The organism is Nocardiopsis flavescens (assembly GCF_900141985.1).
GTDB lineage: Bacteria > Actinomycetota > Actinomycetes > Streptosporangiales > Streptosporangiaceae > Nocardiopsis > Nocardiopsis flavescens.
This window is the reverse complement of the sequence record NZ_FQZK01000007.1, coordinates 171025-226415: the sequence shown is the minus strand read 5'-3', so window position 1 is coordinate 226415 and position 55391 is coordinate 171025. Positions and strand designations below refer to the sequence as shown.

General features: G+C 71.5%; 63 protein-coding genes and 1 pseudogene (1 of these 64 running past the window's edge). 50 read left to right on the top strand and 14 right to left on the bottom strand.

Annotated features, from left to right (window positions below):
• Both BUE45_RS14490 and BUE45_RS14485 read right to left on the bottom strand, forming a co-directional pair.
• Positions 1-866 carry the 5' portion of a cytochrome ubiquinol oxidase subunit I gene (locus BUE45_RS14490; RefSeq protein ID WP_073379836.1) on the bottom strand. It extends 595 nt beyond the left edge of the window, so 866 of the gene's 1461 nt are visible here — the first part of the coding sequence; its start codon is at positions 864-866; its stop codon lies off the left edge, out of view.
• Positions 867-1207: 341 nt separating this feature from the next.
• Positions 1208-1942, bottom strand: coding sequence for a DUF305 domain-containing protein (locus BUE45_RS14485; protein WP_084737243.1), 735 nt, complete (start codon positions 1940-1942; stop codon positions 1208-1210).
• Positions 1943-2031: 89 nt separating this feature from the next.
• On the opposite strand from BUE45_RS14485, the gene BUE45_RS14480 reads away from it, so the two are divergent.
• Entirely contained in the window at positions 2032-2814 is a 783-nt protein-coding gene (locus BUE45_RS14480; protein ID WP_073379835.1) for a DUF3105 domain-containing protein, read from the top strand.
• Positions 2815-2905: 91 nt separating this feature from the next.
• On the opposite strand, the gene BUE45_RS14475 is transcribed toward BUE45_RS14480, so the two are convergent.
• On the bottom strand, positions 2906-3292 hold the full coding sequence (locus BUE45_RS14475) for a DUF3515 domain-containing protein (protein ID WP_143173361.1): 387 nt from the start codon (positions 3290-3292) through the stop codon (positions 2906-2908).
• A gap of 94 nt (positions 3293-3386) precedes the next feature.
• Positions 3387-3620, bottom strand: a complete 234-nt coding sequence (locus tag BUE45_RS14470; RefSeq protein ID WP_073379833.1) for an Lrp/AsnC family transcriptional regulator — start codon at positions 3618-3620, stop codon at positions 3387-3389.
• Between the two features lie 116 nt (positions 3621-3736).
• On the opposite strand from BUE45_RS14470, the gene BUE45_RS14465 reads away from it, so the two are divergent.
• Together BUE45_RS14465 and BUE45_RS14460 are read left to right on the top strand one after the other, a co-directional pair.
• Positions 3737-4705: a thiamine-phosphate kinase gene (locus BUE45_RS14465; protein WP_073379832.1), complete on the top strand. Its 969-nt coding sequence runs from the start codon at positions 3737-3739 to the stop codon at positions 4703-4705.
• Positions 4706-4857: 152 nt separating this feature from the next.
• Positions 4858-5502, top strand: a complete 645-nt coding sequence (locus tag BUE45_RS14460) for a cellulose binding domain-containing protein (protein WP_073379831.1) — start codon at positions 4858-4860, stop codon at positions 5500-5502.
• Between the two features lie 95 nt (positions 5503-5597).
• On the opposite strand, the gene rpmB is transcribed toward BUE45_RS14460, so the two are convergent.
• A complete protein-coding gene (rpmB, locus tag BUE45_RS14455) occupies positions 5598-5783 on the bottom strand; it encodes a 50S ribosomal protein L28 (protein WP_013151263.1) in 186 nt (61 codons plus the stop codon).
• Between the two features lie 366 nt (positions 5784-6149).
• Here rpmB and recG point away from each other — a divergent pair, with 366 nt between their 5' ends.
• Complete coding sequence (gene recG / locus BUE45_RS14450) at positions 6150-8330, top strand: ATP-dependent DNA helicase RecG (protein ID WP_073379830.1); 2181 nt, start codon at positions 6150-6152, stop codon at positions 8328-8330.
• Between the two features lie 9 nt (positions 8331-8339).
• On the opposite strand, the gene rsmD is transcribed toward recG, so the two are convergent.
• Positions 8340-8906, bottom strand: coding sequence for a 16S rRNA (guanine(966)-N(2))-methyltransferase RsmD (gene rsmD / locus BUE45_RS14445; RefSeq protein ID WP_073379829.1), 567 nt, complete (start codon positions 8904-8906; stop codon positions 8340-8342).
• Between the two features lie 173 nt (positions 8907-9079).
• Between rsmD and coaD the strand changes: the two genes are divergently transcribed.
• The 8 genes from coaD (at position 9080) to smc (ending at position 17621) form a co-directional block, all read left to right on the top strand.
• Entirely contained in the window at positions 9080-9562 is a 483-nt protein-coding gene (gene coaD / locus BUE45_RS14440; RefSeq protein WP_073379828.1) for a pantetheine-phosphate adenylyltransferase, read from the top strand.
• A 156-nt stretch (positions 9563-9718) separates the two neighbouring features.
• Positions 9719-10297 carry a YceD family protein gene (locus BUE45_RS14435; RefSeq protein WP_073379827.1) on the top strand — a complete coding sequence of 193 codons (579 nt, stop codon included), beginning with the start codon at positions 9719-9721 and terminating at the stop codon, positions 10295-10297.
• Positions 10298-10442: 145 nt separating this feature from the next.
• Positions 10443-10619, top strand: coding sequence for a 50S ribosomal protein L32 (gene rpmF / locus BUE45_RS14430; RefSeq protein WP_073379826.1), 177 nt, complete (start codon positions 10443-10445; stop codon positions 10617-10619).
• A gap of 445 nt (positions 10620-11064) precedes the next feature.
• Positions 11065-11790: a ribonuclease III gene (gene rnc, locus BUE45_RS14425; protein ID WP_073379825.1), complete on the top strand. Its 726-nt coding sequence runs from the start codon at positions 11065-11067 to the stop codon at positions 11788-11790.
• A gap of 8 nt (positions 11791-11798) precedes the next feature.
• Entirely contained in the window at positions 11799-12659 is an 861-nt protein-coding gene (gene mutM / locus BUE45_RS14420) for a bifunctional DNA-formamidopyrimidine glycosylase/DNA-(apurinic or apyrimidinic site) lyase (protein ID WP_073379824.1), read from the top strand.
• 105 nt (positions 12660-12764) lie between these two features.
• A complete protein-coding gene (locus tag BUE45_RS14415; RefSeq protein WP_073379823.1) occupies positions 12765-13052 on the top strand; it encodes an acylphosphatase in 288 nt (95 codons plus the stop codon).
• 384 nt (positions 13053-13436) lie between these two features.
• Complete coding sequence (locus tag BUE45_RS14410; RefSeq protein ID WP_073379822.1) at positions 13437-13625, top strand: hypothetical protein; 189 nt, start codon at positions 13437-13439, stop codon at positions 13623-13625.
• 450 nt (positions 13626-14075) lie between these two features.
• A complete protein-coding gene (gene smc / locus BUE45_RS14405; RefSeq protein ID WP_073379888.1) occupies positions 14076-17621 on the top strand; it encodes a chromosome segregation protein SMC in 3546 nt (1181 codons plus the stop codon).
• Between the two features lie 66 nt (positions 17622-17687).
• Here the strand turns inward: smc and BUE45_RS14400 are convergent, their stop codons facing one another.
• Positions 17688-20318 (bottom strand): S8 family serine peptidase, encoded by a 2631-nt coding sequence (locus BUE45_RS14400; RefSeq protein ID WP_073379821.1) that lies wholly within the window; start codon positions 20316-20318, stop codon positions 17688-17690.
• 629 nt (positions 20319-20947) lie between these two features.
• Here BUE45_RS14400 and BUE45_RS14395 point away from each other — a divergent pair.
• The 21 genes and pseudogenes from BUE45_RS14395 (at position 20948) to BUE45_RS14300 (ending at position 41343) form a co-directional block, all read left to right on the top strand.
• Positions 20948-21955 (top strand): ABC transporter substrate-binding protein, encoded by a 1008-nt coding sequence (locus BUE45_RS14395; protein WP_073379820.1) that lies wholly within the window; start codon positions 20948-20950, stop codon positions 21953-21955.
• Positions 21955-22992, top strand: coding sequence for a FecCD family ABC transporter permease (locus BUE45_RS14390; protein ID WP_073379819.1), 1038 nt, complete (start codon positions 21955-21957; stop codon positions 22990-22992). Before BUE45_RS14395 ends, BUE45_RS14390 begins: the two co-directional genes overlap by 1 nt.
• A 124-nt stretch (positions 22993-23116) precedes the next feature.
• The gene (gene ftsY, locus BUE45_RS14385; protein ID WP_073379818.1) at positions 23117-24295 is read left to right on the top strand and encodes a signal recognition particle-docking protein FtsY; all 1179 of its coding nucleotides are present in this window, start codon (positions 23117-23119) and stop codon (positions 24293-24295) included.
• Positions 24296-24741: 446 nt separating this feature from the next.
• Positions 24742-26061, top strand: a complete 1320-nt coding sequence (locus tag BUE45_RS14380) for an ammonium transporter (RefSeq protein WP_073379817.1) — start codon at positions 24742-24744, stop codon at positions 26059-26061.
• Positions 26062-26441: 380 nt separating this feature from the next.
• Entirely contained in the window at positions 26442-27644 is a 1203-nt protein-coding gene (locus BUE45_RS14375) for a hypothetical protein (protein WP_073379816.1), read from the top strand.
• A 177-nt stretch (positions 27645-27821) separates the two neighbouring features.
• On the top strand, positions 27822-29414 hold the full coding sequence (ffh, locus tag BUE45_RS14370) for a signal recognition particle protein (RefSeq protein ID WP_073379815.1): 1593 nt from the start codon (positions 27822-27824) through the stop codon (positions 29412-29414).
• 179 nt (positions 29415-29593) lie between these two features.
• Positions 29594-30037 carry a 30S ribosomal protein S16 gene (rpsP, locus tag BUE45_RS14365; RefSeq protein WP_073379814.1) on the top strand — a complete coding sequence of 148 codons (444 nt, stop codon included), beginning with the start codon at positions 29594-29596 and terminating at the stop codon, positions 30035-30037.
• A 1-nt stretch (position 30038) separates the two neighbouring features.
• Entirely contained in the window at positions 30039-30281 is a 243-nt protein-coding gene (locus BUE45_RS14360; RefSeq protein ID WP_073379813.1) for an RNA-binding protein, read from the top strand.
• A gap of 151 nt (positions 30282-30432) precedes the next feature.
• A complete protein-coding gene (gene rimM / locus BUE45_RS14355) occupies positions 30433-30945 on the top strand; it encodes a ribosome maturation factor RimM (RefSeq protein WP_073379812.1) in 513 nt (170 codons plus the stop codon).
• A 10-nt stretch (positions 30946-30955) separates the two neighbouring features.
• The gene (gene trmD, locus BUE45_RS14350) at positions 30956-31720 is read left to right on the top strand and encodes a tRNA (guanosine(37)-N1)-methyltransferase TrmD (protein WP_073379811.1); all 765 of its coding nucleotides are present in this window, start codon (positions 30956-30958) and stop codon (positions 31718-31720) included.
• A 211-nt stretch (positions 31721-31931) separates the two neighbouring features.
• Complete coding sequence (rplS, locus tag BUE45_RS14345; protein ID WP_073379810.1) at positions 31932-32291, top strand: 50S ribosomal protein L19; 360 nt, start codon at positions 31932-31934, stop codon at positions 32289-32291.
• A 62-nt stretch (positions 32292-32353) separates the two neighbouring features.
• Positions 32354-33217 carry a signal peptidase I gene (gene lepB, locus BUE45_RS14340; protein ID WP_073379809.1) on the top strand — a complete coding sequence of 288 codons (864 nt, stop codon included), beginning with the start codon at positions 32354-32356 and terminating at the stop codon, positions 33215-33217.
• A 211-nt stretch (positions 33218-33428) separates the two neighbouring features.
• The gene (locus BUE45_RS14335; protein ID WP_073379808.1) at positions 33429-33755 is read left to right on the top strand and encodes a DUF2469 domain-containing protein; all 327 of its coding nucleotides are present in this window, start codon (positions 33429-33431) and stop codon (positions 33753-33755) included.
• Between the two features lie 79 nt (positions 33756-33834).
• Positions 33835-34200 (top strand): YraN family protein, encoded by a 366-nt coding sequence (locus tag BUE45_RS14330; RefSeq protein ID WP_178378539.1) that lies wholly within the window; start codon positions 33835-33837, stop codon positions 34198-34200.
• A 340-nt stretch (positions 34201-34540) separates the two neighbouring features.
• Positions 34541-36064 carry a YifB family Mg chelatase-like AAA ATPase gene (locus BUE45_RS14325; RefSeq protein ID WP_073379886.1) on the top strand — a complete coding sequence of 508 codons (1524 nt, stop codon included), beginning with the start codon at positions 34541-34543 and terminating at the stop codon, positions 36062-36064.
• Between the two features lie 604 nt (positions 36065-36668).
• A pseudogene (locus BUE45_RS14320) lies at positions 36669-37514 on the top strand (DNA-processing protein DprA); the annotation flags it as partial.
• Between the two features lie 195 nt (positions 37515-37709).
• Complete coding sequence (locus tag BUE45_RS14315; protein ID WP_073379807.1) at positions 37710-38273, top strand: DUF6932 family protein; 564 nt, start codon at positions 37710-37712, stop codon at positions 38271-38273.
• A gap of 32 nt (positions 38274-38305) precedes the next feature.
• Entirely contained in the window at positions 38306-39226 is a 921-nt protein-coding gene (locus tag BUE45_RS31850) for a hypothetical protein (protein WP_143173357.1), read from the top strand.
• A 91-nt stretch (positions 39227-39317) separates the two neighbouring features.
• On the top strand, positions 39318-40529 hold the full coding sequence (locus tag BUE45_RS14310) for a helix-turn-helix domain-containing protein (protein ID WP_073379806.1): 1212 nt from the start codon (positions 39318-39320) through the stop codon (positions 40527-40529).
• 236 nt (positions 40530-40765) lie between these two features.
• Positions 40766-41017, top strand: coding sequence for a hypothetical protein (locus BUE45_RS14305; protein WP_073379805.1), 252 nt, complete (start codon positions 40766-40768; stop codon positions 41015-41017).
• An 11-nt stretch (positions 41018-41028) separates the two neighbouring features.
• Positions 41029-41343 (top strand): hypothetical protein, encoded by a 315-nt coding sequence (locus tag BUE45_RS14300; protein WP_218619543.1) that lies wholly within the window; start codon positions 41029-41031, stop codon positions 41341-41343.
• Positions 41344-41389: 46 nt separating this feature from the next.
• Here BUE45_RS14300 and BUE45_RS34080 read toward each other — a convergent pair whose 3' ends face one another.
• The 3 genes from BUE45_RS34080 to BUE45_RS14285 form a co-directional block, all read right to left on the bottom strand.
• Positions 41390-41875, bottom strand: a complete 486-nt coding sequence (locus tag BUE45_RS34080) for an NUMOD4 motif-containing HNH endonuclease (protein ID WP_073379804.1) — start codon at positions 41873-41875, stop codon at positions 41390-41392.
• A complete protein-coding gene (locus BUE45_RS14290) occupies positions 41862-42062 on the bottom strand; it encodes a helix-turn-helix transcriptional regulator (RefSeq protein ID WP_218619542.1) in 201 nt (66 codons plus the stop codon). Before BUE45_RS14290 ends, BUE45_RS34080 begins: the two co-directional genes overlap by 14 nt.
• 276 nt (positions 42063-42338) lie before the next feature.
• Complete coding sequence (locus BUE45_RS14285; RefSeq protein ID WP_073379802.1) at positions 42339-42608, bottom strand: hypothetical protein; 270 nt, start codon at positions 42606-42608, stop codon at positions 42339-42341.
• Between the two features lie 311 nt (positions 42609-42919).
• Here BUE45_RS14285 and BUE45_RS14280 point away from each other — a divergent pair, with 311 nt between their 5' ends.
• The 5 genes from BUE45_RS14280 to BUE45_RS14260 all read left to right on the top strand — a co-directional run bounded on the left by BUE45_RS14280 (position 42920) and on the right by BUE45_RS14260 (position 47529).
• The gene (locus tag BUE45_RS14280) at positions 42920-43198 is read left to right on the top strand and encodes a helix-turn-helix domain-containing protein (RefSeq protein WP_342746024.1); all 279 of its coding nucleotides are present in this window, start codon (positions 42920-42922) and stop codon (positions 43196-43198) included.
• Positions 43195-43884, top strand: a complete 690-nt coding sequence (locus BUE45_RS31280; RefSeq protein ID WP_084737237.1) for an HNH endonuclease — start codon at positions 43195-43197, stop codon at positions 43882-43884. Before BUE45_RS14280 ends, BUE45_RS31280 begins: the two co-directional genes overlap by 4 nt.
• A complete protein-coding gene (locus BUE45_RS32540; protein ID WP_178378538.1) occupies positions 43884-44048 on the top strand; it encodes a hypothetical protein in 165 nt (54 codons plus the stop codon). Before BUE45_RS31280 ends, BUE45_RS32540 begins: the two co-directional genes overlap by 1 nt.
• A gap of 250 nt (positions 44049-44298) precedes the next feature.
• Positions 44299-46848, top strand: a complete 2550-nt coding sequence (locus tag BUE45_RS14265) for a bifunctional DNA primase/polymerase (RefSeq protein ID WP_178378537.1) — start codon at positions 44299-44301, stop codon at positions 46846-46848.
• 369 nt (positions 46849-47217) lie between these two features.
• Entirely contained in the window at positions 47218-47529 is a 312-nt protein-coding gene (locus BUE45_RS14260) for a helix-turn-helix domain-containing protein (RefSeq protein WP_073379800.1), read from the top strand.
• A 176-nt stretch (positions 47530-47705) separates the two neighbouring features.
• On the opposite strand, the gene BUE45_RS14255 is transcribed toward BUE45_RS14260, so the two are convergent.
• Complete coding sequence (locus BUE45_RS14255) at positions 47706-48248, bottom strand: DUF4352 domain-containing protein (protein WP_084737236.1); 543 nt, start codon at positions 48246-48248, stop codon at positions 47706-47708.
• Between the two features lie 155 nt (positions 48249-48403).
• On the bottom strand, positions 48404-49000 hold the full coding sequence (locus BUE45_RS14250; RefSeq protein WP_143173355.1) for a hypothetical protein: 597 nt from the start codon (positions 48998-49000) through the stop codon (positions 48404-48406).
• Between the two features lie 113 nt (positions 49001-49113).
• Here BUE45_RS14250 and BUE45_RS14245 point away from each other — a divergent pair, with 113 nt between their 5' ends.
• The 4 genes from BUE45_RS14245 (at position 49114) to BUE45_RS14235 (ending at position 50872) form a co-directional block, all read left to right on the top strand.
• Positions 49114-49806 carry a hypothetical protein gene (locus BUE45_RS14245; protein WP_073379882.1) on the top strand — a complete coding sequence of 231 codons (693 nt, stop codon included), beginning with the start codon at positions 49114-49116 and terminating at the stop codon, positions 49804-49806.
• Between the two features lie 88 nt (positions 49807-49894).
• On the top strand, positions 49895-50044 hold the full coding sequence (locus BUE45_RS32535) for a hypothetical protein (RefSeq protein WP_178378535.1): 150 nt from the start codon (positions 49895-49897) through the stop codon (positions 50042-50044).
• Between the two features lie 44 nt (positions 50045-50088).
• Positions 50089-50394, top strand: coding sequence for a hypothetical protein (locus BUE45_RS14240; protein ID WP_073379881.1), 306 nt, complete (start codon positions 50089-50091; stop codon positions 50392-50394).
• Between the two features lie 4 nt (positions 50395-50398).
• Positions 50399-50872: a hypothetical protein gene (locus tag BUE45_RS14235; RefSeq protein WP_073379797.1), complete on the top strand. Its 474-nt coding sequence runs from the start codon at positions 50399-50401 to the stop codon at positions 50870-50872.
• A gap of 40 nt (positions 50873-50912) precedes the next feature.
• On the opposite strand, the gene BUE45_RS14230 is transcribed toward BUE45_RS14235, so the two are convergent.
• Positions 50913-51317 carry a hypothetical protein gene (locus BUE45_RS14230; protein WP_073379796.1) on the bottom strand — a complete coding sequence of 135 codons (405 nt, stop codon included), beginning with the start codon at positions 51315-51317 and terminating at the stop codon, positions 50913-50915.
• 127 nt (positions 51318-51444) lie between these two features.
• Positions 51445-51861, bottom strand: coding sequence for a hypothetical protein (locus BUE45_RS14225; RefSeq protein WP_073379795.1), 417 nt, complete (start codon positions 51859-51861; stop codon positions 51445-51447).
• Positions 51862-52022: 161 nt separating this feature from the next.
• Between BUE45_RS14225 and BUE45_RS14220 the strand changes: the two genes are divergently transcribed.
• The 8 genes from BUE45_RS14220 to BUE45_RS14190 all read left to right on the top strand — a co-directional run bounded on the left by BUE45_RS14220 (position 52023) and on the right by BUE45_RS14190 (position 55344).
• Positions 52023-52268, top strand: coding sequence for a WhiB family transcriptional regulator (locus tag BUE45_RS14220; protein WP_073379880.1), 246 nt, complete (start codon positions 52023-52025; stop codon positions 52266-52268).
• Positions 52269-52592: 324 nt separating this feature from the next.
• Complete coding sequence (locus BUE45_RS14215; RefSeq protein ID WP_073379794.1) at positions 52593-52790, top strand: helix-turn-helix domain-containing protein; 198 nt, start codon at positions 52593-52595, stop codon at positions 52788-52790.
• Positions 52783-53226 carry an NUMOD4 motif-containing HNH endonuclease gene (locus BUE45_RS14210; protein ID WP_073379793.1) on the top strand — a complete coding sequence of 148 codons (444 nt, stop codon included), beginning with the start codon at positions 52783-52785 and terminating at the stop codon, positions 53224-53226. The genes BUE45_RS14215 and BUE45_RS14210 overlap by 8 nt, the downstream gene beginning before the upstream one ends.
• Before the next feature lie 84 nt (positions 53227-53310).
• Positions 53311-53724, top strand: a complete 414-nt coding sequence (locus tag BUE45_RS14205; protein ID WP_143173354.1) for a hypothetical protein — start codon at positions 53311-53313, stop codon at positions 53722-53724.
• Positions 53725-53799: 75 nt separating this feature from the next.
• Complete coding sequence (locus BUE45_RS14200; protein ID WP_143173353.1) at positions 53800-54477, top strand: DUF2637 domain-containing protein; 678 nt, start codon at positions 53800-53802, stop codon at positions 54475-54477.
• Positions 54478-54647: 170 nt separating this feature from the next.
• Positions 54648-54827 carry a hypothetical protein gene (locus BUE45_RS14195; protein WP_073379790.1) on the top strand — a complete coding sequence of 60 codons (180 nt, stop codon included), beginning with the start codon at positions 54648-54650 and terminating at the stop codon, positions 54825-54827.
• 110 nt (positions 54828-54937) lie between these two features.
• Positions 54938-55093, top strand: coding sequence for a hypothetical protein (locus tag BUE45_RS32530; RefSeq protein WP_178378534.1), 156 nt, complete (start codon positions 54938-54940; stop codon positions 55091-55093).
• On the top strand, positions 55090-55344 hold the full coding sequence (locus tag BUE45_RS14190) for a hypothetical protein (RefSeq protein WP_073379789.1): 255 nt from the start codon (positions 55090-55092) through the stop codon (positions 55342-55344). Before BUE45_RS32530 ends, BUE45_RS14190 begins: the two co-directional genes overlap by 4 nt.
• Positions 55345-55391: the final 47 nt, after the last annotated feature.

The following is a 55391-nucleotide window of genomic DNA, read 5'->3' as shown; positions in this document are numbered from 1 at the left end:
TCCCCGACCGCGAAGGTCGAGAACGGCGCGCCCTCCTCGGTCTCCCACAGGGCCTCGGCGGCGGCGAGCTTCATGGGCTCGTACTGCGCGGCGAGCTTGGCCTGGTGGTCGCCGGAGAACACGACGACGGCGCCGGCGACCAGCGTGAAGACCAGGCCGACCTTGAGCGTGCCGCGGAACAGGGCGAAGTCCCCCCGGGGCGGGCGCACGTCGGGGACGCCGGTGTCGCCGTGCTTCTGGTTGCGCCAGAGCTTGTAGGCGCTGACGCAGACCACGAACAGCCCGGCGGTGATGAACGCGGCCGAGACGGTGTGCAGGTACGTGGACCATGCCTGGTCGTTGCTGAGCACGGCCCAGATGTCGTTGAGCTCGGCGCGCCCGGTCTCGGGGTTGACCTCGAAGCCGACCGGGCGGCGCATCCAGGCGTTGGCGGCGAGGATGAAGTACGCCGACAGGTTGGTGCCCACGGCCACGATCCAGATGCAGGCCAGGTGGACGCCGCGGGGCAGCCGGTGCCAGCCGAAGATCCACAGGCCGATGAAGGTGGACTCCAGGAAGAAGGCGAGCAGGGCCTCCATCGCCAGCGGGGCGCCGAAGACGTCGCCGACGAACCGGGAGTACTCACTCCAGTTCATGCCGAACTGGAACTCCTGGACGATGCCGGTCACCACGCCCATGGCGAAGTTGATGAGGAAGAGCTTCCCGAAGAACTGGGTCGCCTGGAGGTACTCGTGCCTGCCGGTGCGGTACCAGAGGGTCTGGAGCACGGCCACGATGAACGACAGGCCGATGGTCAACGGAACGAACAGGAAGTGGTAGATCGTGGTGACACCGAACTGCCACCGCGCGAGTTCAAGGGCTTCCATACCCGCCTCTCAGATACCGACCGCCGGTAGTACTACACATCGTAGTTCTACAGCTTGTCGTAGACGCCCCGGGGTGCTGTGGGATGGGTCCCCTTGAGGGCTTGCGCGCGAACCGGGGGGCGCCTTCCGCGGGGTCCGCGGGGGAGAACGGCCCAGATCGGACGTCCTGAACTGCGAAGACGTGCGGGTCGGGCGGGAGGGGCGGCTGACATTGTGGACTCGGACACATGCGGTCGGCCGGGCGGGCCGGGCCCGGAGCCGGGCCGACGCACCCGCGCCGGGCGGTGACGACGGCGGCGGCGCACCCCCGTGGGGTGCGCCGCCGCCGGAGGGGGCGCGGTTCAGCCGCCGGTGCGGTCCGCGAGCATCCGCTCCATGAGGTCCACCTCGGCGCCCTGGGCCTCGATCATCCCCTCGGCGAATCCCACGACCATCGCCTCCCGGCCCAGGTCGGCCTCGGCCTCGGCCATCACGATGCCCCCCAGGTGGTGGGCGGTCATCAGCTCCAGGAAGACGATCTCGGCCTCCACGCCCTCGGCTCCGCGCAGCTCGTCGAGCTGTTCCTCGGTGGCCAGCCCGGGCATGGTCTCGGGGATCCCGTCCCCGCTGCCGTCGCTGTGCTCGTGCCCCGCCATCCAGGCCATCGGCCGGTCCGGGGCCCGCACCGGCAGGTCCCAGGCCAGCAGCCAGCCCTGCATCCGCCCCACCTGGGCCTGCTGGGTGCGGGCCATGTCGGTGGCGACGGTGCGCAGCTCCGGGTCCTCGGTCTTCTCCAGGATGATCATCGACATGTCCACGGCCTGGTTGTGGTGGACGCTCATGTCCCGCAGGAAGCCCGCGTCGGCGCCCGTGTCCAGCGGATACGAGGGGCGCCCCAGCAGGTAGCCGCCGAGCAGGGCGAATGCGACCAGGATCACGACCGCCCAGGTCGGAATGGACGTCAACTGGGCCGGCTCGTGCTCGGACTCCTCCGGAAACTCCCCCGGCACCGTGTCCCCGCCGTCGTCCCCGGGGCGGTCCGCGGTGTCGCCGAGGTCACCGATCGGGTCGCGCTCGGTACCGCTTTCGTCTCCCATGGGAACCATCCTGGTCAAATCGCACGACTGTGATGCCAAAGTAGAGGATAGGTAAGTCCCAGGCCCCACCACCCACCTCAGGAGACCCCGTGGCCAAGAAGAAGACGGCGGAGGAGCGCCGCCAGCGCGCGGCCGCCCTCAAGGCGGAGCGCCTGCGCAAGGAGAGACGGCGCAAGGTCCTCGGCATCACCGGCGGCGCACTGGCCGTCGTGGTGGTCGTGGGCCTCATCGGCTTCCTTTTCTACATGGACCACCGCAGCCGGCAGATCCCCGGCATGGCCGAGCACGAGGTGGACTCCTACGTCCACGTCGACACCGGACAGCGGGTCGACTACCAGCAGAGCCCGCCGGTCGGCGGCGACCACTGGAGCGCCTGGCAGAACTGCGGCGTCTACCCCGCACCGGTGACCCCGGAGTTCGCGGTGCACTCCCTGGAGCACGGCGCGGTCTGGATCGCCTACGACCCCGACCTCCCCGCCGACCAGGTCGAGCAGCTCAACGGCTTCTACACCGCGGGATCCTACCTCGTGGTCTCCCCCTACGAGGGTGAGATGGACGGACCGATCGTCGCCTCCGCCTGGGGCCGCCAGGTCGCCGTCGACGACCCGGCCGACGAGACCCTCCAGCGCTTCGTCCGCGCCTTCGAGCAGAGCAACGACGTGCCCGAGCCGGGCGCGCTGTGCTCTCAGGGCGTGGCCGAGAACGCCGAGGAGGTCGAGGCCATGCTCGCCGCCGGCGGCGGCGAGGACATCGCCGAGGAGATGGACGGCCCCGCGGAGGGGGCCGAGGGGGACGACGCCCCGGCCGAGGGCGAGAGCGGGGCTCCCGCCGAGGAGCAGGGCGACGCCCCCGCCGAGGAGGAGTCCGAGTAGACGGCGCCTCCCGAGGCAGGGAGGTGCGCGGGGCGGGGCGGCCGGGGCCGCCCCGCCCCTTCGTGTCCGGCCCGGGACCGCCCCCGGACCGCTACAGCTCCCCGTCGGGCAGCGGCGGCAGGTGCTCGGAGACCAGGTCGCTCACGGTGGTGAGGGCCGCGGCCGGGGGGCCGTAGGAGGTCGGGACGAGCAGTTCGACGTAGGCCTCGTGCCCGACGGCGGTGAAGACGGTGGGGGCGTCCGCGGGCTCGGACAGCCACGGGACCCCGTTGACCTCTTCGAGCAGGGAGTCCGGCGCCAGGGAGACGGGCCGCTCCACCCCGCAGCGCAGGCCGATCGCGGGTTCGCCCCAGGCGGCGGTGAGGTCCGACGCGGGACGGACGCCGACGCGCCCGGCGTCCATGAGGGTGTCCGGCAGGTCGGCGACCAGGGCCGCGCACGACTCCTCGGCGGCGGGGCCGGGTACCGGCGGTTCCATGCGCACGGTCTGCGCTCCGCACCCGGTGACGGCGAGGGCGAGGAGCACCGGGGTCCAGCGCAGGAGTATGCGCACCACATTCTCCGAGGGTCGGTCAGATGTTGACGATGGGGCAGGTGAGTGTCCGGGCGATCCCGTCCAGACGCTGGATCCTGGCCACGACCAGGGAACCGAGCGAATCGATGTCGTCGGCACCGGCCTGGGCGATCACATCGTAGGGGCCGGTCACGTCGTGCGCCTCCGCGACCCCCTCGATGCCCCTGATCCGCTCGGCGACCTCCGCGGCGCGGCCGACCTCGGTCTGGATCAGGATGTATGCCTGCACCATGTGTACTCCTTCGTGCGTGCCGGGTACGGGAGCACCTGACGGTGCGGCCGATGGCGAACGTGTGACGAACGTGGGTCCAGACCACCGCGCCGGAGCGTCACCGTACCCTGTTCCCTGTGGAGAACACCATTGGGGGCCTGGGTGAGTTCGCTCTGATCAGACGCGTGACGGGGCGATTCCCCGCGACGGGCGATGTAATCCTCGGACCGGGCGACGATGCGGCCGTCGTCGCGGCCCCGGACGGCAGGACCGTGGCCACCACCGACCTCCTGGTGGAGGGGCGCCACTTCCGGCGCGACTGGTCCACCGCGCGCGACGTCGGCCACCGGGCGGTGGCGCAGAACTACGCCGACGTCGTCGCCATGGGCGCCCGCCCCACCGGCCTGCTCATCGGCTTCGCCGCCCCCGCCGACCTGCCCCTGGAGTGGGCCGAGGAGTTCACCCTGGGGGTGCGCGACGAGTGCGCGGTCGCGGGCGGGGCGGTGGTGGGCGGGGACACCGTCGGCTCCACCGTCCTCACCGTCGCGATCACCGCGCTGGGCGACCTCCAGGGCCGGGCCCCGGTCCGCCGCGACGGCGCCCGCCCCGGCGACGTGGTCGCCTACTGCGGCCACCTGGGCCTGTCCGCCGCCGGGCTCGCCCTGCTCACCGCGGGGACGGACGGGCCCGCCGCCTGCCTGGACGAGTACCGCCGGCCCTCGCCGCCGTACGCGGCCGGCCCCGAGGCGGCCCGGCTCGGCGCCACCGCCATGCTCGACGTCAGCGACGGCCTCGCCCAGGACCTGGGGCACGTGTGCCGGGCCTCGGGGGTGGGCATCGACCTGGATCCCGGGCTGCTGCGCCCCGCCCCCGAGCTGGTCGAGGCCGTGCGGATCCTGGGCGGCGGCCCCGCGCGGGCGTCGGCCTTCATGGTCTCCGGCGGCGAGGACCACGCGCTGGCCGCCACCTTCCCCGAGGGGACCGACCTGCCCGACCACTGGCACCGGATCGGCCGGGTCCTGCCGGCCGCGGAGGGGGAGCGGCACGTCACCGTGGCGGGACGGGTTCCCGAACGCACGGGTTGGGATCATTTCCCCGGGGAATGAGCGCGTTTGGATTTGTCTGTTTTGGCTTGCGCGCTAGGCTTGCGGCCGAGCAACGCCCGCCCCCGCCGCGCCGCGGCGGCCACCGGGCGGGTGCCCGCGTCCCGGGCACCGGTGCGGGAAGATCGGCATCCGATCCCGGGGAGAGGCGGTCCATGGGGCGCCACGGCCAGCGGCAGGGCATCCGTCGCGGTGCGCACCGCAACGAGCCCGAGGACACCGGAGCGCTGCGCCGGCTGGGCGGCCTGATCGGCAGCACCGTTCCCAAGCGCGTCGAGCCCCCGCGGCTGCTCAACGTACTCGTCGTGTCCGGTGTGATCCTGGGCCTGCTCCTGTTCGGCTACAGCACCACCCAGATCTACCTCCAGTTCGGCGGCGGCCCCGGCGGCGGCGCGCAGAACCCCGGCACCCAGGACGGGGCGGGCCCCAGCGGCGACATCACCCCCGAGCCCGAGGCCGGGTCGCCCGAGCCCCGGACCCAGGCGGGCACCGAGCCCACCACCGTCTCCTACCGGATCGTGGAGTCGGTCGAGGCCGGGTTCACCGGCGAGGTCACCGTCACCAACACCTCCCGCGCCAGGCTCGACGCCTGGGAGCTGGCCCTGGCCTTCGAGGACGCCGAGGTCACCCACGTGGAGGACGCCGACTGGGAGGCCATCGACGACGGCATCCTGGCCCGCCAGCCCGGCGGCGCCGACGGACTGGCGCCCGGGGAGAGCGCCTCCCTCACCTTCCAGGCGCTGGGCGCGCCCCAGAGCCCCGTCCGCTGCTCCCTCAACGGGCACATCTGCCGCCTGTGACGCGGCAGCGCCCGGCCGCCCTGCGTCCCCGGACACGGCGAAGGCCCCCCGACCGGAGTCGGAGGGCCTCGAAGACCTGTCGGGGACGGTGCTCCCTAGCGGGTCACCTTGCCGGCCTTGATGCACGAGGTGCAGGCGTTCACGCGCTTGGGCGTGCCGCCGACACGGGTGCGAACGGTCTGGATGTTGGGGTTCCAGCGGCGGCGGGTGCGACGGTGCGAGTGGGAAACACTGTTACCGAACCCTGGTCCCTTGCCGCAGACGTCGCAAACGGAAGCCACGGTAACTCCATTCAAGCGCTCGGGATCGCGCACGTCGCCGCACGCGAAAGATCAACCGGCCGGAAAGACCGGGCGGACAGGCTGGCGCGGAAGCCAACCGTGGAAGAGTACACGAGGGAAGGTGAAACGCCCCCTGCGTGCGCCGGCGGAACACGATGCCGCCGGAAGGACCATCGAACGTCACCACGCGGGCATGGCGAGAACACGATGAACTCACACGAGTATAGCGCTGCCGGAGACGGCGGCGGACATCCGTGCCTTCGGCCCCCGTCCCGGGAGAATGCCGACCCGTCCCCGGCACCGCCGCCGAGCGTCGGCGCGGGGCACTAGCGTGGTCCGTGACCGGCGATCCTGAAGAGGAAGACCATGAGCACCTGGGACGAACCGCTGGGCCGGGGCCCGCTGCGCGGCAAGACGGCCAAGGCCCTGGAGGAGAAGCTCGGCCTCCACACCCTCGGCGACCTCCTGCGCTACTACCCGCGCCGCTACGACCGCCGCGGCGACCTCACCGACCTGGCGCTGCTGCGCGAGGGCGAGCAGGCGACCGTGCAGGCCAGGGTCCTGGACGCCAAGAGGCGCACCGTCCCGCCCCGCCAGGGGCGGCGGCGGATGGACCTGCTGGAGGTCGTCGTCACCGACGGCACCGGGCGGCTGCACCTCACGTTCTTCAACCAGGGCGCCTACCACCAGACCCGGCTCACCCCCGGCCGGCTGGCCATGTTCTCCGGCCGGGTCGACACGTTCAAGGGCCGCCGCCAGCTCGGCCACCCCCAGTACGAGCTCCTCGACGAGGACGGCTCCGAGGAGGACCGGGCCCGCGCCTACGCCGACGAGCTCATCCCCGTCTACCCGGCGGTCAAGGGCATGGACTCGGCCACCGTCGGCCGCGCCGTGGAGGTGGCCCTGGGCGTGGCCGGCGACCTGCCCGACCCGCTCCCGCCCTCCGTGGTCGGCGACCGCCTCCCCATCGGCGACGCCCTGCGCCGCATCCACCGGCCGCGGACCGACCAGGACATCGGGGCCGCCCGCCGCCGTCTGAAGTGGGACGAGGCGTTCGTCCTGCAACTGGCGCTGGCCCGCAGGCGCCGCGACGCCGAGAGCCTGCCCGCGGTGCCCCGGCCCGGCGCCCCGGACGGCGTCCTCGACGCCTTCGACGCGCAGCTGCCGTTCACCCTGACCGAGGGCCAGCGCGAGGTCGGCGACCTGCTCGCCCGGCGGCTCGACTCCGCCCACCCCATGCACTGCCTGCTCCAGGGCGACGTCGGCGCGGGCAAGACCCTGGTGGCGCTGCGGGCCATGCTCCGGGTGGTGGACTCCGGCGGCCAGGCCGTCCTGCTCGCCCCCACCGAGGTGCTGGCCCAGCAGCACCACCGCTCCATCGGCGCCATGCTCGGCGCACTGGGCCGGGCCGGACAGATCGACGGGGCCGAGCGCGCCACCCGGACCGCCCTGCTCACCGGCTCCATGGGCGCCGCGGCCCGGCGGGAGGCCCTGCTGGACGCCGCCTCCGGCGCGGCCGGGATCGTGGTGGGCACGCACGCCCTGCTCCAGGAGCACGTGTCCTTCGCCGACCTGGGGCTGGTGGTGGTCGACGAACAGCACCGGTTCGGCGTGGAGCAGCGCGACGCCCTGCGGTCCAAGGCCGCCGACGGCCGCCCGCACGTGCTGGTCATGACCGCCACGCCCATCCCGCGCACCGTCGCCATGACCGTCTACGGCGACCTGGACGTGATCGCCCTCACCCAGCTCCCGGCCGGCCGCGCCCCGGTGTCCACCCACGTGGTCCCGGCCAGGGACAAGCCGCACTTCCTCACCCGCGCCTGGGAGCGGATCCGCGAGGAGGCGGGCAACGGACGCCAGGCGTTCGTGGTCTGCCCGCGCATCGGCGACGGGGAGTCCGCCGAGGACGCCCAGGACGCCGGGGAGGAGGGCGAGCGCGCCCCGCTGTCGGTGCTGGAGGTCGCCGCCCGGCTGACGGAGGGCCCCCTGTCGGACCTCGCGGTGGAGGTGCTGCACGGGCGGATGGCCCCCGACGACAAGGACGCGGTGATGGGCCGCTTCTCGGCGGGCACCACGGACGTGGTGGTGTCCACCACCGTCGTCGAGGTCGGCGTGGACGTGCCCAACGCCACGGTGATGGCCATCATGGACGCCGACCGGTTCGGGGTCTCCCAGCTGCACCAGCTCCGCGGCCGGGTCGGCCGGGGCGGCCTCCCCGGCCTGTGCCTGCTGGTCACCGAGGCCGAGGAGGGCTCGCCCTCCCGGGAGCGCCTGGACGTGGTCGCCTCGACCACCGACGGCTTCGCGCTCTCGCAGGAGGACCTGCGGATGCGCCGCGAGGGCGACGTGCTGGGCGACGCCCAGTCGGGGCGCTCCAGCCTGCGCCTGCTCACCCTGCTCAAGGACGAGAAGGTCATCGAGGAGGCCCGCGGGCGCGCCGCCGCCCACCTGGAGGAGGACCCGGAGCTCACCGCCCACCCGCCGCTGGTCCGGGCCCTGGAGGAGCTGCTCCCGGAGGAGCGCGCCGAGTACCTCGACAAGGCGTGAGACCGGTCCCTACCCGGTGTGGTGGGCGTACCAGAGGACGGCCTCGCCGTACCCGCGCTCGCGGTCGCGGGTGAGCCCGGCGGGCCAGTCGGGCTCGGCGCCCCGCTTGGAGCGCTCCACCACCACCAGCGCGCCGTCGGCCAGCCAGCCGCGGGAGACCAGGTCGGCGAGCACCCCCGCCACCTCGGCGTCGGCCACCGCGTACGGGGGGTCGGCCACCACCAGGTCGTAGGGCTCGCCGGGACCGCCCTGGGCGATCACCCGCTCCACCCGGTCGGCGGCCAGCCGGGCGCCGGGCAGGCCCAGCGCGGCGATGTTGTCCCGCACCACCTGGGCGGCCCGCCGGTCGGCCTCCACCAGCAGCGCGTGGGAGGCGCCGCGGGACAGGGCCTCCAGGCCGATCGCCCCCGACCCCGCGTACAGGTCCATCACCCGCAGCCCGGTCAGCGGGCCGAGGTCGGACTGGGCGGAGGCGAACAGGGCCTCGCGGGCCCGGTCGCTGGTGGGGCGGGTGGTGCGGCCGTCGGGAACGGAGATGCGGCGTCCCCCGGCCGTCCCGGCGATGATGCGGCTCATGGCACCACCGTAGCCAAGGCGCCGTGCCGCCCGGACGCCCCGGCGCGCCTCCTCCCGCGGTGGTGACCGTGGGGGGAAAGTGACCACTAAGCGGGAGTTGCCCGAATCCGTACCGGGAACGACCCCTACGATCGCGGGTACCCGAACGCCATGTACGAAAGGGGCGATCCATCGTGCGCCGTGCCGTCTGCCCGGGTTCCTTCGACCCCGTGACCTACGGTCACATCGACATCATCGGCCGGGCCGCCAAGCAGTACGACCAGGTCGTCGCCGCCGTGCTCAACAACGTGAACAAGCGGGGCCTGTTCACCGTCCCGGAGAAGCTGGACATGCTCCGCGTGGGAACCGAGGACCTCGCCAACGTCGAGGTCGCGGAGTTCGACGGGCTCCTGGTCGACTACTGCCGCGCCAACGGCATCGACACCATCGTGCGCAGCCTCCGCTCGGTCAGCGACTTCGACTACGAACTCCAGATCGCCCAGATGAACTACCGCCTGTCCGAGGTGGAGACGGTGTTCATGACGGCGAACCCGCAGTACTCGTTCCTGTCCTCCAGCCTGGTCCGCGAGATCGCCCAGTACCACGGCGACGTCTCCAACCTCGTGACCCCCTACGTCCAGGACCGCCTGCGCGAGAAGTACACCGCGAAAGGCTGACGCCGCAGGCCTTCCCGGGGCTGATTTGGGTGCTCGGGGACGCGATGGGTAGAATCCTGGTTCGACCATGTGCGTCGCCGTCTTCGGCGTGCGCTCGGGCCGGTACCGGCCGCCGCAGGCGGACCGTCCGGCCCCCGGACTTCTCGTGAAAGCTCGATGACCCTGTCTCGTCTCAATCCCCGTGACCCGTTCGTGGTCGACACCCAGGCGCTGGGCCGCCAGCCGGGGTCGATGCGGACGGTCCAGCGCATCGTGAACGTCCCCGAGGCGTTCGCGAACGCGATGGCCTCCGTGCCCGAGGGCCGCGAGCTGGAGCTCGACCTGCGCCTGGAAGCGGTGATGGAGGGCGTCCTCGTCACCGGGACCGTGCAGGGCCAGATCGCCGCCGAGTGCTCGCGCTGCCTCGACCCCCTCTCCGAGGACTTCGAGGCCGGCTTCCAGGAGTTGTTCCGGTACCCCGCCGACGAGGGCGACCTCCGCTCGGAGGACGTGGAAGCGGACGACGACGATGAGGACTACTATCTAGAGGGCGACCTGCTCGACCTCGAACCCGTGGTCCGAGACGCCGTCGTACTCGCCCTCCCGCTCTCACCGCTGTGCGACCCGGACTGCCCGGGCCTGTGCTCGGAGTGCGGCACCCGGCTCGCCGACGCCGGTCCCGACCACGGTCACGGCGACCGGGTCGACCCCCGCTGGGAGGCGCTGCGCAACCTCGCGGAGCGGCCCGGCGAGTGACAACAGCCCTTCCCCGTGCACCGCGGGGATGATCCCGGCCACCGTGCCGGGCGCCCCGTTCTACGGAGCACACCCCGCCGCGCGCGGGGCCGACCAGATAAGCGACCTCCCGCGATCCGCGCGGGGGTGACCCAGGAGGATTGAAGTGGCCGTCCCGAAGCGGAAGATGTCGCGGAGCAACACCCGGACCCGCCGTTCCCAGTGGAAGGCGTCGCGCCCGGTGCTGGTCAACTGCCCGCGCTGCCGCGACCCCAAGCAGCCCCACGTCGCCTGCCCGACCTGCGGCACCTACAACAACCGCCAGGTCGTCAACCCGGCCTAGGGTGTGCTCGGCGAACGTTCCGCCCGCGCCGGCCGGCGCGGGCGCCGAACCGGCCGAAGGCATCCGGCGAACGCGCCCTCGGGCGCACACGACAGGTCTCTCGGGTCCACCGGACCCGGCTCCTGCCCCCGGGGCGGGCCCGTGACACGGGTCCGCCCCGACCGCTGTCCGGGTACCGCGGGGGAGACGCGCGAGGGCCGGGATTTGTAGAGTGTCACCGAGGGGCGGCCCCGGGCCGCTCCGATCAGCCTCCGTCCACGCGACGGCCGGCCCGCGGACCGCATCGGAGTTCCCGAGTTCGTGGTGGCCGCCGGGGGAGCGGGCGCCGGGTCCGGCGCCGCGCTCCCGCGACGTTCACCTCGTTTTCGAGCATCCCGGTGGGGCCGTGTGTCCGCGACCGCGCACGCGCGCCGTCCCGGCGTGCCCGAACAGGGAAGTGAAACGAGTGGCCACCCAGCTCTCCACCGCCGAGGCCAAGGCGTTCCACCAGGCCATCGGGGTCGAGGTCGACCCCAAGATCCTGGTCCGCGCGCTCACCCACCGCTCCTACGCCTACGAGAAGGGCGGGCTGCCCACCAACGAGCGCCTGGAGTTCCTGGGCGACTCCGTGCTCGGCCTGGTGGTCACCGACACGCTCTTTCGCAAGCACCCCGACCTGCCCGAGGGCCAGCTCGCCAAGCTGCGCGCCGCCGTCGTCAACATGCGGGCGCTCGCGGACGTCGCCCGCGGCCTGGGGATCGGCGCCTACATCCGGCTGGGCCGCGGCGAGGAGGGCACCGGGGGGCGCGACAAGTCCTCGATCCTCGCCGACACCCTGGAGGCCATCATCGGCGCGGTCTACCTGGACCGCGGCCTGGGCACCGCCTCGGACTTCGTGCACCGGCTGTTCGACCCGCTGATCGCGACCGCCTCCGGGCTGGGCGCGGGCCTGGACTGGAAGACCTCGCTCCAGGAGCTGACGGCCGCGGAGATGCTGGGCGTGCCGGAGTACCACGTGGACGAGTCCGGCCCCGACCACCAGAAGACGTTCCGGGCGACGGTCCGCGTCGCGGGGGAGAGCTACGGGCTGGGCGAGGGCCGCAGCAAGAAGGAGGCGGAGCAGCAGGCCGCCGAGTCCGCCTGGAAGGCGATCAAGGCCCGGTCCGAGGCCGCCGGCAACGGAAAGAAGTAGGTTCCCCCATGCCCGAGCTGCCCGAGGTCGAGGTCGTCCGCCGGGGCCTGGCCGCCCACGCCGTGGGCCGCACCGTCACCGGCGCGCAGGTCCTGCACCCGCGCGCCGTCCGCAGGCACGTCCCCGGCCCCGCCGACTTCGCGGCCCGGCTGGAGGGGCGCACGCCCACGGCCGCCCTGCGCCGCGGCAAGTACATGTGGCTGGTCCTGGACGACGGCTCGCTGCTCCTGGCCCACCTGGGGATGAGCGGCCAGCTGCTGGTCCAGCCCCGGGGCAAGCCGGACGAGAAGCACCTGCGGGTGCGGCTGCCGCTGTCGGATGGCAACGAGTTGCGGTTCGTCGACCAGCGCACGTTCGGTCACCTGATGGTGGACGTCCCCGGGGCGCGGGAGGACGTGCCCTCCTCGGTGGACCACATCGCCCTGGACCCGCTGGACCCCGCCTTCGTCCCCGAGGCGTTCGTGCGGGCGCTGCGCGCCAGGGACACCGAGGTCAAGCGGGCCCTGCTGGACCAGTCGCTGATCAGCGGGGTGGGCAACATCTACGCCGACGAGGCGCTGTGGCGGGCGGGCCTGCACGGGCGGCGCGGCACCCGGGGGCTGTCCCGGGCGCAGGCCGAGGCCCTGCTCGGGCACGCGCGCGACGTCATGACGGAGGCGCTGGAGGTGGGCGGTACCACCTTCGACGGGCTGTACGTCAACGTGAACGGCGAGAGCGGCTACTTCGCGCGGGGCCTCAACACCTACGGGCGGGAGGACCGCCCGTGCCGCCGGTGCGACACCCCGCTGGTGCGGGAGTCGTTCATGAACCGCTCCTCGTTCAGCTGCCCCTCCTGCCAGCTCCCTCCGCGCGGGACGCGGGCGGCCTGACCGGGTTGTGGCGGGTGTGACCGGTGGGATTGCCCGGCTCCGGAGCGGACCGGAAACCGACCGGTGAGGAAAGTGTCTCCCCAAAGTAAGGAAGAGGAACGGTCAATGAGCGGCGCCGACGAGGCCGTCCGACTGACCGCGTGGGTGCGCGGACACGTGCAGGGAGTGGGTTTTCGCTGGTGGACGCGTTCCCGGGCGCTGGAACTGGGCCTTGCGGGGGCCGCCACCAACCTCGCGGACGGCCGTGTCGAGGTCGTCGCGGAGGGTTCGCGGGGGTCCTGCGAACGACTTCTTGAACGCCTCAGGGGTGTCGGAACACCCGGCCGTGTGGACTCTGTGGTCGAACGTTGGGGTCGAGCAGGGGGGACGTTCACCGGTTTCGTCGAACGGTGAGTATCCTGGTGGGGTAACGCGATTCGAGCACACCCCGCGACCGCGGCGGTCGGAACCGAAGACTCGTGGCAGGGTCTCGTGAGGTGTGTCGGCCATCATCGTGCGTCCCGCGCGTCACCGGCTCTGCCGGGGTGGTCCTCCTCGCATCGTGTTGCCGCCGCCTGCCCGGGTCTTCTCACTCCGGGATGCGGTGGTTACCGACTGTTTGTCATCCAATCTTGACCAGTAACGCGCCTAGTGAGACTCTGGAAGGTACACCGCGCACCTTCCACCCGCGTGGAAGCACCGTCCGTGGACGCGAATCCAGGTCCCGGAGAGAGAATTCCCGGGGGGTGTCGCATGCGTGAAATCACAACTGGTCACTCAGTGTGGAGGACCCACATCATGGCGAAGGCTCTGTTCGGCCACGTCGGCGGCTCCGACCCCCGTATGGTCCAGGAGATGCGACGGCTTCAGAAGCGGGTACGCGACCTCGAGGACGAGGTCGGCCGGCTCCAGGCGCGCAACGACCAGCTCAACATGGCGGTCAGCGACGTCACCGGCGCCGAGGACCGCGAGCCCGCGCTCGCCTGACCCGCGTGTTCCGCGGCTGGCTCCGACCGGTCGCACGTGCCGCGCACGACCCGTCGGCGGGGACGCCGCAGAATTCTTCGAGGCGTCCCTGAACCCCCGGTGGCCCGAACCCTCGGGGCGGGATTCCACCGGTCCACACGTCCACTTGCCGCAGTCTTTCCTTTGCCCTTGCGGCCTCTTTATCCTTTAGTACCCGGCGGACTCCGTCACAACCCTCCGTGTCCGCCGGTGATCCCCCCTCCTTTCCCCTCCCGCGCGAGCCGGGGGGAGACGTTCGAGGAACGCGACGCGCGGGGCGGAGCCGCTCCGCCCGGCGACGCGTTCGCCACCGGCGCACCGCGCCGTTCCCCGTGCTCCGGGCACCGCTTCGTGGCACCCTTGTACGGGTCGACCCGCGCCGCCCCCGACGAACACGGCGCGAGCACTCGGTGGCCACTGCGGGAGGTGTGGGTGTACCTGAAGAATCTGACGCTGCGCGGCTTCAAGTCGTTCGCGTCGGCCACCACCCTGCGGTTCGAACCGGGCATCACCTGTGTGGTGGGCCCCAACGGCTCGGGCAAGTCCAACGTCGTCGACGCCCTCTCCTGGGTGATGGGCGAGCAGGGCGCCAAGTCCCTGCGCGGCGGCAAGATGGAGGACGTGATCTTCGCGGGGACCTCCACCCGCACCGCGCTGGGCCGCGCCGAGGTCAGCCTCACCATCGACAACACCGACGGCGCCCTGCCCATCGACTACTCCGAGGTCACCATCCGGCGGACCATGTTCCGCAACGGCGGCTCGGAGTACGCCATCAACGGCGACACCTGCCGCCTCCTCGACATCCAGGACCTGCTCAGCGACTCCGGCATCGGCCGCGAGATGCACGTCATCGTCGGCCAGGGCCAGCTCGACACCGTCCTGCACGCGGGCCCCGAGGAGCGCCGGTCCCTCATCGAGGAGGCCGCGGGCATCCTCAAGCACCGCAAGCGCAAAGAGAAGGCGATCCGCAAGCTCAACGCGATGCAGGGCAACCTGGACCGGGTCACCGACCTCACCGCCGAGCTGCGCCGCCAGCTCAAGCCCCTGGGCCGCCAGGCCGAGCTGGCCCGCCGTGCCGCCGTCATCCAGGCCGACCTGCGCGACTCCCGCCTGCGGCTGCTCGCCGACGACATCGTCACCCTCACCGGACAGCTCGCCAAGGAGGAGGCCGACGAGAAGGAGGTCCTGCTCCGCCGGGCCGCCGTCGAGGCCTCCCTCGCCCAGGCCCAGCAGCGCGAGTCCGAGCTGGACGCGCAGGCCGCCGAGGCCGCCCCCGACCTGGCCCGCGCCACCGAGACCTACCACGCCCTGTCCCGGCTCACCGAGCGCCTGGACGCCGTGCGCGGGCTCGCCTCCGAGCGCTTTCGCAACCTCGCCGCCGTCGGCGACGAGCCCGCCCACCGGCGCGATCCCGAGGAGCTGGAGCGCGAGGCCGAGGAGGCCGCCGCTCAGGAGGAGGAGCTGCTCGCCCGGCTGGACGAGGCGCGCGAGGTGCTGGAGACCGCCGTCGCCGAGCGCGGCGCCGCCGAGGACGCCCTGCACCGCGAGGAGAAGCGGCTGGAGGCCGCCGGCCGGGCCGCCGCCGAGCGCCGCGAGCAGCTGGTCCGCCTGTCCGCGAGCGTCGAGGGGCTGCGCGGCCGCCTGTCCTCCGGCGAGGCCGAGATCACCCGCCTGGAGGAGGCCGCAGCCCAGGCCGCCGAACGCGCCGAGCGGGCCCAGGCCGAGTACGAGATGGCCGCCGAGGAGGCGGCCGGGCTCGACGAGGGCGACGCCGAGATCGACGCCGCCCAGGAGGAGGCGGCCGCCGCGCTCACCGCCGTCGAGGCCGAGCTCAACCGGCTGCGCGACGCCGAGCGCTCCGCCGAGGGCGAGCGCTCCGCGCTGGCCGCCCGCAAGGAGGCCCTGGAACTCGGGCTGGCCGGCAAGGACGGCGCCGCCGCCCTGCTCGGCTCCGACCTGGTCGGGCTGCTGGGGTCGCTGGCCTCCCTGGTCCAGGTGGAGCCCGGCCGGGAGGCCGCGGTGGCCGCCGCCCTGGGCGCGGCGGCCGGGGCCGTCGCGGTCGCCGACCCCGACACCGCCGTCGCCGCCCTCGAACTCCTGCGCGCCGAGGACGCCGGCCGGGCCGGGATCGTCATCGCCGGAGCCGTGCCCGCCGTCCCGCGCGCGGACTGGCCGCAGCCGCCGCCCGGGGTCCGCTACGCGGTCGACGCGGTCACCGCGCCCGAGCACCTGTCCGGCCCGGTCACCGCGCTGCTCGACCGGGTGCTGCTCGCCGCCGACCCCGCCGCCGCCCGCGACCTGGTCGCCAAACTGCCCGGCGTGCGCGCCGCCACCCCCGAGGGCGACGTCCTGTCCGGGGCGCTGGCCCACGGCGGCTCGGCCGCCGCGCCCAGCCTGCTGGAGGTGCAGGCGGCGGTCGACGAGGCCGCCGCCCGGCTGGAGGCCGCCACCGGGGCCGCCGCCACCGCCGCCGAGGAGCTGGACGCCGCCAAGGCCGAGCGCGCCGAGCTGTCCGCCCGGGCGCAGGAGCTGACCGCCCGCCGCCGCCAGGGAGACCGCAAGCGCAACGAGACCGCGCAGCGCCTGGGCAAGCTCGGCGGACAGGCCCGCTCCGCCGAGGCCGAGTCCGAGCGGTACGCCGCCGCGGCGGCCCGGGCCGCGGCCTCCCGCGGCGAGGACGCCGAGAAGCTCGCCCGCCTGGAGGAGCGGCTCGCCGAGTCCGAGGAGATGGCCGCCTCCCTGGAGGAGGAGGCCCCCGACCCCGACGTGCGCGACCGGCTGTCCGCCCAGGCCTCCCGGGCCCGCGCCGCCGAGATGGAGCGCCGCCTCGCGGTGCGCACCGCGGAGGAGCGGTCCCGCGCCGTGGCGGGCCGCGCCGAGCGGCTGCTCGCCCAGGCCGCCCAGGAGCGCGAGGCCGCCGAGCGCGCCGAGCGGCGCCGCGCCCTGCGCGGCGCGCAGGCCACCCTCGCCGAGGCGGTCGCGGAGGGCGCCCGCCTGGCCCTGGAGCGCATCGCCGCCTCCCTGGCCGCGGCCGAGGCCGAGCGGGCCGCCGCCGAGGCGCAGAAGGAGTCCCGCGACGCCGAGCTGCGCACCGTGCGGGCCCGGGTCCGCGAACTGTCCGTCGACCTGGAGAAGCTCACCGGCTCCGCGCACAGCGGCGAGATGGCCCGGGCCGAGCGCCGCCTGCGCCTGGAGCAGCTGGAGACCAGGGCGATGGAGGAGATGGGCGTCGACGTGCCCACGCTCGTCGCCGAGTACGGCCCGGCCGTGCCGGTGCCGCCGCCCGCCGACGCGGACGAGGACGCCGTCCCCGTTCCCTACGTGCGCGAGGTGCAGCTCAAGCGGTCCAAGGCGGCCGAGCGCCAGCTCAACCAGCTCGGCAAGATCAACCCGCTGGCGCTGGAGGAGTTCGCCGCCCTGGAGGAGCGCCACGCCTTCCTCAACGCCCAGCTGGAGGACCTGAAGAAGACCCGCCGCGACCTCATGGAGATCGTCCAGGAGGTGGACGCCCGCGTGCAGGAGGTGTTCTCCTCCGCCTACCTGGACGTGGAGCGCGAGTTCTCGGCGATCTTCGGACGGCTCTTCCCCGGCGGCGACGGGCGGCTGCTGCTCACCGACCCGGAGGACATGCTCACGACCGGCATCGAGGTGGAGGCCCGTCCGCCGGGCAAGAAGGTCAAGCGGCTGTCGCTGCTGTCCGGCGGTGAGCGCTCGCTGACCGCGGTGGCGTTCCTGGCGGCGATCTTCAAGGCGCGCCCGTCGCCGTTCTACGTCATGGACGAGGTCGAGGCGGCGCTGGACGACACCAACCTCCAGCGGCTGCTGGTGATCTTCGAGGAGCTGCGGGAGTCGTCGCAGCTCATCGTGATCACCCACCAGAAGCGCACCATGGAGGCGGCGGACGCCCTCTACGGCGTCACCATGCAGGGCGACGGCATCTCCCAGGTCATCAGCCAGAAGATCGAGCGCTCCGCCTGACGGAGCCCCCGGACGGAGGAGCGGCCGCCCCCTCGGAGGAGGGGGCGGCCGCGGACCGGGGAGGGGTCAGCCCCGGTCGATCGTGATGACCGGGGAGGTCCAGGTCTCCCAGTGGTCGGGGTCGTCGGCGTCGCCGAGCGCCTTGAGGGCGCGCAGCTCCAGCCGGTAGTCGCCGTCCCGCACGTCCTTGACGCGGCCGTGCCCGTCGACGTAGGTGCCGTCCCACACGTAGCTGTGGAACGCCGTCGGCGTGGCGTTGCGGCCGACGTGGTCGACCGACACCGCGGTGTTGTTGCGCGGGTGGATCGGCCGGCCGGTCCGCTCGTCGATGATCACCAGGTCGAGTCGGGCGACGTGGTGGTCCAGGTGCGCGATGACGTAGGGGGCGTCGGGCAGGCCGTCCACCCACTCCAGGGTGTAGGTCTCGCCCTCGGGGCGGTTCTCGAAGACACCGCTGTCGTCGGCGCACTCCAGGCCGGAGAACACGTCGCACTCGGTGATCCGGGTGAGCCAGGGCAGCCCGTACGCGGTCGGGGTGAGCGCGGTGATCTCCTGGTAGTCCCCGTTGTAGGCGGCGTAGGGGACCCGGAAGGTCTCGCCGTCCACCTGGGACACCACCACGTAGCCGCCGTAGACCATCTGCTCGAAGTCGCGGGCGGGCGGGGCCACGGTGACCTGCACGTCCACCGACGCTCCCGCGGCCACGGTCACGGTCTCGGAGTCGAACGCCACGTCGGCGAACCCGTCGTTGAAGCTCGGGGCGAAGGTGTCGCCGTGGGTGCCCAGCGCGCCCTCGTGCGACAGTTCGTAGACGGCCTCGGCGTCACCGTTGTTGGTGATGGTGACGGTCTCCGTCGCCGGGCCCCCGGTGGCGCCCAGGGACAGCTTGCCCGGCGTGACCGTGGAGGCGGCGAGCACCGAGCCGGGGATGTCGAGCATGCCCGCGCCCTGGCGGTGGACGTTGTCCGCCAGGCCGAGGCCGGGGTTGCCCCACCAGGCCTTGGGGTCCGCGCTGTTCTGGAGGACCGTGCGCACCTCGTGGGCGTCCAGGTCGGGGCGGGCCTGGAGGAGCAGGGCCACGCCGCCCGCCACGTGCGGCGACGACATGGAGGTGCCGCTGATGGTGGCGTAGCCGCCCTTGGCCATCGGGTAGGTGGAGTTGATCAGGCCGCCCGGGGCGCCGATGTCCGGCTTGACGGAGAGGTCCGCCGCCAGGCCGTAGGAGCTGAAGGAGCTGATCAGCCCGCCGGTGGGGTTGGGGACGGTGGCGGTCTCGTCGGTCCAGGACAGGGTGACCGTCTCCCCGTCCTCCAGCAGCCCGATGAGGTGGGCGCCGGTGGTGTCGGAGACGCCGACGGAGAAGGCGTCGTGGCCGGCGGCCAGGCCGCCGCCCGCGAACAGGCCGGGGACGTTGTTGTAGATGACGACGCCGGTCGCACCCGCGTCGACCGCGGCCTGGTACTTCTCGGCGAAGGTGCACTCGCCGCGGATGATGAGCGCGGTCCGGCCGCTCAGGTCGCCGACGGTGTCGCCCAGGGCGGTGCAGGCCCGGCCGACGAGTTCCAGCGGGTCGGTCCCGCCGGAGGTCGGCGGCAGCGGGGCCTCGTCCATCTCCATGTAGGGGACGGCCTCGCCGCTGGGCTGCGCGACCGCGGAGGCGGTCCGCACGTGGGTGTTGTCGAAGGAGGCGACGCCGATGACGTCCTCGCCCAGGCCGGGGGCGCCCGCCGAGTACAGGCCGGTGGCGCCCTCGTTGCCGATGGAGGCGACCACGACCATGCCCTGGTCGACCAGGTTGTCGGAGGCGACGGCGGTCGGGTACTGCGGCCAGGAGTGGGAGGAGCCGATGCTCATGTTGAGCACGTCCATGTCGTCGGCCAGCGCCTGCTCCATGGCCGCGATCATGATGTCGGAGGTGGTGGAGCCGGCGCAGCCGAACACCTTGTAGGCGCCGAAAACGACGTCGGGGGCCACACCGGTGACCTCGCCCCGCGCGCCGACGATGCCCGCGACGTGGGTGCCGTGCCCGTTGCAGTCCTGGGGGTCCCCGTCGGGCGCCGGGACGGCGGCCGGGTCCTGGGCGTTGAAGTCGTCGCCGACGAAGTCGTGGCCTGCGACCACGCGGTCGTTGGGGAAGCCGCCTCCGCCCAGGTCGGGGTGGGTGTAGTCGACGCCGGTGTCCATGATGGCGACCCGGACGTCCTCGCCGCTCAGTCCGAGTTCGTTCTGCGCGATGTCGGCGCCGGTCATGGGGAGGGCGGTGTCGAGGTCGGGGACGCTCTCGTCCGCCTCGGGGATCTCGTAGGTGACCACCGGGTAGACGGCCCGGACGCCGGGGATCGCGCGCACGGTGCCCACCTGCGCGTCGTCCATCTCGATAGAGAGGCCGTTCCACAGCTCGGTGAAGGAGTGGCGCTCGGAGTACTCCAGGCCGTACTCGTCGGCGTCGGCGCGGAAGCCGTCCTGTTCGGCGTCGACCTCCGCGGCGGAGGTGCCCTGGGTGGTGGGCGGGCTCTCCAGCTCGATGAGCCACAGGCCGTCGGCCTGGTGGACGAGTTCGCCGTCCCCCGGGGCGGGGACGGGGTGCAGGGGCGCGAGTTCCGAGATCTCGTCGGCCGCCGCCGGTACGGCGGAGACGAGGCCCGCCAGCAGGGTCAACCCGGCGAGGGCCGCCAGGCGTTTACGGTGGGGTGCCACCTTGTCAACACATCCCTTCTCTGCGCGCGCCTCGGGACGCCGGGGGAATGGTGGCGGGGGACAGCCCGTGGGGGTACGGGAGTACACGGTTGGGGCTATACACCGCGTCAAGTCCTTACTCGGTTATATGGCGCGCATAGCAACGAGATCATTGCTGTGTGCCATCTCCGTGTCAATGTTCGCCAAGACTCAATCTGGCCACACGGATGATGAAAGCGCTTCAAAGGGGCATATGTTGCTCAAGAGAATAAAGCGGTTGATCTCCCCTTTCGGTTCCGGCTTTCACCGTCCGAATTGTGGTACCGAGTACTTTTTTATGCTCGGGGTGGTGCGGCCGGCCCCGCCGCCGCGCCACGCGCCCGGCCGGTCCCCGCGAGACGCCGACCAGTACAGTGGAGGGGCCGGTCCGCCCTGTACACGGGCCGACCGGCCGGTGTCGTCCGAGCGAAGTCCGGTACCGCGGCCGTCCACGGCCGCCCAACCCGGCGCTGCCCCGCAACCGTGAAGCCCCGCCCCGGCGGGGACGAGCCGGGTCGCCTCGCCGGCACCGCTCGACCCCGTCCTCGTGGGAGGGACAGGCCGTCCTCCGCCAAGGCCGCTCCCCTTCCCCCGGTTTTCCAAGGAGCACCGTGCGGACCGCACACCGACTTCCCGCCGTCCTGCTGGGCGCCGCGCTCGCCCTCACCGCCTGCGGCGGCGCGGGCGAGGAGCCCGAACCCGCCGAGTCCCCCGAGCCGGGAGCCGGGGGCGCCGCCGCGACCTGCGCGCCTCCCGAGGCCGACCCGGACCGCCCGGGCGTCGGCGACGGCACCTTCCCCGTCACGCTCACCGACTTCAACGGAGAGGTCACCCTGGAGGCCGCCCCCGAGCGGATCGTCTCCCTCTCCCCGAGCCACACCGAGATGCTCTTCGCCATCGGCGCCGGAGACCTGGTCGAGGCCGCCGACGAGTACTCCAACCACCCGGCCGAGGCCCCCACCACCGACCTGAGCGGGTTCACCCCCAGCGTGGAGGCCGTCACCGAGTACGACCCCGACCTGGTCGTCATGTCCGACAGCACCGCCGAGGTCGCCGGGCAGCTGGGCGAGGTGGGCATCCCCGCCCTCGTCCTGCCCGCCGCGGCCACCCTGGAGGACACCTACGCCCAGATCCGGCTGCTGGGCGACGCCACCGGCCACAGCGAGGACGCCGACACCGAGGCGACCCGGGTCGAGACCGAGTTCGCCGAGATCGTCGAGGAGGTCTGCGCCGAGGCGGGCGAGGGGGGAGCGAGCTTCTACCAGGAGCTGGACGAGACCCCCTTCGCCGCCACCTCCGACACCTTCGTCGGCCAGATCTACTCCTCGTTCGGCCTGGTCAACATCGCCGACGCGGCCGACGACGGCAGCGCCGGGGGCTACCCGCAGCTCTCGCAGGAGTACATCGTCGAGCAGAACCCCGACCTGGTCTTCCTGTCCTACGGCGACGAGGACGCCGTCCGGGCGGTCGCCGAGCGCCCCGCCTTCGACACCGTCACCGCGGTCCAGAACGACGCCGTCCACCTGCTCGACGCCGACATCGCCTCCCGCTGGGGTCCGCGCGTGGTCGACTTCGCGCGGCTCGTCGGCGACGCCGTCGTCGAGAACGCGGACCGCTAATGGCCCGGGGCGCCCTCGGCGCCCCCCTGGGCTGGGGGGCGGGCGGCCTGGTCGTCCTGGCCGTGGCCGTGCTCTTCGGGATCTCCTCGGGAGCGGCCTCGCTGTCCGCCGCCGACATCGTCCTGCACCTGCTGAGCCTCCTGCCGCTCGACGTCGAGTCCCCGCTCACCGAGCGGCAGGCGGCCCTGCTGGTCGCGCTGCGGCTGCCCCGGGTGGTGATGGGGGCCGTCGTCGGCGCCCTGCTGGCCACCGCCGGAGCCGCCTACCAGGGCGTCTTCCGCAACCCCCTGGCCGACCCGTACCTCCTGGGCGCCGCGGCGGGGGCCGGGCTGGGCGCCACCGCGGTCATCGTCTTCGGCGGCCAGATCAGCGACGAGCCGCGGACCCTGGTGCCGGTGGCCGCGTTCGCCGGCGCCCTGGTCGGGGTCGCCGCCGCCTACCTGCTCGGGACCACGGCGGGCGGGGGCGGTACCGCCGCGCTCGTCCTGGCCGGGGTGGCGGTGTCCTCGTTCCTGTCCGCGGTCCAGACGTTCGTACAGCAGATGGGCACCGACCAGCTCCAGCGCATCTACGCCTGGCTGCTGGGCGGGCTGGGCCGGGGCGGCTGGGACGACGTGCGGCTGATCGCGCCCTACGCCCTGGTCGGGATGCTCGTCCTGCTGGTCTGCGGCCACCTGCTGGACATGCTCGCGCTCGGCGACGACAAGGCCGTCAGCCTGGGTCTGGACCCGGCGGTCGTGCGCGTCGTCGTCATCTCCGCCGCGTCGCTGGCCACCGCCGCCGCGGTGTCGGTGAGCGGCCTCATCGGGTTCGTCGGCATCGTCGTGCCGCACATCGTGCGCCGGCTGGTGGGGTCGAGCTACCGGGCGATCCTGCCCGTCACCATGATCGCCGGCGCCGCCTTCCTGGTGACGGTGGACATCGTCGCCCGCACCGTGGTCTCCCCGGCCGAGCTGCCCATCGGGGTGGTCACCGCGTTCCTGGGCGCGCCGTTCTTCGTGCTGATCCTGCGCACCACCCGGCACCGCTCGGTCTGAGCGGCGGGCCCGCGGGCCGCCCGCGCCCGGTGCGCGGCGGCCCGGCGCGGACACCGCTTCGTTCCCGGCGCGCCACCCCGGCGTGATGCGAACGCGTCGAACACTCTGGGAGACTGGGCGGGCTATGGAAATCTACTTGCTCGCAGGTCTCGCCATCGTCGTCGTGCTCCTGGCCGTCGGCGGCTTCTACCTGGTCAGGACCCGGCGTTCGGTCGCGCCGGGTGAGGAGGAGACGCCCCCCGAGGTCACCCGGGAACCGAAGCCGGCCGCCCCGGAGGACCGGGAGAAGGACGGGGGGGCCGACCTCCTCCCGCCGGCCCAGGCGCCCCCGGCGGGGGAGGGGGCCACCGCGGCCCCCGCCGAGCCCGAGCTGGAGACGCCCCCGCCCTCGGCCGGGCGCATGGTCCGGCTGCGCGCCCGGCTGGCCCGGTCGCAGAGCGCCCTGGGCCAGGGGCTGCTCAACCTCCTGTCCTCCTCCTCGCTGGACGAGGACGCCTGGGAGGAGATCGAGGACACCCTCATCACCGCCGACATCGGCGTCGCCTCCGCCACCCAGATCGTGGAGAACCTGCGCACCAAGGTCAAGGTGCTGGGGACCCGCGACCACGACGAGGTCCGCGCCCTGCTGCGCGAGGAACTGCTCGCGCAGATCCGCACCGAGGCCGAGCGCGGGGTGCGCACCGCGCCGCACGGCGACCGCCCCGCGGTCATCATGGTCGTCGGCGTCAACGGCACCGGCAAGACCACCACCACGGGCAAGCTGGCCCGGGTACTGGTGGGCGACGGCCGCTCGGTCGTCCTGGGCGCCGCGGACACCTTCCGCGCCGCCGCCAGCGAGCAGCTCCAGACCTGGGGTTCGCGGGTGGGCGCGCCGGTCGTGCGCAAGGAGGAGGGCGCCGACCCGGCCAGCGTGGCCTTCGACGCCGTGGCCCGGGGCATCGACGACGGGGCCGACACCGTCATCATCGACACCGCCGGACGCCTGCACACCAAGACGGGCCTGATGGACGAGCTCGGCAAGGTCAAGCGGGTGGTGGAGAAGAAGTCCCAGGTGGACGAGGTGCTGCTGGTCCTGGACGCCACCACCGGCCAGAACGGCCTGCGCCAGGCGCGGGTGTTCGCCGAGGTGGTCAACGTGACCGGCATCGCGCTGACCAAGCTGGACGGCACCGCCAAGGGCGGCATCATCGTGCAGGTCCAGCGGGAGCTGGGCGTGCCGGTCAAGCTGGTCGGCCTGGGCGAGGGCCCCGACGACCTGGCGCCGTTCGACCCCGAGGTGTTCGTGGACGCGATCCTCGGCTAGCGCCTCCCGGAGCCGACGCGCGGGCCGGCCCCCTTCCCGGGGGCCGGCCCGCGCCGTCTCCCGGCCCGCGGCCGACGGACGCCGCGGCGCCCTGTGACCCGCGTCATGCGGGGGAAACCCCGGCGTTACACGTCCCGGTGACCTGTCGGCAACCGGTCCGTCACCGTCGCGAGATGTCACCCGGAGTGATCGACCGGTTCCTGTGGGTTCGGCGGGGGCGGGCCGCTCTGCGCCGCCGCACGTGCATTGCCCGCGGGCGGGGGGTCCGTTCACGGGCCGTTAACACCGCAGGCAGTCCTTTTACGCCGGTGCAACACATGGGGTCCCACCGAGAAACACCCCGGTCGGAAAGTTGCCTGCGTGGTGATCTGCATCGGGCCCGATGATGCGCTCGCTGACCGCCGCCCTCACAGACAATCCCCCGTCCGTTTCATGGAGGCGACGCAATGATTGACACCGGTACGACGGCCTGGCTCCTGGCCAGTGCCGCGCTCGTGATGCTCATGACACCGGGCCTGGCCTTCTTCTACGGAGGCATGTCGCGGGCCAAGAGCGTCCTGAACATGATGCTGATGAGCTTCGGCAGCATCGCGGTGGTCAGCGTGCTCTGGGTCCTGGTCGGCCACTCCCTGACCTACTCCGAGGGCTTCGGCGCCCTGGACATGTTCATCGGCGGCTTCGACTACGTCGGGCTCACCTCCCTGATCGGCGAGGTCGACGCGGAGGGCGGCTACCCGCTCCTGGTCGACGCGGGCTTCCAGATGATGTTCGCCATCATCACCGTCGCCCTGATCAGCGGCGCCATCGCCGACCGCGCCAAGTTCGGCGCCTGGCTGCTGTTCGCCCCGGTGTGGGCCCTGCTGGTCTACTTCCCCGTCGCCCACTGGGTCTGGGGCAGCGGCTGGATCGGCAACCTGACCATCGGCGGCTACGAGGTCATCGACTTCGCCGGCGGCACCGCGGTCCACATCAACTCCGGCGCCGCCGCGCTGGCCCTGACCTTCGTGCTCGGCCGCCGCAAGGGCTTCGGCTCCGAGTCGATGCGCCCGCACAACCTGCCGTTCGTCCTGCTCGGCGCGTCCCTGCTCTGGTTCGGCTGGTTCGGCTTCAACGCGGGCTCCGCCTACGCCGCCGACGCCACCGCGGGCCTGGCCCTGGTCAACACCCAGGTCGCCACCGCCGCCGCCACCGCCGCGTGGATGCTCGTCGAGCGCATCCGCTACGGCAAGGTCAGCGCCCTGGGCTTCGCCTCCGGCGCCATCGCGGGCCTGGTCGCGATCACCCCGGCCGCCGCCAACGTCACCCCGGTCGGCGCGATCGTCCTCGGCCTGATCGCCGGCGCCGTCTGCGCCTACGCCATCAGCTGGAAGTTCAAGTTCAAGTACGACGACGCGCTCGACGTGGTCGGCATCCACATGGTCGGCGGCATCATCGGCTGCCTCGCCCTGGGCTTCCTGGCCGCCGAGGCCGCCGGCGGCTCCGCCGGGCTCTTCTACGGGGGCGGCATCGGCCTCCTCGCCGTCCAGGCCGTCTCGGTCGTCGGCGTCCTGCTCTACTCCTTCGTCGTCACCTTCGTCATCGGCAAGATCATCGACCTCGTCATCGGGTTCCGCATCCCCGAGGAGGTCGAGACCAACGGGCTCGACCACGAACTCCACGCCGAGTCGGCCTACGCCTTCGACGAACTCGACGAGCTGGAGGCCGAAGCGGTCTCCTCGCCGACGCCTCCGGGCGGGGAGACGGCCTCATCGCAGGCCAAGGCCTAGTCTTCAACGCCGAGGTCGGGGGCCTTGCGCCGCTGACGCGGTGAGGCGACCCAGGGGCCGGCGGGGAGTGATCCCCGCCGGCCCCGTTTCTGTTTCCGGAAACGCGGCTTTCGTGGCATATGTGGCGTAAATGGCCGGATGTTGGCGGTGCTCTGTGCCGTGGTTCGATACCCTTGCCAGGCGGTGTGGTCGGGAGGCAGGGCACCGCAGGGGCCGGTCACACGCCCGGATCGCGCGAAACGCCCGCGCCGACCCGAACCCGCCAGCGCGCGGACGCATCCCAGGGGACGAACGGGTCGAGGGGGCGCAACCCCGACCGGACTCCCGGAAGAAACCACGCTGATTCGTACGTGCCCCGCGCAGCGGGGTCAGGAGGCAAGATGGCGCCGGTCATTCACAACAGGCTTCGCAGGGGCGGGCGCACCGCGCTCGCCGCGGCGGGTGCGACGGTCGTGCTCGGCCTGGCCGGATGCTCCATCGACCTGAGCGGCCTGCGCCCGGGCGGCGGCGAGGAGGAGCCCAGCCCCGAGCCCCCGGAGCCGGTGGCCGCGGCACCGCTGGTGGAGAAGGCGCTGGAGGAGCTCGCCGGCTACCAGGGCCTGGTGGCCACCGGCCAGGTCGCCGAGAGCGTGGGCGCCGACGTGCGCGACGCCGCGCTCACCGTCGCCGACGGCGGCGCCGCCAGCGGCACCATCCGCTCCGGCAGCATCGAGGCCGACCTCATCAGCGGCGACGGGCGCATCTTCATCCGGGCGCTGGAGGACTTCTGGCTCGACCAGGGCGTCTTCGCCCCCGACTTCGACGAGTTCGGCGGCAACTGGGTGCGCGCCTCGACCGCGCAGGCCGGGATCAACCCCGGCGCCGTGCTCGCCCCGCCGGTCCTCGCCGAGATCCTCGGCGGCATCGAGCTGGAGTCGGACGAGGCGGTCGAGGAGAACCTGGACGGCACCCTCACCCACCGGGTCGACCTGGCGGGCGAGCGCAACCAGATGTGGATCGACGCCGAGACCGGCCTGATCAAGCGCATCGCCGTCGAGGAACTGCTCGCCCCGGAGGCCGAGAGCGGCCCGCAGGTGCGGCTGGACCTGGCCGAGGCCGACACCGCCGCCGTCGAGGAGCTCTACGACGGGGTCGTCGCCGCCACCACCGACGAGCTCGGCTCCGCGCGCGACGCGCGCATCGAGGTCGGCTGGGACGGCCAGGCCGACATGGCCTGCGAGGACGGGCCCAACTGCACCTGGTCGGGCACCGTCCGGGACGCGGCGGGCACCGGCAGCGGCACGGTCGCCGTCCGCATGGACGTGACCTTCAGCAACTCCGACATCGGCGAGCAGACCTGCGACGACAGCGGCAACCTGGAGGCGGGCGGCACGCTGGACCTGTCGTGCAGCGCCGACTACAACATCGTCAGCCAGACCCAGCAGACCTACACCATCGACGGCAACGCCACCCTGAGCACCCGGGGCCTGCCCGGCGGGCAGCAGGAGAGCATGCTGGAGGCACTGAACGAGCAGCGCGAGGCCACGCTCTCCGGCGGCGGGGAGCCCGCCGAGGAGGAGGGCGAGGACGAGGGCGGCGACTAGTCCGCCCCCGGCCGCGGGGGCCGGCCCCCGCGGCCGGGCGCCGTGCGAGCACCCCGGGAGGGGCCGGGGCGACCCGGCCCCTCCCCGCCGTTCCGGGCGCCGCCGGGTTTTCCGGCGGTGCGACGGGGGGCGGGTAGGCTTAGAGACCAATTCCGAGACGAAGGACTGGCCACACTCGTGTTCGAGACGCTTTCCGACCGGCTGACATCGGTCTTCTCCTCGCTGCGGGGCAAGGGGCGCCTGTCCGAGGAGGACATCAACGCGACCGCGCGGGAGATCCGTCTCGCGCTGTTGGAGGCGGACGTCGCCCTGCCCGTGGTCCGTGATTTCATCGCGCGGATCAAGGAGCGCTCCCGGGGCGAGGAGGTCTCCAAGGCCCTCAACCCGGCGCAGCAGGTCATCAAGATCGTCAACGAGGAGCTCGTCGAGGTCCTCGGCGGCGAGACCCGGCAGATCCGCTACGCCAAGAACCCGCCCACCGTCATCATGCTGGCGGGCCTGCAGGGCGCCGGCAAGACCACCCTGGCGGGCAAGCTCGCCAAGTGGCTGGGCGCGCAGCGCAACACGCCGCTGCTGGTCGCCGCCGACCTCCAGCGTCCCAACGCGGTCACCCAGCTCCAGGTCGTCGGCGAACGCGCCGCGACCCCCGTCTTCGCGCCCGAACCCGGAAACGGCGTCGGCGACCCCGTCGAGGTCGCGCGCCTGTCCGTCGAGTTCGCCGAGCGCAACAACCACAACATCGTCATCATCGACACCGCGGGCCGCCTCGGTGTGGACACCGAGATGATGCGCCAGGCCGCGGACATCCGCGACGCCGTCTCGCCGGACGAGATCATCTTCGTCGTCGACGCGATGATCGGCCAGGACGCGGTCAACACCGCGCAGGCGTTCCTGGACGGGGTCGGCTACGACGCGGTCGCCCTCACCAAGCTCGACGGCGACGCGCGCGGCGGTGCCGCGCTGTCCATCCGGCACATCACCGGCCGCCCCATCATGTTCGCCTCCACGGGCGAGAAGCTCGAAGACTTCGACCTGTTCCACCCGGACCGGATGGCCTCGCGCATCCTGGACATGGGTGACGTGCTCACGCTCATCGAGCAGGCGCAGCGCACGTTCGACGAGGACGAAGTCCAGAAGATGGCCTCGACCATGGCGTCGGACGAGGACTTCACGCTGGACGACTTCCTCCAGCAGATGATGATGGTCCGCAAGCTCGGCCCCATCGGCAACCTGCTCGGCATGATGCCCGGCATGGGCCAGATGCGCGACCAGATCGACAACATCGACGACAAGGCGCTGGACCGGCTCCAGGCGATCATCCAGTCGATGACGCCCGGCGAGCGCTCCAACCCGAAGTCGATCAACGGCTCGCGCCGCCTGCGCATCGCCAACGGCTCGGGCACGCAGGTCAGCGACGTCAACAACCTGGTCACCCGGTTCTTCGAGGCGCAGAAGGTCATGCGCAAGATGAAGAGCGGCGGCATGCCCGGCATCCCGGGGATGCCCGGCATGGGCGGTGGCGGCGCCGGTGCCCGCAAGAAGGCCAAGGCGCAGAAGAAGAAGGGCAAGCAGCGCAGCGGCAACCCGATGAAGGCCCGCCAGCAGGAGTTGGAGCGCCAGCAGCGCCGCAAGGAGCAGCAGGAGAACGCCCAGCCCCAGCTGCCCCCGGGCCTGGGCGGTGGCCGTCAGCCCCAGCTGCCGCCCGCCTTCGGCGGCGGCGGTCTGCCGAACATGCCCGACCTGTCCGATTTCAAGCTGCCTGAGAAGTAGGCCACGCCGCGGGGCTGTCCAAGGAACCCGCGGGTGTCTGGCACAATGAGTAGTCGACTAACGGTGGCGGGCCGGCCCTCTAACTAGCCCGCCGCCCACGTCTGTTCCGGTGGGTTCCGCAACCCCACGCGGCCGCCCCGCCGGGCGCCTCAACCGTTAATCGGGAGAAGACCACTCCAGTGGCTGTCAAACTGAAGCTCAAGCGTATGGGCAAGATCCGTACGCCCCAGTACCGCATCGTCGTCGCCGACTCCCGCACCAAGCGTGACGGCAAGGCGATCGAGGAGATCGGCCGGTACCACCCCAAGGAGCACCCGAGCCTCATCGAGCTCGACTCCGAGCGGGCCCAGTACTGGCTCGGCGTGGGCGCCCAGCCCTCCGACGCGGTCAAGGTCCTCCTGCGCAAGACCGGCGACTGGCAGAAGTTCAAGGGCCTGGCCGCCCCGGCCCCGCTGAAGGCCGCCGAGGCCAAGGACCCGGAGGCCAAGGAGGCCGCCTTCCAGGCCGCCCTGAAGGAGCTCGTGCTCCCCGGCGCCGAGAAGAAGACCGCCGCTCCGAAGAAGAAGGCGGAGAAGCCCGCCGCGGACACCGCTGAGGCCGAGAAGTCCGAGGGCGAGGCCTGACGTGCTGGAAGAGGCGCTCGAGCACCTCGTGAAGGGGATCGTTGCGAACACCGACGATGTCCAGGTGCGGGTCAAGAGACTCCGCAAGGGCAAAGTCCTTGAGGTCCGGGTGCACCCCGACGACCTCGGCAAGGTGATCGGCCGTAACGGACGCACCGCCAAGGCCCTGCGCACCGTCATCGGAGCGCTGGCCGGCGGCCGCTACGTCCGCGTGGATCTGCTGGACCTGAACGAAGTGCGCTGACGCGCCTTGCGGGGGCGCCGACCGAGGTCGGCGCCCCCGCATCCGTGCCCGGGGCCCCACGGCCCCGGGCACGGTCATTTCCCGCCGTGTTCTTCCGGCACCCGAGTTGGCCCGCGTCCCGCCCGAGGGCGGGAGTGAGGACGGAGTTCCCATGCGTTTGGTGGTCGGCCGCATCGGCCGCGCCCACGGCATCCGCGGCGACGTCGCCATCGACGTGCGCACCGACACCCCCGAGGAGCGGTTCACCGTGGGCTCGGCCCTGGAGACGGACCGGTCCGGGGTCGGCCCGCTGACCATCGGCTCGGTGCGCGTGCACAGCGGCCGCCTGCTGGTGCGCTTCAAGGGCGTCGCCGACCGCGACGCCGCCGAGGGGCTGCGCGGGATCTCGCTGCTCGTCGACTCCGAGGACCTGCCCCCCACCGGCGACCCCGACGAGTTCCACGACCACGAGCTCATCGGCCTGACCGCCGTCACCACGGGCGGCGAGGAGGTCGGCACGGTGGGCGACGTGCTCCACCACGCCCAGGACCTCCTGGTGCTGTCCGTCCCCGGCGGCCGGGAGGTGCTCGTCCCGTTCGTCACCGAGCTGGTCCCCGAGGTGGACGTGCCCGGCGGCCGGATCGTCCTGGACCCGCCCCCGGGGCTGCTCGACCTCGCCGACTGAAGGGCGCACCGTGCGCATCGACATCATCAGCATCTTCCCCGACTACTTCGCGCCGCTGGACCTCTCCCTCATCGGCAGGGCGCGCGCCGGCGGACTGCTCGACGTGCGGGTCCACGACCTGCGCTCGTGGACGCACGACCGCCACAACACCGTGGACGACACCCCCTACGGCGGCGGCCCCGGCATGGTGATGAAGCCCGAGCCCTGGGGCGAGGCGCTGGACGCCGTGGTCGGCGACGCGCCCGCCCGGCTCATCCTGCCCACCCCCAGCGGCCGACCCTTCCGGCAGGCCGACGCCGAGCGGCTGGCGGGAGAGGGCCGCCTCGTGTTCGGCTGCGGCCGCTATGAGGGCATCGACACCCGGGTCGCCCAGGACGCCGCCGGCCGGATGCCCGTCGAGGAGGTGAGCATCGGCGACTACGTGCTCAACGGCGGGGAGTCGGCCACGCTCGTCATGGTCGAGGCGATCACCCGTCTGCTGCCCGGGGTGCTCGGGAACCGGGAGTCGGCGGTGCAGGACTCCTTCGCCTCCGGCGGCATGGAGAACCTGGTGGAGGGCCCCGTCTACACCAAGCCCGCCGTGTGGCGCGACCGCGAGGTGCCGCCGCTCCTGCTGTCGGGCAACCACGGCGCGGTCGACCGGTGGCGGCGCGACGAGGCGCTGCGCAAGACCGCGCGCAACCGCCCCGACCTGGTGGCCGCGATGCCCGCGGAGTCCCTGGACCGGCGGGACCGCGAGGTCCTGGCCGAGGAGGGTGTACCGGAGGCCACCTGAGCAGGCGTTCGGTCCGCCGCCGCGGATGTGGCAGACTGGGTGGGTTCCCCCTGGTGACCCCTAGGCATCCGCATGCCGGCGGTACGACGTCGGCCTCTGTGTCGGTCACCCGGGCGGTTCGACAGTCCGACCCTTACGGGCCATCGCCCGCGCACCCCCGCACGCCTGCGGCGGGGTGGGGCGCGGTGCGCTATTGATGAGGATTCGCGAGATGCACACCGTCATTCAGGAGCTGGAGAAGGCCCAGCTGCGTTCCGACGTCCCGGAGTTCCGCCCCGGTGACACCCTCAACGTTCACGTGCGCGTGACCGAGGGCACCCGTACCCGTGTCCAGGTCTTCAAGGGCGTTGTCATCCGCCGCCAGGGCTCGGGCAACCGGGAGACCTTCACCGTCCGCAAGGTGAGCTACGGCGTCGGCGTGGAGCGGACCTTCCCGATCCACACCCCGGCCATCGAGAAGTACGAGGTCGCCGCCCGCGGCCGCGTCCGCCGCGCCAAGCTGTACTACCTCCGCGACCTGCGCGGCAAGGCCGCCCGCATCCGCGAGCGCCGCGAGCCCGTCGTCAAGTAGTCGTCCGGTTCCTCTCCGAAGCCACCCCCGCGGTTTTCCCGCGAGGTATAGGCTTCGGCACGATGAACACAGATGACAGGGACCTCGGCTCGGACGGGGTTCAGGACGAGGATTCCGCCCGGCCCGGCCCGCAGGAGCACGACTCCCCACTGGCTCCCGAGTCCGATCAGGACTCGGGAGCCAGTGCTGTCTCCGAAGCCGAGGACGACGAGGCGGGGGAGAAGGCGGACACGCGGATGAGCAAGGACAAGCAGGGGTCGTTCTGGAAGGAACTGCCCATCCTCATCGTGATCGCCCTGGTGCTGGCGTTCGTGATCAGGACCTGGGTGATGCAGGCCTTCTACATCCCCTCCGGGTCGATGGAGAACACCTTGCTGGTCGGGGACCGCGTACTCGTCAACAAGGTCGTCTACGAGGTCCGGGACATCCGGCGCGGCGAGGTCGTCGTCTTCAACGGCGACGGGTCGTGGGACGACCCCAACACCGTGGTGGTGCCCGAGCCGACCAACCCGGTCTCGCGCGGCTTCACCTGGGTGCAGCAGCAGCTGGGCGCGGCGCCCACCGGCAAGGAGTACATCAAGCGGGTCATCGGCCTGCCCGGCGACGTGGTGGAGTGCTGCGACGAGCAGCAGCGGGTCACGGTCAACGGCGTCCCCCTGGACGAGGAGGAGTACCTCTACCCCGGCAGCCTGGCCTCGCACGAGACGTTCGGCCCGGTCACGGTGCCGGACGGGCACGTGTGGGTGATGGGCGACCACCGCGCGATCTCCTCCGACTCCCGGCGCAACCAGGGCAACCCCGGGGGAGGGGCGGTGCCCATCGACCACGTGGTCGGGCGGGCGTTCGTCATCATCTGGCCCTTCTCCCAGGCCGGCGGCCTGGGAGCCCCGGACACCTTCGCGCGGCTGAACGACGACGGCTCCTGACGCACCGGAGGGCGAGGATCCGAGGAAATCCTCTCGTCCGGGCACGAAAGCCCGTTCCGTGACGCATGATGGAGCAAAGACCCTGTGGGTCTTGCGCGGAACGTCCCCGGGCCTCCCCCCGTTGGGAACAGAGCGGAGGCCGACGACGTGTGGATGACAGGGAGGAACCGGACACCCCGGCCGGAGACTGCAGACGAAAGCGAGCACGTGGATGAGTTCTGAGGACCTGGAGAAGTACGAGGCCGAGATGGAGCTTCAGCTCTATCGCGAGTACCGGGACGTCGTGGGGCTGTTCGGCTACGTCGTGGAGACCGAGCGGCGGTTCTACCTGACCAACCACGTCGACCTGCAGCCGCGTTCCACCGAGAACGGCGAGATGTACTTCGAGGTCGTGATGGAGGACGCCTGGGTCTGGGACATGTACCGCCCGGCCAGGTTCGTCCGCAACGTCCGCGTCGTGACGTTCAAGGACGTCAACGTCGAGGAGATCACCAAGGCCGACATCGAGCTGCCCCCCGCGGAGGGCGGCCGGGACTGACCCCGGTTATCCACAGAAAAAGATCGGCCCTGGCGGGACGCCGCCCGATCACCGACCGTGGTAACGGGAGGTGGTCGACGTGGACGTGTACGCCGCGTACCGGAGGGACCTGGGCGGTCTCGGTGAGGAGCTGGCCGCCGCGTTCCTGGAGCGAGCCGGGATACGTGTGGTGGACCGCAACTGGCGGTGCCCCGCCGGGGAGATCGACATCGTGGCCCGGGACGGCCCCGTCCTGGTCGTCGCCGAGGTCAAGACCCGCACGCGGCTCTTCCACGGCCATCCGGTGGAGGCCATCGGGTGGCGCAAGCGCAGAAGGCTGTACCGGCTGGGCGGGGCCTGGGCCCGTGCGCGCCGGGTGCCCGGCCGTCCGCTGCGCGTGGACGGGCTGGGCGTGTTGCTCCGCGACGGCCGGGTGTACGTGTCCCACGAGCGGGGCCTGTCATGAACGCCCCGCGTTCGCGCTCCCCGCGCACCGGTGTCCGCCCGCGCCCGGGAGCCGCTGCGGGGCGGGCTCCCGCTCCGCCCGACGTGCCGTACGCGCCGCCGGTCCCGGACCGCGGCGGAGGACGGGTACGTTCCCGCCGGGCCGCCGCCCGCGGGGGTCCCTCCCGCGGTAGGTCCCTGTCCCCTGTGGCCCGCGACGGACGCCGACCGCACGGCGGTGTCCGATCCGGGCGGCCCGGGTCCGGGGAGCCGGCCACGGCACCCGGTCTCCTCCGCCGGCGGGTGTCCGCGGACCCCGCGCCCAGCGCGCTCGCGGCGTCCCCCGGTCGGGAGGCGCGGTGATCACCCTCGCCCGCACCCACTGCGTCGCGCTGCTGGGGGTGGAGGGGCACGTCGTCGAGATCGAGGTGCACCTGGGCGGCGGCGATCCCGGAGTCACCCTGGTGGGCCTGCCCGACGCGGCCCTGCGCGAGGCCCGCGACCGCATCCGGGCCGCACTGGCCAACAGCGGTGAGTCCTGGCCCAGCGGACAGATCACCATCAGCCTCTCCCCGGCCAGCCTGCCCAAGGCGGGCAGCCTCTTCGACCTGGCCATCGCCGCCGCCGTCCTGGCCGCCGAGGGAGCGGTGCCACCGGACCCGCTGGCGGGTTCGGTCCTCATCGCCGAACTGGGGCTGGACGGGCGCACCCGGCCGGTGCGCGGGGTGCTGCCCGCCGTGATCGCCGCCCGCGAGAGCGGCCACGACCGGTTCGTCGTCGCCCGCGGCAACGCCGCCGAGGCGGCCCTCGTGCCGGACATCGAGGTGATCGCGGTCGACTCCCTGGAGGAGATGTGCCGCTGGGCACGGGAGGGCCTCCTGCCCGAGGGGCGGCCCCCCGACCCGGTACCGCGACCGCGCCGTCCCGCCGACGCCGAGCCCGACCTGGCCGACGTACTCGGACAGCCGGTCGCCCGGAGGGCGGTGGAGATCGCCGCCGCGGGCGGGCACAACCTGATGATGCTCGGCCCGCCCGGGACCGGCAAGAGCCTGCTGGCGGAGCGGCTGCCCACGGTGCTGCCCAGGCTGGACGCCGCTGCCGCGCTGGAGGCCACCGCCATCCACTCGGTGGCGGGCCTGCTCCCCGCGGGCTCCCCGCTGGTCACGCTGCCGCCCTTCGCCGCGCCCCACCACACGTCCACCCGCTCGGCCATCATCGGCGGCGGCAGCGGGCACCCGTCCCCGGGGTGGGTGTCCAAGGCGCACCGCGGGGTGCTGTTCGTGGACGAGGCCCCGCAGTTCGGGAGGGGGGTCCTGGACTCGCTGCGCGAGCCGCTGGAGCGCGGGGAGGTGGTGCTGGCCCGGGCCTCCTCCACGGTCGCCTTCCCGGCCAGGTTCCAGCTGGTCATGGCGGCCAACCCCTGCCCCTGCGCCAAACCCGGCGCCCTCTGCGACTGCCCCGCGGGGGAGCGGCGCCGGTACTTCTCGCGGATCTCGGGGCCGCTGCTGGACCGGATCGACCTCAAGGTCGAGCTACCCCAGGTGGGGCGGGCCGAGCTGCTCGCCGACCGGGCGTTCGCCGAGTCCTCGGCGGTGGTGGGCGCCCGGGTGCTGGCGGCCCGGTCCCGGGCCGCCGGGCGCCTGGAGCGCACGCCGTGGACGACCAACGCCCAGGTGCCCGGCGCCCACCTGCGCCGGGACTTCCCGGTGGAGCAGGGGGCGCTGCGCATCCTGGGGACCGCCATGGACCAGGGGCGGATCAGCGCCCGCGGGGTCGACCGCACGCTGAGGGTCGCCTGGACCCTGGCGGACCTCGCCGACCGCGACCGCCCCGGAGAGGAGGAGGTGGCCTATGCCTTCGCGCTGTGGTCCGGCCGCGCCTGGTGACCCGGGCCCCGGGCCCGGGAACCGCCCCCGCGCGGGCCCCGAACCGGGGGTGTCGGTCACCCGGGGAGGCGCGTGTCCACGGGGCCCACACCCCGGTTCCCTGCCGGGGGCCGGCGCCCGGTCGCGGGGTGTTCGGCCGGTGCGGGGTCCGGTGGAGGTCTTGTCCGGGTCCGGTGCGGTGGGTCTTCGGGGCCGGGTGTGTCTCCCGGGGTGTGGTGGCTCGGGCCCGGTCGTTGGCACCCGGAGCGGTGGGCGGTCGCGGGGTGTTCGGCCGGTGCGGGGTCCGGTAGAGGTGCTGTTCGGGGGCGGCCGTATCCCCGGGGGTGTTGCGGCTCGACCCCGGTCGTTCGCACCCGGCTCCGTGGACGGTCCCGGGGTGCCTGGCCGGTGTTGCCTTACGGAACCGCTCCCGCGCGGTCCTTGAACCGGGGATGTCGGTTGCCCGGTGCGGTGCGTGTCCACGGGGCCGAGGCGGGCGCGCGGGGCGGTACGCGTCCGCGGGGCGGGGGGAGACGTTCCCCCGGGGAGGCGGGGGCCGACGGGGACGGCAGGGAAGGGCGCTTCGCGGGGCGTCGACAGGGGTGGACGGGACGGGAGGGACGCGGTGGACGAGGACGAGGTGCGGGCCCTGGCGGCGCTGACGGCGGTGGCGCCGCCGGGGGACCCGTGGCTGGGGGCGGTACTCGGCGAGCACGGCGCCGCACGGGTGTGGGCGGAGCTGGTGGCCGGCGCACCGCCGCCGACCGTTCCGGGGGACGGGGAGACCGTCGTGGACCGGGAGCGGGTGGCACAGCGCTGGACGCGCTGGCACGCGAGGGCCGCCGGGGTGGACGTCGACGCCCTGCTGGCGGCCTCGGCGGCGGCCGGGGTGAGGTTCGTGGCCCCGGGCGACCCCGAGTGGCCCGGCCGCCTGGAGGCGCTGGACGCCCCCGGCGGGCGCCGCTCCCACGGGCTGTGGGTGCGCGGCCGGGGCGACCTGCGCAACCTGTGCCTGCGCTCTGCGGCCATCGTCGGCTCGCGGGCGGCCACCTCCTACGGTGAGCACGTCGCCGCCGAGATCGCCTACGACCTGGCCGAGCGCTCGGTCACGGTGGTCTCCGGCGGGGCGTACGGCATCGACGGCGCCGCGCACCGGGCGGCCCACGCCGCGGGCGCCACCGTGGTCGTGCTCGCCTGCGGACCGGATGTGGACTACCCGCGCGGCCACGCGGGCCTGTTCGCCGACATCGCCCGGACCGGGGTCCTGGTGAGCGAGCGCCCGGTCGGCGCCCGTCCCACCGCCAAAGACTTCCTCGTCCGCAACCGGCTGATCGCCGCCCTCACCCCCGGCACCGTCGTGGTGGAGGCCGGTCGGCGCAGCGGGGCGCTCAACACCGCCTCGCACGCCGCCGAGCTGCACCGGGTGCTCATGGCCGTCCCCACGCCTGTTTCCGGGGCATCCGCTCTGGGTCCGGCTGGGGTCGTGCCGTTCGTCCTGGACGTCTCGTAAGCGTCGGGCGCGCTGGGGGGCAGCCTGTCGTTCGGGGACAGACGGGGTTAACATAGGCAAGCCTCTGCGAGGGATCTGTCACCCGGCCCACGTAGGGTGCTTGCAAAGCCCGGTTTGACCGTACGCAGGCCCCTCGGAGGGAGGTGGGGGTAGAGTATGTCCCTCGTAGACGTTCGGCCCTTGGCAGGGCAGAGACTAGAGGGGGCTGCCATCCTCCAGCTCACCCCGGAGGGCCGCTTGCCCGATGGCCGACATGCCGTGAGCGTTGAAGAAATTTACGAAACCTTCGTAGAGAACGCTCCACATCGGCAAGCGCGAGAAGTTATCTTCGATGCTTTTAAGCTTCACTTCTCTCTCATCCGGAAGATCCTCGCGAGTGGAACTCTCTGGATCGATGGCGGCTTCTGTACCCACAAGGCAGAGGAACCCAAGGACATCGACATCTTCATCGTCGTAGACCCTTCGGTTGCCTCCAGAGTGACCCCGGAGCAAGAAGACCAGCTCATGCAACTCCTGACGCTCCAGCAGGTTTTCTCGGGTGCTCCCCGCACTGCTTTGGATCGCGTGCAGCCCATGGGAGGGCTGGTCGACTGCTTCCTGGCCTTGTCGACAGATGCGGACGCGCTCAAGGAGTTTGATCAGCTTTGGTCGAGTGTTAAAGGCGCGGATGGGGAGACAGTCCCGGGCGTGACGAAGGGTTACCTGGAGGTGTCATGGTAGAGAATGATCTCCGCCTCCTGCATCTTAGGGCAGTGGAGAACGCCCAAAGAGGGGGACCTCTCGCCGGTATTCGGCAAGCATCTTTGGCGGCTGCTGCTAGTAAGTTTAAAGAACTAGCCCCGGTTGCCCAACCTGATTTTGAGATTCACATGGTCGACGTGAAATCTCAAGGCCATGCCGTATCGGCTAGTGACGCCGGTGAGCTTTTGCGTCGAGTTCAGCGCGCCGTCGCTCGACTTGCAAAGGCTCGGCGCCTTAGGCGTGCTGACGTATCTCGTTTGAGTTCTGGAGATTTCTCGCTGGCTCGCTTCAATGTAGTGTCAGCTTCGTTTGCCTCGCTCAAGGTGCATCTTGTTCCGGATAAGACTTTTTATGATGAAGATAACGAAGAAAGCGTTCCTCTTTCAGGTCCCAGTTGGGCCGAGGTTGGCCTAGCCGAGCTGATTCGTGCTCTTCCTGAGGGTGAGAATGATGACGCTTCGATCGAGTCATTGATGGGGGCTTCCCCTGTTGTGCGTCGAGCTGTGGCTGATCTTGTTTTTAAGCTGAACTCAGATATAGAGATCGGGTTTCAGTTCAAGTCATCTTCGGGGGAGAAGATCGTTTCTCGGGTGACTCCTGTTCAGGTTCGAAAGATCGCTCAGAAGCTTGAGATGACTCACGAGGACAGGTCGGTTGTCCGCATGCGTGGGCGGCTAGATGGCCTTCGGACTCGTCGGCAAATTTTCTACTTCGAGCCAGAGAAAGCGCCAGAGATTCATGGCTATGTAGACGAATCTTTGATGTCTGCTGTTCGGGAAAACATTGACCGAGAGGTTGACGTTACTCTAGAAGTGGTAGTCGAGCGTTCCTTCTCTGGGAAAGTCAGCCAGAGGCACTACAGGCTACTTTCGGTTGATGGGCACCAGTCCGAGATTCCTGAGTATGTTGATACTCCTCGGGGTGAGTCCTGACGGTTGGAGCGGGCACGGCCCAGCGGCGCGGCGGCAGTGCTCGTTCCCGAACCCGCTGTCGGGCAGTGGACGCGGTCAATAGCATGTCGGCATGGAGCACCTCGGGGTACGACTCGCCCAACTGCGCCGTGTTGCCGACCTGACCCAGGAGGGGCTGGCCGAGCGGTCGGGCGTGTCCGTCGACGTCGTTCGCAAGCTGGAGCAGCAGCGCAAGCACAGCGCCCGGCTACCCACCCTGCACGCCCTGGCCACCGGCCTGGGTGTGGAGCTGACCACCCTGCTCGGCGACCCGCCCGCCGTGCCCTCCAACGGCGACGCCGAACCGCCGCAACTGGTCGCGCTGCGCCGAGCGATTATGCCCCCGCTGTTCGCACCCCCGGCCCCGCGCGACGCGGCCGAGTCTCTGTCGCTGCCGCTGCTGCGCGCCGAGGTGTCCGACGGCTGGAGCCTGTACCACGGTGCCCAGTTCGGGCGGCTGCTGGATGTGCTGCCAGGCATCATCGCCGACGCCCGGCTTGCCGCCGCCGTGGGGTCCGGCCACAGCCGGGCCGAGGGCGAGCACGCGCTCGGCAAGGCGCTCCAGCTCGCCGGACACCTGGCCATCCGGCTGGGCAAGACCGACCTGGCGCTGGCCAGCCTGGAGCGCGCAGCGGGCGCGGCCGACAACTCGGGTGACCCGTTGCTGGCCCCGATGGTGTTCGGGTCGGTGGCGTGGGCGTACCAGCGCCAGAACCGCCTTGACGACGCCGGGAACCTGGTCATCCACGCGGCTGACGGTGTTGAGCGCGAGGTCGGCACCGACACCGCCGCCAGCCTGCGGGTCTGGGGCGGGCTGGTCATGAGCGGCGCCACCAGCGCGGCGCGGTCGGGCGACTACGAGCAGGCCAAGGACATGATGGCGACCGCCGAGCAGCAGGCGCGCCGGTTGCCGAAGCTGCCTCCGCCCAGGGACGGCCGGTCGGTGTCGATCTTCAGCCGCTCGTCGGTGCGCATCGAGCGGGTGCGCCTGGCCGTGCAGCACAAGCGCCCGGACGAGGCCCTGGAGTTGGCGAAGGGGATGCGGCTGAGCGCTGACACCCCGCCCAGCTGGCGGACGTGGCTGCTGTTGGACGTCGCGCGGGCGTATACCGACGTTGGCGACGCACACGGCGCGGTGGCCGCGTTGCAGCGGCTGCGCCGGGCGTCCCCCGACTGGATGCGCCACCACACGCTGGCCGTGGCGATCATCCAGGACCTGTACGCCGGGCCCGTGCAGCCCCCGGGGCTGCGCCAGCTCGCCGAGTTCGTGGGCGTGACCCCTTAAGCGCGCGAAAGTAGGACGCTGCGTCCCTGTCACGTTGCGTGACTCCTCGGCATCGTTGGGCCCATGGACGCCCAGTCGCGAGACCAGCAGCCCCGCGCCGTCACTCTCGCCGACCTGGCGCGCCTGACCCGGCCGCGCAGACGCCCCGCTCCGGTTGTGTGGCCGACCCAGCGGCCCCCGCTCCCTCGACGGAGCCGGGGCGCGGACCAGCGTCGAGAGCAACGAGGAGAAAACCCATGACGGCCGAAGGCCGCAGCCCCGACGACCACGCGGACGAGCTGTTCGACCGGCTGTCCGAAGCCCTGCGCGAGTACCACGACACCCGCGCCACCAAGGCCGCGTTGCGGGCGGCGTTGGCGCGCGCTGACGAGGCGTTCGACCGGCTGCACCTGTGGCTCACCGCTGGCAACCCCCTGCCCGAGCCGTGGCGCAAGGGCCAGCGCGCCCTCACCGAGCGTCGTGCCCGCCCTGCCGAGCCTGAGGTGTGATCATGTTGGACGTGAAGAACGAGACACTGGCCAAGGTGTGCGCCTGCGGGGCGTACTCGTACCTGATCCCGCAGAAGCCGGGCCCCGGCGGGGAGTCGATCTGGCGGCGGGTGACGACGGGCTGTCTGGCGACCACGCGGGCAACATACGCGCAGGGTCACGACGCCAAACTCAAGGGCTTCTTGATCGAGGCAGGGGTGGGCGGCCACCAGGTTCTGTGGACGGGCGACGGCACCGTCATCGGGAGGACGGCCGAAGGGTGGGCCGCGGAGCTGGGGTGGCTGGACGCGGTTCGGGAGGGGATCGAGCGCAAGCGCGCCCGCTGACCGGAGGGATGGGCCCGCAGACGCGCCCGCGTCTGCGGGCCCCAGCTCACGCACTGGCCAGTCGGGCGCGGCGTCGACGTTGGCGCTGGAGCTTGCACGCCCTGCATACGCGCCTGCCGCTGGGGTCGACGTACGTATTGGCTGTATCGAACGGATGGCCCCGCCTGCAACTGGTCTTGCGCACCTCCGGGTGTGTCCCATGCCGGACGGAATCGCGCACGTTCTGCGACGGGGTCCCGTACGCGAGGTTGTCAGCCGCGTTGTTCAGCCTGTCGCCGTCCAGGTGCCTGACTTGCTGACCGTCCGGCCTGGGGCCGATGAAGGCCAGCGCCACGAGGCGGTGAACCTTGGGGCGGTGGCAGCGGCCGTCGCGCCAAAGGGTGACGTGCGGGTACCCGGTGGTTCCCGGCCTTAGCTTGAGCAACTCGCCGCGCTTGTACCTGGACCACGACCGCACGTTTCCGAGAGATGACACCTCGTAGCCCGGAAACCCAACCACGGCACGCCACTGCTCGCGCTCATCGCCCGTCATCGAGAGCCTCCACGGTGGTACCGAGGGCACGCGCCAACCGCACCATCTGTGACGACGGGGGCCGCGCGGTGGCGCCCTGCTCCAGGCGGGCCACCGTCAGCGGCGTCACTTCGGCCAACCCGGCCAACTCCTCGCGGCTGAGCTTGGCCCGGCGACGTGCGCGCCGGACTTCGTTCGCGTCGATCACAATGCAGCTCCTCAGAGATGGGATCATCCGATCTGCTTCCACCCCAGCAGGGCTGATTACGGCGCCACAAGGCATTACCCCCGCGTGAGCCCGGTCACGGTGTGGGGGCCAAGCAGGGCGCGCCCCGCCTCTGTCGCTTGGGCGGGCGCGTCTCTCCTGGGTGCCCGGACGGCTTCCGGGGCGTTCGTACGCCCGGGGGCGGGTGCTGGGCCGGGCCAGGGCGCCCGAGGCGCTCGGAGACCCCACGGAACGGCGCGGGGAGGCGATGCCTCCTTCTCAGAGGAGCCTGAGGCGTCGGCGGAGTTCAGCCCTTGCCTCGTCGGTCAGCTCCCACACCTCGCCGCGTTCGGTTGGGCGTCTGTTGTTGGTGACAGTGATCTCGCCTTCGGTGTCGAGCCGCTGAACTTCTCGGAACATGCGAAATGCGAGGTCCTCCGCGTCGGGCCAGGTTGGAGCGATCCCCATAGCTTCCCGCAGAAGCGGATACTCGAAGTCCACGTCACCTGTGTCCCACATCGCGACCTCGGTCGCGCTCAGGGGTTCCATGGTTGCCCTCCTCGCTGTCAAGAGTTGCCCACCACATCGTCGGCTGCGCGGGGACGGGGAGCCCATTCGACACGCGGGGCGATCACGAGCGGATTACGGGGCTGCGTCGGCCTGAACACGCCTTGTTGTCACTTCTCGTCGGGCCGGCGCGGACGACGAGTAACGAGCCCCGTAGGAACCCGGCGTGTCGTTGCCGTACTTGGGGTACCGGGGGAGGGCGGTAACGGGGTTACTTTGCGCTCTGCGCATGTGGGCTCTCGCCTGCTGGAATGGGGCGTAGCAGCAGGTTCTAGCCTCCTCTGCCCTCCTCGGTGGGCGGGGCCAGGCCGGGGCCGCACCCAGCCCTGACCACCTGGAGCGCCCCCGTGCCTGTCCTAGAGCTAGACCACCGCGCCCTGCGCCGAATCCGCACCGAGCGAGGCGTGAGCCAGTACGAGCTGGCCCGTCGCGTCGGGTCGGCCCGCCAAGAGATCTCGAAATGGGATCGCGGCCTTCGCCCCGTGAAGCTGGAGACGGTCGGCCGTCTGGCCATCGCCCTCGGCGTTGAGCCCACCGAGCTGATCCGGTGGTCCGGCGGTGAGGCCCGATGACCGCTCCCGCTGACGTTTCCCCGGACGCCCCGCCCGCAACGGACGTGGTGTGGACGGAGTTCGACCCCGACACGCTGCGCCGTGCACGGACCGAACGCGGCTTGAGCCAGTGGGGGCTTGGCCAGCGGTGCGGTCTCGCCTACCCCGGGTCGATCAGCCGGTACGAGCGGGGGCGGCAAGCCCCCGGGCAGGACACACTGGTCGCCATCGCGTGCGCGCTGGATACCCCTGTGGACGCCTTCTTCCGAAGGGTGGCGCTCCCTGACCGTTTCTGGGCCAAGGTCGACAAGACCTCTTCCCCGTCCGGTTGCTGGCTCTGGACCGCAGGCACGGACTGGTGGGGGTACGCCGAGTTTTCCGTCAACGGCCAGTCACGTGGGGCGCATCGCGTCGCGTATGCGGCTCTTGTCGGCCCGATTCCGGACGGCTTGACCATTGACCACCTGTGTCGGGTGCGCCACTGCGTCAACCCGGGCCACTTGGAGCCCGTGTCGATCCGAGAGAACACGCTGCGCGGCAACACCATCACCGCAGCGAACGCAGCCAAGACGCGCTGCGGGCGGCGCGGTCACCCGTTCGACGAGGCCAACACCCGCATCGGGTCCAAGGGGGAGCGTCGTTGTCGGGCGTGTGACAACGAGGTCCGCCGCGCGCGCAAGGCGGCCCGCAGGAAGGCGGCTGTCTGATGCCCTCCGCTGACGCGACCGCGCCGGACCGAGACACCACCGAGGTCGTCTGGACTGTCGCCCCGGCAAGTGACGCCCGCATGGGCCGCTTGCTCGCCATCCTGTTCCAGCCGCGCCCCGCCGACGAGGCACCCGAGCAGCCCGCAACGGCCGACCGCTCCTGACCCCGAACACAGCAGCGGCCCCCCGTTGACCAGACGAGGGGCCGCTAGAAGCTGCTGGCCCGGGCACCACCCCGGACCTCCGAAAGGAGCTGACTAAACCAACCAGTTCGGGCGCCCGCTGGAAAGGCGCCCTATTCAAAACCAACCGACCAAAGAAGGTTTCGTGAAACCCGCCCAACTAAGGGAAGGTCCTATGTCCCATTTTACCGGGCCGCAATTCGGCGCACAAACCGGTGCCCCAATCGACTGGGTGCGGGCCAAGCTGCGGGCGCGCTGCCGGGCGGAGGCCGAGCGCTGGGCCGCTATGGGGTTCGGGACGATCCCCAGCCCGCGTAAGACGCCCGTACACGAGGGGTGGCCTGGCCTGGCGCTGCGCACCCCCGAGGACGTGCGCGCCCACTGGGACGTGTTCGGGTCGTTGTCCGGCCCTAACGTGCTGCTGACGCTGCTTGGGTTCGTGGTCCTGGACTTCGACCCTCGCAACGGCGGGCTGGAGTCGCTGGCCAAGCTGGAGGCCAAGTACGGTCCGCTGCCCACTACCCGTGTCCATGGCACCCCCCGGGACGGGCTGCACTACGTGTTCACCCATGACGGGACCACCCCCGTTAAAAACGGGGAGCTGGACCCGGTCCTGTACCCGGGCGTCGACGTCAAGACCGGCCGAGGCGGGCTGATCCCGTCCGCTGGATCGGTCACCAAGCACGGCGCGTACACCGAGCGCAGCGATGCCGAGGTGGCGCCGTGCCCGAGCTGGGTCTATCAGATACGGGCCAGCTCGGGGGGTGCCGCCAAGCCGTCCGGTACCCCCGCCCCGCCCCGGACCCACGACGGCCCCATGGGCTCGGCCTACGGCCGAAAGCTGGTGCGCGGCGTGTGCGCCGACCTGGCCGGGGTCACCTCCGGGCGCAACGACGCCCTGAACAACGCAGCTGTCCGCATCGGTCACTTCGTCGGGAGCGGCCACGTCAACGAGGACTACGCCTTGACCGAGCTTATGAATGCCAGCCGCGCTAACAAGTACATCGCCAAGGACGGCTACGCGGCAGCGGAGGCCACCGCTCGGTCCGGTCTGAACAAGGGCAAGACCGAGCCCTTGGACCCGCCCGCGCGTTCCGCCAAGACGGGGGCCGTCGAGCGTGTACAGCGCGAGGTCGAGGACGCCGAGACCGACCGCGTGGGCGTCCAGGAGTCGGGGCCGGTTGCGGGTGCGGACGGGGCAGAGGACGCCGACGAGAACCCGACCATGGGCGATGCCCCCGGGGCGAAGTCCAGCGGCATCGAGATTCAGGACGGGCAGCAGCTCATCCGGGACCTGGCCAGGGCCGTAAACGACGGTGCGGTCCCCGGCCTGTACTCGGTCGGGGACGGACTGGTGCACCTCCGGCGCGTCTACGACCCCGAGCTGCCCGCCGGTGAGACCCGGGCGGCGATGGAGTCCGTCGACTCCCTGCGTCTGGGGAACCTGGTGGCGCACCACCTGCGGCTGTACGTGGTCGAGCGCGACGACAGGGGCAAGCCGATCCGGGAGAAGGACAAGCAGCCCGCGCAGGTCGTGTTCAAGCAGGTGCTGGCCAGCCCTTCGTGGTCGCTGCCACCGCTGCGGGGGGTCACCCGGACGCCCATCCTGCGCCAGGACGGCACCGTGTTGAACGAGCCCGGGTACGACCCGGCCAGCGGTATGTACTTCGACCCGATGTGCGCGTTCGACCCGGTCCCGGACCGGCCCTCGCGCGGCGAGGTCGAGCGCGCGTTCAACCACGTGTACCACGAGGTGCTGGGCGGGTTCCCCTACGTGGGCCAGGCGGACCGGGCCAACGCTTTCGCCTACGCCACCCACGTCGTGGGGCGGCGGTTCCTGGAGGGCATGAGCGGGGGCGGGGTCCAGCCCACGCCGGGGGTGAACGTGGTCGCGGGGTCGCAGGGCACGGGTAAGAGCTACCTTGCCTCAGTGCCCGTGTGGGTGTTCGGCGGGGACGTGACCGACTACCGCCCGGACGAGCAGGAGCTGGGCAAGCTGGTGGTGTCGACGCTGCACGACAAGCGGGGCCCCGTCGCCATCCTGGACAACGTGCCCGACGGCTACATCGTCAAGAACACCACCCTGGCCAGCTTCCTGACGCAGGCCGTGCCCACGGCCCGGCTCCTGGGCCAGACGAAGAACGTCGCGATGATCAACGATGTGTTCTGGGGGTTGACCGGCAACGGCACCCGCCAGAGCGACGACCTGCGGCGTAGGTTCTTCGATGTCCGCCTGGATGCGGGCATGGCGGACCCCGCGATGCGCGAGGACTTCGCGCTGGGCGACCTGAAAGCGCACTTCGGCGACGTGCGCAACCGTGCCAAGTTCGTGTGGTGCTGCCTGGTGCTGTGGCGCGCGTGGGTCGCGGCCGGGGCCAACGAAGGATCGTGCCGGATGCGGGGGTCGTACGGGTGGTGGTCCAAGCCGACCGCTGGGCTGCTGGAGTTCCTCGGCGTCGGGGGGTTCATGGACAACTACGCCCCCGGCGGCAGCGCCGAGGCCGAGCGTTGGGAACCGTTCCTGATGGCATGGCGGGCCAAGTACGACAGCACCCGGCTCAAGGTCAGCCAGCTCATGCGAGACCACGTCGACAACGGCGACGCGGACGGCTGGGGTGGCTCGTTCATCCTGCCGGTCAATGTGAACGACTACAAGGCCGTCCGCGAGGCCGGGGACATCCTGGCCAGCAAGGTGGACAAGGTGTGGCCGTGCGGGCTGGTCCTGCGCAAGTCCAAGCGAGCGGGTTCAAACACCTACCGGGTAGAGCACGTAAACGGGTAGCCGAGCCACCGCCGCGCGCGCCGCTGCCGACGCCCCACCCCCCACCGCTACCCCCCACCGCCGGGCGAAGAAGAGGCGCTGTGCTCGGCACGCAATTTGCGCAAGTGGTGGGGGGTGGGAGCTGGTGGTGGGGGGCTGATGGGACCCCATCCCATCAGCCCAGATGGCCGGTCTCTTCGGACACCCCTTTTTCTCTTCCCCCTCTTGGTGGGATTGGTGGGAGGGGGTTGGAAGAACTCGGAAGAGAGGGCCTCGGAGGGGGTCCGAAAAGAGTTGGAGCGACCCCATCCCAATCCCCCCCACCAGTCCCACCAAGACCGCCCCGCGCTTTTAGTAATAGAAATGCAGATAACGCATAGGAGCACCAACATGGCGACCCACACCGACACCGAACCTGAACCCGAGCCGGTCCTGAGCTTCGACCGGGGGGCGATGAAGCGCCTGCGACGTGGGCGCGAGCTGACGCACGCCGAGTTGGCGGCGTGCATGGGCCTGCGCCCGACCAGCGACCTGACAACCGACTGGGAGGCCGGGTGGTCCGCGCCGCAGCTGCGCAACATCGGACGCCTGGCTCGCGCGCTGGAGTGCGACCCCGTCGACCTGCTGACGTGGTCCACCGACGAGGTGACCCCGCGCGAGCGCCGCGAGGCCGCTGCCGAGCGGGACGCCGCCGGGGGCTGAGCCGGGGTGGCTCCTCTCTGACGTTCGGTGGGGTCTTCATTGACCTGGCGTGGGTGGGGGCGGGTGTCGGGCCCGCCCGGCCCCGCCGGGTCAAGGGGGAGCGGCCCGTGGCCGGCTGCACTCGTCGTTATAGAGCGATCACCTCTCGCTTAGCCGCGGAGCCGGACGCTGCTGGTCTACAGCTCGACTCTGACCACTGCCCCGTCTTCTTCGTCCCCGGCGACAAGATGGGTGATCTCCGCATCGGCCGGAACGCTGTAGGGGTTCGTGACGACCAGCGCGTTGCCCGGGTTCACGTCCTGCCGCGTCCGGACGGCCAGATTGCTGTCGTACTCGTAGACGGCCCCCTCGGCGTCCGCCAGACGGAACCACCGCCGGTCCGCCTCCTGAGGTTCCTGGGAGGTGTTCTCGACCCGCACCGTCACGACCACGTAGGTGCCCGCCGAGGTGATCATGTCGCCGTCGAAGTGCGTGGCGTCCATCTCGACGTCTTCAACCGTGACGCTGAACTGGTTGAACTCGAACGCCTCGTCACGCCCGACCTGTTGCTCTTCCACCTCGGCCTGCGCGGTGGTCGCGGTGTCCTCGGGCATCGGGTACGTGGCCAGCACGAAGATGAGCATGGCCACGGCGCCGAGGACCATGCCCCCGCATCCGCAGCCGAACGCCCATCCGGCCGGGAACTTGGAAGCGGGTGGGGTGGGGGATGGGGCCGTCATGGGTCCTCCGGGAGGGGGATGTTCTGTGCGCAGACCATTATGTCGGCCCAGTCCGGCGACCGGCGGGGCGCGCACCGTTTGGGGCGGTGACCCAACGGGCTTTACGCGGGAACGGTCAACCCTGACCCCGCCCCGATGCCGACGAGCAGTAGCCGCTACGCGCCCTGCTCCAGCTCCTTGGCCGTGAAGGTGATGCGCTGCGGGGTCTTGATCTCCTTGCCACTGCCGAGCGAGACCACCGCGCGGACTTCGACGTCGTCGACCTTCGCCATCTTCCGGGTGGCGCGGAGAGCCGCAACCAGCTCGCTGTCGACCTCGATGGCCCACTTCTCGCTATCTCCGACGTCCAAGCGGTGAGGCAGCCTTGGGCCGTTGGGTGAGTTCAGTTCACCGATCTTGACGCCGCCCGGGAGCTTGAGCTGCCAGGAAGTGACAGTGATAGGTAGCCGTCCCACGTTGCGGACTTCCACGAAGATGGCTCGCCTTGTGAAGCCGTTCGCGGCTCCACTGGGGTCGAGGGGCTTGTTGGGCGGCATGACGATCCACTGAGGCCCGAACTGGTGTAGGGCGCCGTTGAGCAGCTCGACCTTGGCGCGTCCGCCTGACAGCAGCCAAGAGGCGATCTGCCACCCCAGCGCCGTGGCGGCGACGACGGCCGCGCAGATGGCGACGACAAGAGTGGTGATGTCCAGGGCAGTGGGGGGTTGCGGCTCCATAGCGGCACGATACAGCGCGAGGACGCTGCTGGTCACCGACTCCAACCGTGCCGTCCGGTTGCGGTGGTGAACCGGTTTCGACAACGGATGCGCTTCACTTTCCGGCCTCGTGGAGCCGCCCCGGCCCGATCTGCGCCAAGATGGCCACCATGGCATGGAAGCGGATTAAGAAGCGACAAGAGACTTACCCACTGGGACGGCTCAAGCTCTATCGCGATGAGCTTGAGGACATCGCGCGCGTGCTGGCAGAGTTTGGGACACTGTCCTTTTTGGTGAATGAGGATGAGGTGTCGGGAAACGAGCCCGAGGACTTCGCCAGGATGGCGGATGAGCTACCGGATCGGCTGGGCCTTGTGCAGATGTCGGCTACGAAGGAAGAGACTCGGGTCGTGGTCGAGATCGGGTCAGATTCCAGAGTTGTGCTAATCGAACCGAACAATGACGCCTACGGTTCGCTGACTCGAATAAAGAAGATCTGTGCTCCCTGTCGCATGAACGCCCCCTTGTGGGTTATTCTCTCCTTCGTGCCAGCGGGTATCGCACTTGCGCTGTACAACTTCGTTTCTTTCATGGGAGGGGAGTCAAAGGAGCTGGAAACCGCCACATCTTTTCTGCTCGCAGTCTCGTTGGTCGTTATGCTAGTAACCATTGTGACGTACGCGATCAGAGGGATCTTTGACTTCACTCTCGAATCCGCATCGAGAGACATCATCTTGAATGTAAACCGAGCAGAACGGCCCACGTTCAAGGAGCGGCTTATCGCTGACCGTGGAGTGGCCCTGTTCTGGGCCGTGTTCGGGGCCATCCTTGGCTACCTCGGGAACCAGCTTCCGGGGCTGTGAGGTCACCGACCAGGTGCTGATATGTCTGTTGCGGTCGATGACCCAACGGGCTTTACGCGGGAGCGGTTGACCTGACTAGGGTGGCTGGATGGACGAGCCGAACGTGTACGTGCGCCCCCACCAGGACAACCCCGGGTGGTTCGTGGTCGAGATCGAGGGCGAGTGGCTGGCCGCCAGCCTCAACCCCCGGGGCGACAACCTCTACCTGACCCTGGCCCCGCCCGCCGAACAGGACTGAACAAAGCCCTCCATGTCGGACCGTTGGCCTGCTACCGTCCCGACATGGACCAACCTTCCTCCCTCGTCGCCTGTCAGCAGGGGCATACCGTCGAGTACCCGGCGGCGCTCGACGCCGTCGCCAACGCCGGAACCGACCTGGCGTTCTGCATCGCCTGCGACTGCCCGCAGGTCCACATGGTCGCCCTGTACAGCGGTGACCGCCCCCGAGTGGTCGCCTCCGGTGACGCCGACCTGCACGCCCGGTTCGAGAGCACCGGGTGGCCCGAGCGCATCCACACCGACGAGGCGGGACCGTTCTTCTATCGGGAGCTTGAGCCGCTCGGCCTCGCCCAGTTCCTCAAGGAGTAGCGCTGTGAACATTGACTTGAGTGACCCCGGATTGTGGGTCGCAGTCGCTGCCCTGATCGTCGCAATCCTCGCCTGGTGGCAGGCCAGGAGGTCGGCCAACTCGGACACCAAGCAGGCCGCGTTCGCAGAGGAGGATCGGCGCGGCAGGCTGGCCGATTGGCGCCCCGAGCGGGTGGACAAGCCGTTCCTGGAGGTCCACGCGGATGGTGCCCGGCGTGGTCGCATCGTGAACTCAGGCGATGAACTCGCCCTCAACGTCAGGGTCTATGGGGACCGGGTCGATCTGGAGGGCCACGCCGACGAGGTAGCCCCGGAGCACGGTGTCGAATTCGAGTACGGCGTCGTGTCCAAGAACGACGAGACACCCCTGCCTGAGTCGTTTGAGGTTCGGGTGGTGTGGGACAGGCCCGAGAGCGTTGGCGGTGGCAGGAGGGTGAGGCTCGTTCCGTTCGACCCCAGCGGGCTGCCGCGCCCCTGACCACGCCGGTCGGGGGCGCGCGCCGTGCCCCCCGGGCCGGTTACTCGTCGTGGACCACGGTCCAGCGGGCGTCCTGCTGGACCAGGCGCTGGGCGCGGAGCCTGCGAACGGCGTCGGTCTGCTCGTACCCCCGGCGCGCCATGGCCCGGCGCTGCGCGGTCGTGGGCTCCTTGACCAGCTTCTCAACCTCGCTGAACGGGGCGGCCTGAACCTCGATCCAGTACCCCTCAGACTCGGGGTACGGCGGGTTGGGCACCAGGTTCGGGTTGTCCGGGGTGCGGCAGTGGGCGACGCGGTGCGTGACGTGCCCGGCCGCGTACCACTCCTCGTGGCTGTGGGTGTGCCACTCGCAGCACCAGCGGCACCACATCTTCAAGCCGACGATGTTCCCTCGGCGCCCGTGCTCGGGGAACCCCGGCACCGGGCGGGCGGCGTGGTCGGTCAAGGCATCCTCCTCGGAGGTCGACGGCGGCGCGGTGTGGTCACTCTAGCCGCGCCGACGACGCTCACGGGTGCCGTCCAGGTCACCCGCCCCAACCGTGCGCTCCGCGTGGCCAGTTGACCCGGGCCGGTCAGGGGGCCAGGAGCGACCGGAGCGCCTCAAGGTCGTTGGCGCGGTCCCGGGTCAGACGGTCCTTGGAGTCGTGGCCCAGGTGGCCCGAGCCGACCACCACCAGGCGCAGGCCGTGCCGGGGGATCAGCTCGTCGCGCCGGGCGGCGTAGATCACGCGCTGCTCGTCGCGCTCCACACCGCTGACCGTGGCCCGGTTGGCGTAGTGCCGCTCCGGCTGGTCGAAGTGCGGTCCCCGGTACTCCACGACCAGCCGCAGGTCTGGCCAGTAGCCCCCGATGGCGGGCAGCTTTCGGCCCTCGCGCCCCGGGGCGGGCGGGTCACCCCGCAGCCAGTCGAACGTGTACCGGCGTTCGCAGGGCTGGCCGATGACCTCATCGCACAGGTCCAGCACGTAATCCTTGTCCGTGTCGCTCATGCCCCGATGATGCCACCGGCCGCTCTCCCCCGAGCCGGGAACGGCTCCGGGGCCCAGCGCTCGCCCGGGGCGCTCCCGTGTCCAGGACGACCCCACCGAGCGCCGGAGAAGGGTATCCGCGCGGCGCCCGGCGGTGAGTCGTCCGTGTTTTCGTGGGCCGCATGGACTTTCACTGGTCGGATTGGGCCGCGTGCCTGGGGTCGGATCTCAACCTGTTCTTTTCAAACGGGCGCCACGTCCAGCGCCGGGCCAAGGCGATATGCGGGCGCTGTCCGGTTCGTGGGGCCTGCCTGGCCGACGCCATCGCGCAGGGCGACCAGTTCGGCATTCGCGGCGGGTTGAACCCGCAGGAGCGCCGCCAGGTGGCTTACCGGGCTGAGCGCACGGGGAGCACTCCGGCAGCCTGAGAACACCCGGCCCGGCCTGGGGCCCGCCCGGCGCTCTCCGATTCAAAGAAGACCCCACGGAGCTTCGGAGAGAGGCCACCCCGGCGCGCGTGGGCAGGCCGGGGTGCGCCCTGCTCCGCGGCTGTCACCCGTCGCTGTTGTCCCAAAACTCGTCGCTGTCGCCGGCCGGGGTGCTTGTCACTCGTCGTGACAGCACGAAAACCGGGTCGGTGTGGCGCTTGCCACGCTCGCGCCGTAGGGCGGGGGTAACGCCCTTGTGGCAAATCCACCTGATCGTGGTCCGGTTGATCCAACGATCACGACGATCAGAGAGCGGGTGGAACGATGCTCGATCCAAGCGCGATGCGCGCCGCACGGAAGCGGCTCGGGATGTCCAGGGACGAGCTGGCGGCCAGGCTGAACCGGACTCCGCTTACCGTTCGGCGCTGGGAGACCGGAAAGGCCACCCCGAACGACCACAGCGTGACCGCCCTGGCCGTGGCCCTGGACGTCGACGCGCGGGAGTTGGTGGCCGATGAGTAGGCCCGAGGTCTGGAAGCCCGTGGTCGGGTTCCCCGGATACGAGGTCAGCGACCGGGGACGGGTGCGCAGCTTCAAGCGGGACCCCGAGGGCGAGCTGCTCAAGCTGCATCCGGGCGGCCGTGGTTACCTACAGCTCGTCCTGCGCCGCGACGGCCGAAGCCACAGCCGACTGGTCCACCGCGTGGTGCTGGAGGCGTTCGCCGGACCGTGCCCACCTGGCCAGGAGACCCGCCACCTCAACGGGGACCGGTTCGACAACCGCCGGGCCAACCTCGCTTGGGGAACTCCCGCCGAGAACCGGGCCGACGCCATCCGGCACGGGACCAGTCCGGCCGCGCGTACCCGCTGCCCCCAGGGCCACCCCGATGGGGAGCGCAAGTGCCGGACCTGTCAGCGCGACCGCGAGCGTAGCCGCCACCGCCTGGTCGACGTGTGAGCGGGGCGCCCACCTCGTGACAGGGGGCGCCCCCAACAGGACCCATGGCGTCCGCTTTCCATCAAACCAGGCAGGAGAACCGACATGGCAGATCCACAGGACGTGCGCAAGACCGCTGAGGGGCGCGTCCGCAACGCGCTGCTGGGCGCGCGCACCGTAGGCGGGGCCGAGCGCGCCCGGGTGGTGCTGGACCAGACCCCCGGCCTGGACGAGCGCGCCCGCCAGGTCGCCGCAGACGCAGCACAGCGCGTGGCCGACCTGGCCGCAGAGGGTGACTGGCGCGCCGCGACCGACACCGCGTACGGCACCGCCGAGCAGTTGGCCGAGCAGATGGCCGACCCTGAGCCGCCCGAGCTGTCGCGCGCCGAGGTTCTGGCCAGGGTGCAGACCAGCCGGGGCACCGCCATGGCGCGCCGCGCGATGGCCGAGCGCGGGGCTGCCCGAACCGTCTACGCCCACGGCCAGAAGCGGCGCCCCACCCTGCCCCGCAAGCAGTAGCCCCGAACACAGCTGGGGCCACCCCGCCATCGCCAAACGCGCAGGGTGGCCCGTGTCAACTACCAGGAGGGTCGCATGAGCCCCAACGAAATTGAACCACGGCCCGAGCGCCCGGCAGCGGTGCGCGCGGTGGCCATAGCCGGGCTGGCCCTGATCGTGGGGGCGGGGCTATTCACGAGCTTCGCGAACCTCCATGCCTTCGCCGAGCAGTACGGCAAGGCCGGGGCCCATGCGGTCGTCACGGCTGCCACCGTCGACGCCCTGACCCTGCTCGGGCTGCTGGTGGCCCTGACCTACCCGAGCTTCTGGGCCCGGCTGGCGTTTGTGATCGGCCTGTTTGCTACAGGAGCGGCCAACGGCACCGTGGGCTGGGCGGTGGCCTCCTGGCCCGGAGTGGCAACGGCCCTGTTCCCGGTGCTGGCTCTCGAACTCAGTTACAAGGTCGTACTCGGCCTACTCCTGCCGACCAGGCCGGGGGGCGTAGTGACCACTCCGGCCGAGTCTGACCAGGCCGGGGCCCGCCAGGTGGTCACCGCACCTGACCACCCCGAGCTGCCTATGGTCGCCCCTGGCCCTGGACCTGACCCCTCGATGGCCAAGGCCGAGCGGCTTGACCAGGTGCGGGCGCTGCTGGATGACCAGCCTGACCTGACCGCGCAGCAGGTCGCTGACCACCTGGGGGTCAGTCTGACCACTGGTCGCCGCTACTCCAGGCAGGTCAGGGCCGAGCGGGTGGCCCCCGCTCCGGCCTGACCCGACCCCAAGCCCCGGGCGCTCATTCCGTGAGCGCCCGGGGCTTTCGCTATTCGCAGGGATATAAGCGCATATCTGCCGGGTAATTGCGCGCGGGGAAAGGGTAATAGTTTAATTGGTATTCCGGCGGGGGTTCGCCCCCGCCTTTTTCGATTCAAAGGGAGAACGGCATGGGACAGCTGGACAAGGGCGCGGCGGTGATCGACCCCAACGACGAGTGCGGCGTTATCAGCCGGATCTACACCGAGGAGGGCACGGAGTTCGCCGAAGTTGAATACGACGAGCCCCAGTGGACCGGCGAATACACGCTCGACTGGGACGCGGCGGACGTGCGCCCGGCTGACCAGTAGCCACCCCACCAACGCAAGCCGGGCGTGGCCCAAGCGGACCACGCCCGGACCGGGTCGGCGGACCCTACCCGCCTCCCGGTACGGCCAACACCGAACGGAGCGATGTTGACATGAACCACCGTAGCCGCTGGACCCGCCCCCGACGAGCCGCACGGCCCCGCCCCTTCGTGCGCCTGATGCCCGCGCGCCCCGCCCTGACCTCCGCCTCTGACATGGCCGACCTGGCTGGAGCCGTGCGCCAGTGGTTGGCGGTGTGCGCCCGATGAGCGAGTGGCAGCGCAGCATGAACCTGCTGATCCGGCTCAACAACGAGCTGCGCATCCTCGGCCCCGGGAGCGTCATCGACTCGGGCCTGCACGGTGTGGACGCGCCCCTGCTGGTGGTCGGGGGCGCGGTGGTCCAGGTGCGCGGGGCCGCGTTCGTGGTCGACCACACCGACCAGTTCGGCGACCTGGTGAGCCGCTCGGTGCACCCCACGGCCGACGTGCGCACCCTGGCTCGCGCCCTCGCCGACTAGCGCCCCTCCAACAACAAAGGCTTTATCAGGCCGTGATTTGCGGAGCG

Coding starts and splice junctions, on each gene's coding strand:
- BUE45_RS34080 (WP_073379804.1), bottom strand. CDS start 41,875: ATGACGGGCGATGAGCGCGAGCAGTGGCGTGCCGTGGTTGGGTTTCCG.
- BUE45_RS14190 (WP_073379789.1), top strand. CDS start 55,090: ATGAGCGAGTGGCAGCGCAGCATGAACCTGCTGATCCGGCTCAACAAC.
- BUE45_RS32535 (WP_178378535.1), top strand. CDS start 49,895: ATGGACGAGCCGAACGTGTACGTGCGCCCCCACCAGGACAACCCCGGG.
- BUE45_RS14310 (WP_073379806.1), top strand. CDS start 39,318: ATGGAGCACCTCGGGGTACGACTCGCCCAACTGCGCCGTGTTGCCGAC.
- BUE45_RS14305 (WP_073379805.1), top strand. CDS start 40,766: ATGACGGCCGAAGGCCGCAGCCCCGACGACCACGCGGACGAGCTGTTC.
- rsmD (WP_073379829.1), bottom strand. CDS start 8,906: ATGAGCCGCATCATCGCCGGGACGGCCGGGGGACGCCGCATCTCCGTT.
- rimM (WP_073379812.1), top strand. CDS start 30,433: ATGCGTTTGGTGGTCGGCCGCATCGGCCGCGCCCACGGCATCCGCGGC.
- ftsY (WP_073379818.1), top strand. CDS start 23,117: ATGGAAATCTACTTGCTCGCAGGTCTCGCCATCGTCGTCGTGCTCCTG.
- BUE45_RS14460 (WP_073379831.1), top strand. CDS start 4,858: ATGGGGCGCCACGGCCAGCGGCAGGGCATCCGTCGCGGTGCGCACCGC.
- BUE45_RS14255 (WP_084737236.1), bottom strand. CDS start 48,248: ATGACGGCCCCATCCCCCACCCCACCCGCTTCCAAGTTCCCGGCCGGA.
- BUE45_RS32530 (WP_178378534.1), top strand. CDS start 54,938: ATGAACCACCGTAGCCGCTGGACCCGCCCCCGACGAGCCGCACGGCCC.
- BUE45_RS14390 (WP_073379819.1), top strand. CDS start 21,955: ATGGCCCGGGGCGCCCTCGGCGCCCCCCTGGGCTGGGGGGCGGGCGGC.
- BUE45_RS14415 (WP_073379823.1), top strand. CDS start 12,765: ATGAGCGGCGCCGACGAGGCCGTCCGACTGACCGCGTGGGTGCGCGGA.
- BUE45_RS14435 (WP_073379827.1), top strand. CDS start 9,719: ATGACCCTGTCTCGTCTCAATCCCCGTGACCCGTTCGTGGTCGACACC.
- BUE45_RS14410 (WP_073379822.1), top strand. CDS start 13,437: ATGGCGAAGGCTCTGTTCGGCCACGTCGGCGGCTCCGACCCCCGTATG.
- BUE45_RS14210 (WP_073379793.1), top strand. CDS start 52,783: ATGAGTAGGCCCGAGGTCTGGAAGCCCGTGGTCGGGTTCCCCGGATAC.
- BUE45_RS14485 (WP_084737243.1), bottom strand. CDS start 1,942: ATGGGAGACGAAAGCGGTACCGAGCGCGACCCGATCGGTGACCTCGGC.
- lepB (WP_073379809.1), top strand. CDS start 32,354: ATGAACACAGATGACAGGGACCTCGGCTCGGACGGGGTTCAGGACGAG.
- BUE45_RS14225 (WP_073379795.1), bottom strand. CDS start 51,861: ATGAGCGACACGGACAAGGATTACGTGCTGGACCTGTGCGATGAGGTC.
- rplS (WP_073379810.1), top strand. CDS start 31,932: ATGCACACCGTCATTCAGGAGCTGGAGAAGGCCCAGCTGCGTTCCGAC.
- BUE45_RS14215 (WP_073379794.1), top strand. CDS start 52,593: ATGCTCGATCCAAGCGCGATGCGCGCCGCACGGAAGCGGCTCGGGATG.
- BUE45_RS31280 (WP_084737237.1), top strand. CDS start 43,195: ATGACCGCTCCCGCTGACGTTTCCCCGGACGCCCCGCCCGCAACGGAC.
- BUE45_RS14205 (WP_143173354.1), top strand. CDS start 53,311: ATGGCAGATCCACAGGACGTGCGCAAGACCGCTGAGGGGCGCGTCCGC.
- BUE45_RS14375 (WP_073379816.1), top strand. CDS start 26,442: ATGGCGCCGGTCATTCACAACAGGCTTCGCAGGGGCGGGCGCACCGCG.
- BUE45_RS32540 (WP_178378538.1), top strand. CDS start 43,884: ATGCCCTCCGCTGACGCGACCGCGCCGGACCGAGACACCACCGAGGTC.
- BUE45_RS14200 (WP_143173353.1), top strand. CDS start 53,800: ATGAGCCCCAACGAAATTGAACCACGGCCCGAGCGCCCGGCAGCGGTG.
- BUE45_RS14195 (WP_073379790.1), top strand. CDS start 54,648: ATGGGACAGCTGGACAAGGGCGCGGCGGTGATCGACCCCAACGACGAG.
- BUE45_RS14470 (WP_073379833.1), bottom strand. CDS start 3,620: ATGGTGCAGGCATACATCCTGATCCAGACCGAGGTCGGCCGCGCCGCG.
- BUE45_RS14335 (WP_073379808.1), top strand. CDS start 33,429: ATGAGTTCTGAGGACCTGGAGAAGTACGAGGCCGAGATGGAGCTTCAG.
- BUE45_RS14240 (WP_073379881.1), top strand. CDS start 50,089: ATGGACCAACCTTCCTCCCTCGTCGCCTGTCAGCAGGGGCATACCGTC.
- recG (WP_073379830.1), top strand. CDS start 6,150: ATGAGCACCTGGGACGAACCGCTGGGCCGGGGCCCGCTGCGCGGCAAG.
- BUE45_RS14475 (WP_143173361.1), bottom strand. CDS start 3,292: ATGGAACCGCCGGTACCCGGCCCCGCCGCCGAGGAGTCGTGCGCGGCC.
- BUE45_RS14260 (WP_073379800.1), top strand. CDS start 47,218: ATGGCGACCCACACCGACACCGAACCTGAACCCGAGCCGGTCCTGAGC.
- BUE45_RS14380 (WP_073379817.1), top strand. CDS start 24,742: ATGATTGACACCGGTACGACGGCCTGGCTCCTGGCCAGTGCCGCGCTC.
- BUE45_RS14285 (WP_073379802.1), bottom strand. CDS start 42,608: ATGGAACCCCTGAGCGCGACCGAGGTCGCGATGTGGGACACAGGTGAC.
- BUE45_RS14245 (WP_073379882.1), top strand. CDS start 49,114: ATGGCATGGAAGCGGATTAAGAAGCGACAAGAGACTTACCCACTGGGA.
- BUE45_RS14220 (WP_073379880.1), top strand. CDS start 52,023: ATGGACTTTCACTGGTCGGATTGGGCCGCGTGCCTGGGGTCGGATCTC.
- mutM (WP_073379824.1), top strand. CDS start 11,799: ATGCCCGAGCTGCCCGAGGTCGAGGTCGTCCGCCGGGGCCTGGCCGCC.
- BUE45_RS14315 (WP_073379807.1), top strand. CDS start 37,710: ATGTCCCTCGTAGACGTTCGGCCCTTGGCAGGGCAGAGACTAGAGGGG.